This window comes from Sedimentitalea sp. XS_ASV28 (assembly GCF_041224545.1).
Classification (GTDB): domain Bacteria; phylum Pseudomonadota; class Alphaproteobacteria; order Rhodobacterales; family Rhodobacteraceae; genus Sedimentitalea.
The window spans coordinates 1-56348 of record NZ_JBGFGP010000137.1; the positions used below are offsets into that span (position 1 = coordinate 1).

55 protein-coding genes and 1 pseudogene (1 of these 56 running past the window's edge) are annotated in these 56348 nt (G+C 60.8%); 26 read left to right on the plus strand and 30 right to left on the minus strand.

What is annotated here, in order from left to right; translation table 11 throughout:
- Positions 1–170 precede the first annotated feature (170 nt).
- A complete protein-coding gene (locus AB9K34_RS12600; protein ID WP_369954868.1) occupies positions 171–680 on the minus strand; it encodes an N-acetyltransferase family protein in 510 nt (169 codons plus the stop codon).
- A 451-nt stretch (positions 681–1131) separates the two neighbouring features.
- Between AB9K34_RS12600 and AB9K34_RS12605 the strand changes: the two genes are divergently transcribed.
- A complete protein-coding gene (locus AB9K34_RS12605; protein ID WP_369954781.1) occupies positions 1132–1452 on the plus strand; it encodes a hypothetical protein in 321 nt (106 codons plus the stop codon).
- Positions 1453–1567: 115 nt separating this feature from the next.
- Here the strand turns inward: AB9K34_RS12605 and AB9K34_RS12610 are convergent, their stop codons facing one another.
- The gene (locus AB9K34_RS12610) at positions 1568–2617 is read right to left on the minus strand and encodes an alpha/beta hydrolase (RefSeq protein ID WP_369954782.1); all 1050 of its coding nucleotides are present in this window, start codon (positions 2615–2617) and stop codon (positions 1568–1570) included.
- A 312-nt stretch (positions 2618–2929) separates the two neighbouring features.
- On the opposite strand from AB9K34_RS12610, the gene AB9K34_RS12615 reads away from it, so the two are divergent.
- Entirely contained in the window at positions 2930–4477 is a 1548-nt protein-coding gene (locus AB9K34_RS12615; protein ID WP_369954783.1) for a phospholipase D family protein, read from the plus strand.
- 195 nt (positions 4478–4672) lie between these two features.
- On the opposite strand, the gene AB9K34_RS12620 is transcribed toward AB9K34_RS12615, so the two are convergent.
- The 3 genes from AB9K34_RS12620 to AB9K34_RS12630 all read right to left on the minus strand — a co-directional run bounded on the left by AB9K34_RS12620 (position 4673) and on the right by AB9K34_RS12630 (position 7909).
- Positions 4673–4834, minus strand: coding sequence for a hypothetical protein (locus AB9K34_RS12620; RefSeq protein WP_369954784.1), 162 nt, complete (start codon positions 4832–4834; stop codon positions 4673–4675).
- Between the two features lie 94 nt (positions 4835–4928).
- A complete protein-coding gene (locus tag AB9K34_RS12625) occupies positions 4929–6956 on the minus strand; it encodes an amidohydrolase (RefSeq protein WP_369954785.1) in 2028 nt (675 codons plus the stop codon).
- A gap of 254 nt (positions 6957–7210) precedes the next feature.
- On the minus strand, positions 7211–7909 hold the full coding sequence (locus AB9K34_RS12630; protein WP_369954786.1) for a Crp/Fnr family transcriptional regulator: 699 nt from the start codon (positions 7907–7909) through the stop codon (positions 7211–7213).
- A 428-nt stretch (positions 7910–8337) separates the two neighbouring features.
- On the opposite strand from AB9K34_RS12630, the gene AB9K34_RS12635 reads away from it, so the two are divergent.
- On the plus strand, positions 8338–10215 hold the full coding sequence (locus tag AB9K34_RS12635) for an amidohydrolase (RefSeq protein WP_369954787.1): 1878 nt from the start codon (positions 8338–8340) through the stop codon (positions 10213–10215).
- Positions 10216–10397: 182 nt separating this feature from the next.
- Here AB9K34_RS12635 and AB9K34_RS12640 read toward each other — a convergent pair whose 3' ends face one another.
- The 4 genes and pseudogenes from AB9K34_RS12640 to AB9K34_RS12655 all read right to left on the minus strand — a co-directional run bounded on the left by AB9K34_RS12640 (position 10398) and on the right by AB9K34_RS12655 (position 13082).
- A complete protein-coding gene (locus AB9K34_RS12640) occupies positions 10398–10694 on the minus strand; it encodes a hypothetical protein (protein ID WP_093039411.1) in 297 nt (98 codons plus the stop codon).
- The gene (locus AB9K34_RS12645) at positions 10694–12313 is read right to left on the minus strand and encodes an IS66 family transposase (RefSeq protein ID WP_369954869.1); all 1620 of its coding nucleotides are present in this window, start codon (positions 12311–12313) and stop codon (positions 10694–10696) included. Before AB9K34_RS12645 ends, AB9K34_RS12640 begins: the two co-directional genes overlap by 1 nt.
- A 62-nt stretch (positions 12314–12375) precedes the next feature.
- Positions 12376–12723: pseudogene (tnpB, locus tag AB9K34_RS12650) on the minus strand (IS66 family insertion sequence element accessory protein TnpB).
- On the minus strand, positions 12720–13082 hold the full coding sequence (locus tag AB9K34_RS12655; RefSeq protein ID WP_369954788.1) for a transposase: 363 nt from the start codon (positions 13080–13082) through the stop codon (positions 12720–12722). The pseudogene tnpB and the gene AB9K34_RS12655 overlap by 4 nt, the downstream one beginning before the upstream one ends.
- Before the next feature lie 530 nt (positions 13083–13612).
- Between AB9K34_RS12655 and AB9K34_RS12660 the strand changes: the two genes are divergently transcribed.
- The 4 genes from AB9K34_RS12660 (at position 13613) to AB9K34_RS12675 (ending at position 16473) form a co-directional block, all read left to right on the plus strand.
- Positions 13613–14371: a YbaY family lipoprotein gene (locus tag AB9K34_RS12660; RefSeq protein ID WP_369954789.1), complete on the plus strand. Its 759-nt coding sequence runs from the start codon at positions 13613–13615 to the stop codon at positions 14369–14371.
- Positions 14372–14478: 107 nt separating this feature from the next.
- Complete coding sequence (locus AB9K34_RS12665; RefSeq protein WP_369954790.1) at positions 14479–14997, plus strand: HdeD family acid-resistance protein; 519 nt, start codon at positions 14479–14481, stop codon at positions 14995–14997.
- 10 nt (positions 14998–15007) lie between these two features.
- Positions 15008–15520 carry an HdeD family acid-resistance protein gene (locus tag AB9K34_RS12670; RefSeq protein ID WP_369954791.1) on the plus strand — a complete coding sequence of 171 codons (513 nt, stop codon included), beginning with the start codon at positions 15008–15010 and terminating at the stop codon, positions 15518–15520.
- A 320-nt stretch (positions 15521–15840) separates the two neighbouring features.
- Positions 15841–16473 carry a tyrosine-type recombinase/integrase gene (locus tag AB9K34_RS12675; protein ID WP_369954870.1) on the plus strand — a complete coding sequence of 211 codons (633 nt, stop codon included), beginning with the start codon at positions 15841–15843 and terminating at the stop codon, positions 16471–16473.
- 133 nt (positions 16474–16606) lie between these two features.
- On the opposite strand, the gene AB9K34_RS12680 is transcribed toward AB9K34_RS12675, so the two are convergent.
- The gene (locus AB9K34_RS12680) at positions 16607–17638 is read right to left on the minus strand and encodes a GlxA family transcriptional regulator (RefSeq protein WP_369954792.1); all 1032 of its coding nucleotides are present in this window, start codon (positions 17636–17638) and stop codon (positions 16607–16609) included.
- A 64-nt stretch (positions 17639–17702) separates the two neighbouring features.
- Between AB9K34_RS12680 and AB9K34_RS12685 the strand changes: the two genes are divergently transcribed.
- Entirely contained in the window at positions 17703–18122 is a 420-nt protein-coding gene (locus AB9K34_RS12685) for a DUF3291 domain-containing protein (RefSeq protein WP_369954793.1), read from the plus strand.
- Between the two features lie 292 nt (positions 18123–18414).
- Here AB9K34_RS12685 and AB9K34_RS12690 read toward each other — a convergent pair whose 3' ends face one another.
- Complete coding sequence (locus tag AB9K34_RS12690; RefSeq protein ID WP_369954794.1) at positions 18415–19203, minus strand: DUF1013 domain-containing protein; 789 nt, start codon at positions 19201–19203, stop codon at positions 18415–18417.
- A 148-nt stretch (positions 19204–19351) separates the two neighbouring features.
- Here AB9K34_RS12690 and AB9K34_RS12695 point away from each other — a divergent pair, with 148 nt between their 5' ends.
- A complete protein-coding gene (locus tag AB9K34_RS12695) occupies positions 19352–19987 on the plus strand; it encodes a ribonuclease T (RefSeq protein ID WP_369954795.1) in 636 nt (211 codons plus the stop codon).
- Positions 19988–19993: 6 nt separating this feature from the next.
- Here AB9K34_RS12695 and AB9K34_RS12700 read toward each other — a convergent pair whose 3' ends face one another.
- Complete coding sequence (locus AB9K34_RS12700; protein WP_369954796.1) at positions 19994–20491, minus strand: hypothetical protein; 498 nt, start codon at positions 20489–20491, stop codon at positions 19994–19996.
- Positions 20492–20641: 150 nt separating this feature from the next.
- Positions 20642–21313 carry a VPLPA-CTERM sorting domain-containing protein gene (locus AB9K34_RS12705; protein WP_369954797.1) on the minus strand — a complete coding sequence of 224 codons (672 nt, stop codon included), beginning with the start codon at positions 21311–21313 and terminating at the stop codon, positions 20642–20644.
- A gap of 660 nt (positions 21314–21973) precedes the next feature.
- On the opposite strand from AB9K34_RS12705, the gene AB9K34_RS12710 reads away from it, so the two are divergent.
- Entirely contained in the window at positions 21974–22696 is a 723-nt protein-coding gene (locus AB9K34_RS12710) for a DUF2189 domain-containing protein (RefSeq protein ID WP_369954798.1), read from the plus strand.
- Positions 22697–22707: 11 nt separating this feature from the next.
- On the opposite strand, the gene AB9K34_RS12715 is transcribed toward AB9K34_RS12710, so the two are convergent.
- A complete protein-coding gene (locus AB9K34_RS12715) occupies positions 22708–23694 on the minus strand; it encodes an NAD(P)H-quinone oxidoreductase (RefSeq protein ID WP_369954799.1) in 987 nt (328 codons plus the stop codon).
- A gap of 61 nt (positions 23695–23755) precedes the next feature.
- On the minus strand, positions 23756–24451 hold the full coding sequence (locus AB9K34_RS12720; protein ID WP_369954800.1) for a COQ9 family protein: 696 nt from the start codon (positions 24449–24451) through the stop codon (positions 23756–23758).
- Between the two features lie 108 nt (positions 24452–24559).
- Here AB9K34_RS12720 and rpsU point away from each other — a divergent pair, with 108 nt between their 5' ends.
- The gene (rpsU, locus tag AB9K34_RS12725) at positions 24560–24766 is read left to right on the plus strand and encodes a 30S ribosomal protein S21 (protein ID WP_008207378.1); all 207 of its coding nucleotides are present in this window, start codon (positions 24560–24562) and stop codon (positions 24764–24766) included.
- 224 nt (positions 24767–24990) lie between these two features.
- On the opposite strand, the gene AB9K34_RS12730 is transcribed toward rpsU, so the two are convergent.
- The 7 genes from AB9K34_RS12730 to AB9K34_RS12760 form a co-directional block, all read right to left on the minus strand.
- Positions 24991–26508: a class I adenylate-forming enzyme family protein gene (locus AB9K34_RS12730; RefSeq protein WP_369954801.1), complete on the minus strand. Its 1518-nt coding sequence runs from the start codon at positions 26506–26508 to the stop codon at positions 24991–24993.
- Positions 26505–27281, minus strand: a complete 777-nt coding sequence (locus tag AB9K34_RS12735; protein ID WP_369954802.1) for an oxepin-CoA hydrolase, alternative type — start codon at positions 27279–27281, stop codon at positions 26505–26507. The genes AB9K34_RS12730 and AB9K34_RS12735 overlap by 4 nt, the downstream gene beginning before the upstream one ends.
- Complete coding sequence (locus AB9K34_RS12740) at positions 27278–27715, minus strand: PaaI family thioesterase (protein WP_369954803.1); 438 nt, start codon at positions 27713–27715, stop codon at positions 27278–27280. Before AB9K34_RS12740 ends, AB9K34_RS12735 begins: the two co-directional genes overlap by 4 nt.
- A complete protein-coding gene (locus AB9K34_RS12745; RefSeq protein ID WP_369954804.1) occupies positions 27696–28823 on the minus strand; it encodes an acyl-CoA dehydrogenase family protein in 1128 nt (375 codons plus the stop codon). The genes AB9K34_RS12740 and AB9K34_RS12745 overlap by 20 nt, the downstream gene beginning before the upstream one ends.
- A gap of 2 nt (positions 28824–28825) precedes the next feature.
- Complete coding sequence (locus AB9K34_RS12750) at positions 28826–30016, minus strand: acyl-CoA dehydrogenase family protein (RefSeq protein WP_369954805.1); 1191 nt, start codon at positions 30014–30016, stop codon at positions 28826–28828.
- 105 nt (positions 30017–30121) lie between these two features.
- Entirely contained in the window at positions 30122–31297 is a 1176-nt protein-coding gene (locus AB9K34_RS12755; RefSeq protein WP_369954806.1) for an acetyl-CoA C-acyltransferase, read from the minus strand.
- Positions 31294–33390: an FAD-dependent oxidoreductase gene (locus tag AB9K34_RS12760; RefSeq protein ID WP_369954807.1), complete on the minus strand. Its 2097-nt coding sequence runs from the start codon at positions 33388–33390 to the stop codon at positions 31294–31296. Before AB9K34_RS12760 ends, AB9K34_RS12755 begins: the two co-directional genes overlap by 4 nt.
- 354 nt (positions 33391–33744) lie before the next feature.
- Between AB9K34_RS12760 and AB9K34_RS12765 the strand changes: the two genes are divergently transcribed.
- The 3 genes from AB9K34_RS12765 (at position 33745) to AB9K34_RS12775 (ending at position 37896) form a co-directional block, all read left to right on the plus strand.
- Positions 33745–35697 (plus strand): GSCFA domain-containing protein, encoded by a 1953-nt coding sequence (locus AB9K34_RS12765; protein ID WP_369954808.1) that lies wholly within the window; start codon positions 33745–33747, stop codon positions 35695–35697.
- Between the two features lie 145 nt (positions 35698–35842).
- Positions 35843–36067 (plus strand): DUF1127 domain-containing protein, encoded by a 225-nt coding sequence (locus AB9K34_RS12770; RefSeq protein WP_369954809.1) that lies wholly within the window; start codon positions 35843–35845, stop codon positions 36065–36067.
- A 326-nt stretch (positions 36068–36393) separates the two neighbouring features.
- Positions 36394–37896 carry a caspase family protein gene (locus AB9K34_RS12775; RefSeq protein WP_369954810.1) on the plus strand — a complete coding sequence of 501 codons (1503 nt, stop codon included), beginning with the start codon at positions 36394–36396 and terminating at the stop codon, positions 37894–37896.
- Positions 37897–37974: 78 nt separating this feature from the next.
- On the opposite strand, the gene AB9K34_RS12780 is transcribed toward AB9K34_RS12775, so the two are convergent.
- Positions 37975–38361, minus strand: a complete 387-nt coding sequence (locus AB9K34_RS12780; protein ID WP_369954811.1) for a VOC family protein — start codon at positions 38359–38361, stop codon at positions 37975–37977.
- A 612-nt stretch (positions 38362–38973) separates the two neighbouring features.
- Between AB9K34_RS12780 and AB9K34_RS12785 the strand changes: the two genes are divergently transcribed.
- Positions 38974–41022 carry a hypothetical protein gene (locus AB9K34_RS12785; RefSeq protein ID WP_369954812.1) on the plus strand — a complete coding sequence of 683 codons (2049 nt, stop codon included), beginning with the start codon at positions 38974–38976 and terminating at the stop codon, positions 41020–41022.
- Positions 41023–41150: 128 nt separating this feature from the next.
- Here AB9K34_RS12785 and AB9K34_RS12790 read toward each other — a convergent pair whose 3' ends face one another.
- From AB9K34_RS12790 to AB9K34_RS12815, 6 genes are all read right to left on the minus strand, one after another.
- Positions 41151–42158, minus strand: coding sequence for a TonB family protein (locus tag AB9K34_RS12790; RefSeq protein ID WP_369954813.1), 1008 nt, complete (start codon positions 42156–42158; stop codon positions 41151–41153).
- Positions 42155–42532, minus strand: coding sequence for an ExbD/TolR family protein (locus AB9K34_RS12795; RefSeq protein WP_369954814.1), 378 nt, complete (start codon positions 42530–42532; stop codon positions 42155–42157). The genes AB9K34_RS12790 and AB9K34_RS12795 overlap by 4 nt, the downstream gene beginning before the upstream one ends.
- 4 nt (positions 42533–42536) lie before the next feature.
- A complete protein-coding gene (locus tag AB9K34_RS12800; RefSeq protein WP_369954815.1) occupies positions 42537–42902 on the minus strand; it encodes an ExbD/TolR family protein in 366 nt (121 codons plus the stop codon).
- Positions 42895–43536: a MotA/TolQ/ExbB proton channel family protein gene (locus tag AB9K34_RS12805; RefSeq protein WP_369954816.1), complete on the minus strand. Its 642-nt coding sequence runs from the start codon at positions 43534–43536 to the stop codon at positions 42895–42897. Before AB9K34_RS12805 ends, AB9K34_RS12800 begins: the two co-directional genes overlap by 8 nt.
- The gene (locus AB9K34_RS12810) at positions 43533–43964 is read right to left on the minus strand and encodes a hypothetical protein (RefSeq protein WP_369954817.1); all 432 of its coding nucleotides are present in this window, start codon (positions 43962–43964) and stop codon (positions 43533–43535) included. The genes AB9K34_RS12805 and AB9K34_RS12810 overlap by 4 nt, the downstream gene beginning before the upstream one ends.
- A 200-nt stretch (positions 43965–44164) precedes the next feature.
- Positions 44165–44614, minus strand: coding sequence for an NUDIX hydrolase (locus AB9K34_RS12815; protein ID WP_369954818.1), 450 nt, complete (start codon positions 44612–44614; stop codon positions 44165–44167).
- A gap of 199 nt (positions 44615–44813) precedes the next feature.
- Here AB9K34_RS12815 and AB9K34_RS12820 point away from each other — a divergent pair, with 199 nt between their 5' ends.
- From AB9K34_RS12820 to AB9K34_RS12845, 6 genes are all read left to right on the plus strand, one after another.
- On the plus strand, positions 44814–44999 hold the full coding sequence (locus AB9K34_RS12820) for a hypothetical protein (protein ID WP_369954819.1): 186 nt from the start codon (positions 44814–44816) through the stop codon (positions 44997–44999).
- Positions 44999–46522, plus strand: a complete 1524-nt coding sequence (locus AB9K34_RS12825) for a CHAD domain-containing protein (RefSeq protein ID WP_369954820.1) — start codon at positions 44999–45001, stop codon at positions 46520–46522. Before AB9K34_RS12820 ends, AB9K34_RS12825 begins: the two co-directional genes overlap by 1 nt.
- Positions 46519–47265 carry a ParA family protein gene (locus AB9K34_RS12830; protein WP_369954821.1) on the plus strand — a complete coding sequence of 249 codons (747 nt, stop codon included), beginning with the start codon at positions 46519–46521 and terminating at the stop codon, positions 47263–47265. Before AB9K34_RS12825 ends, AB9K34_RS12830 begins: the two co-directional genes overlap by 4 nt.
- Positions 47262–47744, plus strand: coding sequence for a CYTH domain-containing protein (locus AB9K34_RS12835; RefSeq protein WP_369954822.1), 483 nt, complete (start codon positions 47262–47264; stop codon positions 47742–47744). Before AB9K34_RS12830 ends, AB9K34_RS12835 begins: the two co-directional genes overlap by 4 nt.
- Positions 47745–47858: 114 nt before the next feature.
- Entirely contained in the window at positions 47859–48959 is a 1101-nt protein-coding gene (locus AB9K34_RS12840; protein ID WP_369954823.1) for an efflux RND transporter periplasmic adaptor subunit, read from the plus strand.
- A complete protein-coding gene (locus AB9K34_RS12845) occupies positions 48956–52045 on the plus strand; it encodes an efflux RND transporter permease subunit (protein ID WP_369954824.1) in 3090 nt (1029 codons plus the stop codon). The genes AB9K34_RS12840 and AB9K34_RS12845 overlap by 4 nt, the downstream gene beginning before the upstream one ends.
- 49 nt (positions 52046–52094) lie before the next feature.
- On the opposite strand, the gene AB9K34_RS12850 is transcribed toward AB9K34_RS12845, so the two are convergent.
- The gene (locus AB9K34_RS12850) at positions 52095–52382 is read right to left on the minus strand and encodes a DUF2218 domain-containing protein (protein WP_369954825.1); all 288 of its coding nucleotides are present in this window, start codon (positions 52380–52382) and stop codon (positions 52095–52097) included.
- Between the two features lie 130 nt (positions 52383–52512).
- Here AB9K34_RS12850 and AB9K34_RS12855 point away from each other — a divergent pair, with 130 nt between their 5' ends.
- The 5 genes from AB9K34_RS12855 to AB9K34_RS12875 all read left to right on the plus strand — a co-directional run.
- Entirely contained in the window at positions 52513–53418 is a 906-nt protein-coding gene (locus AB9K34_RS12855; RefSeq protein ID WP_369954826.1) for a siderophore ABC transporter substrate-binding protein, read from the plus strand.
- A gap of 7 nt (positions 53419–53425) precedes the next feature.
- Positions 53426–54373 carry an ABC transporter permease gene (locus AB9K34_RS12860; protein ID WP_369954827.1) on the plus strand — a complete coding sequence of 316 codons (948 nt, stop codon included), beginning with the start codon at positions 53426–53428 and terminating at the stop codon, positions 54371–54373.
- Complete coding sequence (locus AB9K34_RS12865; protein WP_369954828.1) at positions 54366–55307, plus strand: iron chelate uptake ABC transporter family permease subunit; 942 nt, start codon at positions 54366–54368, stop codon at positions 55305–55307. The genes AB9K34_RS12860 and AB9K34_RS12865 overlap by 8 nt, the downstream gene beginning before the upstream one ends.
- Positions 55304–56056 carry an ABC transporter ATP-binding protein gene (locus AB9K34_RS12870; RefSeq protein WP_369954829.1) on the plus strand — a complete coding sequence of 251 codons (753 nt, stop codon included), beginning with the start codon at positions 55304–55306 and terminating at the stop codon, positions 56054–56056. Before AB9K34_RS12865 ends, AB9K34_RS12870 begins: the two co-directional genes overlap by 4 nt.
- Positions 56057–56183: 127 nt before the next feature.
- Positions 56184–56348, plus strand: the 5' end (the start) of a protein-coding gene (locus tag AB9K34_RS12875) for a TonB-dependent receptor domain-containing protein (RefSeq protein ID WP_369954830.1). Its footprint extends 1779 nt past the window's final position; 165 of the gene's 1944 nt are visible here — the first part of the coding sequence; it begins with the start codon at positions 56184–56186; its stop codon lies beyond the right edge, outside the window.

Here is a 56348-nt window from a genome sequence, read left to right on the forward strand (position 1 = left end):
ATTTTGATTTCATGCTGCGCCCGCACACGGCGGCGAATATTCTGCACAAGCACGAGATGGCATGACGCGGTGCGACGGCGATTTCGGCCGTTCGTGAACCTCGCAGAATTTTTGAAGCCGGCAATTCACAGGTCGCGGGACAAACCTGCCGTTGGTCTCACAGCGCCTATTCAGCGTAAGGAGACGCGATAGACGTTGTTCAGGTAGCCTTGATCATCAATGCGAAAGTGGGTCTCGCCGACGTGTTCAAAACCTTTCGCAAGATAGAAAGCTATCGCAGGGTCATTCTTCGCGTTGGTTGTTAACCACACAGAGCCGACAGAAGCGTTGCGACAGTGGTCGAGCGCCGCAGACAGGAGACACTTCCCAATACCCTTGCCGTGGTGCCTTGGCTGAACGTAGAAAGTAGAAATCTCCACGTCAGAACAGCCATCTACTGGCGCCGGGCTGTTCGAAGAAACCCTTATGAAGCCATCGATTCCTTCGGCATTTTCTGAAACCAACATGAATTGATCTGGGTCGCTAATCAGCTTCTTGGTCTTTTCAACCGTGAACTCACTTAGCGCATAATCCGCAAAGAACGCACTCACGCCTTTCTTCAGGTAGGTGCCTATCCATACCTCGATTGAAATAGCTGCGATGCTTGATGCGTCGGAGAAAGTTGCTGGGCGAAGAACCATGCTGTTTTGTGTCACGCTTTCTGCGATTGCGAAAGCAGTTTCCACATGTAGGTTTGGGCTCATCGCTGCCCAACGCCCGCGCAGCTGCGCCCACGCGGCAGATCGAACCACACCCGTCATCCGCTAGATTTGCCAAATCTCTGATTTCATGATGTCTTGATCAATGTGCGGCCGTTCACAGATCAACAGTTGATGTTCGTGCCCCGGGTGGCGAAGTCTGAAGGTGAGCCCACAGCGGAAATCCTCATTTTTTGCTGCATGCGCTCGCAGCTCGGAAATTTCTGCAAGTGCTCAATCTCGCGTGCTTCAGGACGGCTCCAAATTCGGTCATTTGAACATCGCGCAGCGAGGCTTGTCGGGGCAATTCACAGGTCGCGGACAAACCCGCCTAATGCTCATGCAGCGAAATCTGTCTTGGCGCGGCGACCGAGTTTCGAAGACATTCGCGGCGATGCAGCGCGATTTCCCAGAAGCGGTCATTCAAAACCGCGCATTTGGTTGCAATTGGAACCGGTCGTTCGTGGCGCAGGTGTCAGATAGCTGGCATGCGGACGAAGGTGATCTTGCGCAAGATCAAGACCTTCCCCTGTTGATCGCGTTAGCCTGTAAAGATGCACAACGAAAAGATACCGCTTCGCCGCTTATCGGAGGTGAGGGATTTTATTCGGCCTTGAATTCAAGAACGCTACGACAACGCCGATTACAGCTACTCCGCCAACTGGAACCTTGTCGCCGCTCTCATCGCCTCAAGGTGATTGTCCATACGCTCTAGAAAGAAAACATCAGAGAACCGAAATACGTCTTCAGTCTGCAAAGCCTTGAGGCACAATAGTCGATTTGGTTATTGCGCGCACCAACCCGGGGCGCGGCACTGAACGCATTCGATTTCATTCAGGTATTTGCAGTTTCCAGAGATTTCGATCGACAGGCACCAGGTTGCGACGTTTCTTGGCAGGCAGTCCTTCATTCAGAAGTTGACTGAGGTCTTCACCAACTTCCTTGTTGTAGATGTGATACAGGTGCCCGGTCGCGCTTCGGGCTGGAATGTCGCTGAGATCGATAACCTCTACGCCGTCGAGGCTAGAGACGTCATTGCCGGCTTCGCCCAGTCGCGGATATCCATGCAACTGTGACGAAACCGCCAGTGGTCGGTCGCTCGCCGTCACATAGACTGTCATACTGCGCATGAGCGGTCTTATTCGGGGCAGGATTCTCTCGAAAATCTGAAAGTCCATGTCAGGGGCAAGCAAAACGACGTCGCCCACGCGAAGATCGGGATCGCGGTTCGCCAGTTCGTATAGCGCCAGAATGACGCCACGAGCCCCCAGACTGTGACCTGAAATGTTGACCAGCACATCTTCGAATTCGGTGTCGAGCCTGGCGATCGCCGTGGCGAGATCTGGCACGCTCCAGTAGAGATCGGCTTCATCGTGGGTGTAATTGAGAAGTGAACCGTCTGAAGGCCAGCTGAACCACAGAAAGCTGCCATCCAGGTCGATATTCTCCCGAAGGAGCGTTGCGCGACGGCAGCCCTTTTCGAAGTCGATGTAGAAGCCGTGCGTATGAAGCAGGGGCGCACCGTTTTTCTCGCGAGCAAGCAAAGCTCCGAACACGTCTTCTATGGGAAATTCCCGAACCGCTTCGACACGCAGCAATTCATCGGGAATGTAAAACGGCGCTGCGTCCGCCATTGGCGAAATCAAACTCAGGTCTACGTTGCCGATTTCGCACCAGCCCGCCTTTAGATCGCTTCGTTCGTCGCCATAAAACTTGCGGGGGCTGTCCGATCCGGTCCTGTTGCGTTGCGTAAGGTAATGGAGCCCGCGTTTTGCTTCCGCCTCTTGGGCAAACGAGGGATGCGCCTCGAAACCAATCGACAGGAAAGCAACGAGAACGGCTCCAGACAGGCTCAGCAGGCAGTTCTTTTCGAGACGCATTCATCACCTGAAGAAAGACAAGCAACGGCACCATAACACCCGCAGAAAGCTTCGCCAGCCCACAATGATGCGGCTGCCTCGCAGGCTAGCTTATGACCTGTTGACTGTGACAGATCCAGTTTTGATCCGCCTCACCGAAGGCCGGCAAACAGGCTGAAAAGTTTTCAGGCAAGTTGTCTACGGGCCTCATGTGCCCGACGAACGGCCGGGTGACTTTGCCGATCACGCGCCTTGACCCCGGAACCCGGAGTTGATTGTGCCGGCAAAGTCGTGTCAGAAAAAGGATGAACCTCAATCGACGAGGGAACCATCATGCGGCTTATGAAGTTTCTTCTGACCATCGTGAGCGTGATTGCGCTGGCGATCGTGGTTCTTCGCCTGACCCATCCGCTGCCTGCTTTGCCGGAGGGCGATACGTCGACCTCGATTCAACCAAGCGAGACCACCCGACTAGGAGTAGCCATTCTTCCCCTCATGGCCAAAAATGCAGGGTTGAGTGGGGTCGTTCCGCTGGCCGATGGCCGCGATGCGCTGGCCGCACGGATCCTGCTTGCGCGGGCCGCGGATGAAGCGATCGATGTACAATATTACATCTGGCACACTGATACGACGGGCTGGCTGCTGATGGACGAACTGCGTGCGGCGGCAGAGCGTGGCGTGCGTGTCCGGCTTTTGCTCGACGACAACGGCATTCCCGGCCTCGACAACGTGCTGGCCGATCTCGATGCGATGGAGAACGTCGAGGTCCGCCTCTTCAACCCTTTCACGATGCGCAGCCCCAAGCTGCTGTCCTATGCGTTCGACTTCTTCCGACTGAACCGCCGAATGCACAACAAGTCGATGACAGTGGACGGGATCGCGACCGTCATCGGCGGGCGCAACATCGGCGACATCTATTTCGCCTATGGCGAAGGTACCGCCTATTTCGACTTCGACGTGTTGGCCGTCGGCGAGGCGGCCAAGGACGTTTCAGCCGACTTTGATGGCTACTGGAGCAGCGGCTCATCCTATGACGCCGCGGATATTCTTCCCAGATCCGAAGGCGGGCTTGCCGAACTGGCGGCCGCTGTAGACGTGGCGAATGACAGCGCGCGCGGGTCCGATTATGCCAACGCGATCGCGACGGCGCCCGTATTGTCGCGTGTTCTGGCCGGAGAAGACGTGATGGAGTGGACAACCGTCACGCTAGTAAGTGACGACCCGGCGAAGGGATTGGGCGAGGCCGCTGACGAGGCACTCCTTATCGGGCTTTTTCCGAAGCTGGTCGCACAGCCGAAAAAGAATCTCGATCTGGTCTCGGCGTACCTGATCCCGGGCAAGGCCAGCACGGAAATGCTGGAGCGATACCTTGCGGCGGGCATTCGCGTCAGATTGGTGACGAATTCACTCGAGGCCACGGATGTGTCGGTCGTCCACAGCGCATGGATGGGATACCGTGACCAGCTGATCCGCGCTGGCGCGGAGGTCCTGGAACTACGCGCGCACCCCCAGATGAAGGGCGATCCGTCGCTGGCGCAGCTTTTGACCGGCTCGCAATCCAGCCTGCACGCCAAAACTTTTTCTATAGACGGCGAACGCATCTTCATCGGGTCCTTCAACTTCGATCCACGGTCAACCACGCTCAACACCGAGATGGGCTTCCTGATCGACAGCCCGTCAATCGCAACGGCGCTATCGCAGGCACTCGACCGGTCCGAGACGTTTTACTCGGTGACGGACTCCAAGGATGGGGCAATCGTCTGGACCGAATTGGACACCAACGGAGCGCTCCGCACCCATGACCGGGAGCCCAATACAACCGCGTTCGAGCGTGCCATCGTCCGCTTCATGAGTTGGCTGCCGATCGAGTGGATCTTGTAAGACAGCCTTTTTCCTAAGGACACAAATGACTTATGGAGATGAAACGGCTCAGAGTGTTCCAAGTGTCGCGACTTGACTATCAATAACCCTGTTTGGCAATTGAAGCTGTTTCTTGACGAAGCGAACGAAATCCGTTCTGCCGCAGGATGCCCGAGGGCATGACGGCCGAGAGACGCCAAAACCTGATGGCGATCTTCAAGGCAGAGAAATTCGCCGCACATAGACCGGGACGTCCATAACGGCCACGATTTGCTCCGAGCCATCGAGAATATCCGTCAACTCGGCGACGTCGCTGGCCAATGTCATCTCGCCCGAACTGGCCTTTCCCATCGGTGCGCTTTCCACGAGGTCGACCAATTGCTCAATCCGGTAACTTTCTAAGCATGTCGCGTGTTCCTTCATGAACCGGCGCCACCCCATCCGGCGAGATCGGGTCGGCAGGTGCTTCATCTTATGCCCTCGCGGTCCATTCGGCCGCGACGGCCCAGCCAAGCGCGTTCGTGGAGCAACATCCCATGGTGCTCGCAACCGATGTCGCGGGCGCGCATGAACCGGCGGACGGCGCAGCGCAGCATCCGCAGCCGCCAAAGATGCCACGAGCGGTGACTGGCGCAACGGCGGCCAACGCATAAAGGGGCGACCGGGGCGGTTCGTGCGCCGGCGCGAAGAACTGCGAGTGATCGATCCCGGTCGCGGTCGGCGCAGGGAAGACCCGTCCTTCCAGGACCGTTCCCCATATCCCGATATTGCGGATCTCGTCCGGCTCGACGGAAAGCGGATCGTTCTCGAGGATCGTGAAGTTCGCGTACTTCCCCGGCGCGATCGACCCCAGTTCCTTTTCGAGTCCCAGAGAGTGGGCCGCGTCGATGGTGACGGCGCGCAACGCGTCCTCCACGGGCAGCCGATGCTGCGGTCCAGCGACGCGGCCCGAGACCGTGGTGCGGTTCACGGCCGACCAGACGAGGAAGAGCGGTTGGCCCGGCGCCATCGGCATGTCGGAATGGAACGAGATTGGCGTCCCGTTCGCCTTTACATGTCCCAGTGGAACGAGTTCGTCAGCTCGTTCGGCGCCAAGCCCGATTTCGGCATACCTGTCCGAGAGGGCGGAGACATAGTAGGGATTCGCGCTCACGATGCAGCCGAGCGCGGCGAGCCTGTCGCACTGGTCGGGCCGCGCGTAGCCGAAATGCACGACCACGGTGCGGTGCTCTGCCCGCGGCTTTCGCCGCATGTTCCGCTCGACCGCGTCGAGTACCATGTCTAGCCCGCGGTCCCCGTTCTGGTGGATGTGGATTTGGTAGTCGGCCTCCCAATAGGCATCGAAACTTGGGTTGAAGAAATCGGGATCCATGATCCACTCGCCGCTATGGCCGTCCGTGTAGGGCTCGGTCATCTGCATCAACTGGCTGTAGATCGCGCCGTCCGCGAAGAGCTTCACCCGGTTCGGAAGGAAAGCGGTTCTGCCTTCACCCCAGTCCATCAGGGCCTCCGTCTCGGCGATCAAACGACCGCCCTCGAGGTACAGCGCAGCGAGCGACTTGCCGTCTGGAAGGTAGAAGGTACGAATCGGGACATCCGGGCCCGACAGGACCGTGTTCTGAGCCTCCTGCAAGGGTTTCGAAAGCACTCCGCCTGGCTCGCACATCATCGTCACGCCCGCCCGGTGCGCGTATTCGCGCATGAGCGCGAGGCCGGTCATCAGCCGCTCGGGTGTGGCGAGCACCGGGGCGAGACGGGGCATGACGGCGAAGGCCCCCTGCTCGTAGAAATGGCCCAGTGCATGATCCGCTTGCTCGCGTGCGGTACCCTCGAGAGCATCGACGAACCCAGACGTGATGCCCAGGAGGTCGAGCGCTGGCGTGTTCATAACGAATTCGTGCGCCGAGCGATGCCAGACGATAATCGGTCGTGTGGCGCTGACCGCGTCGAGGTCGGGGCGGCGCACCAGCCCGTGGAAGTAGTGGTGGTATCCCCAGGTCAGGAGCGGGGTGTCAGGGTCGCCGAGCGCGGCCTCAGCCGCAGACAGCCGCGCGATGTAGTCCTCGGGCGTCAGGGCGGCCTCCGCGAAGCCGGTGGGAAGATCCCAGTCCTCGATGGCGATGACCTCGGCCGTGATGGTCAGCGCGCCCAGGACCGGGTGAACGTGCTGGTCGATGAGGCCGGCGATGATGATCTTGTCCTCGAAGCGGTCGTCGGTCAGGTAGGGCTGATTGCCGATGAGCGTCTCGATCTCGGCGCGCGGCCCGGTGGCGAGGACGCGGTTGTCCACGATGGCCACGGCGTCGGTCGCGGGATCGTTGTCTTCCATCGTCAGGATGCGGCGCGCGGTGAAGACCGTCACGGTCGGCAGCGCCTCCGTCCGGCGACCGAAATCCTGAAGGCTGAGGCCGTCCGAGAGGGCGGGACCGCCGGCGAGCGCCGCTGCGGAGACACTTCCGAGAAGGCGCAGCGCACCGCGGCGGGTAAGAGTGGCATTCATTCCTGGTCCTTCCCCATATGATACATGACCACGGGCTGTATGGTTCCGCGGCGCAAGTTGATCCAGTACCTCGTCCGTCAGCACGCGCTCGCACAACTCCGTTTATTGGGGCAATCGAGCGAGGCCTACACGAGGCTACGCAAAACCGTAGCACGGGCCTTTTCTTGGTATTGGGACATTTGGGACAATCCGGGACCCCAACCGGTCATGAGTTTTGGCTTCGTTGTCCCGCTGGTCGAAAGTCCGACCGTGCTTCATGCCTCCTTCCAGAACGCGTCTATTGCGTCGCGGTCGACAAGCCGGATGCGTCCGTAGGACACGACAAGCCATCCCTCTCGCTCCATCCGCGAAAGCGCTCTGTTTACGACCTTGCGCTCCGCATTCGCCATTTCGCCGAGCTGCGCCTGGGTCAACAGGATTTCGTCCGGGGTACCCTTCGGAACATCCTCGACATGCGGCGCGATACGGAGCAGCGTGGCCGCGATGCGACGCTCGGAGTTTCGGATCATCAGCGTTTCAATTGTATGCAAGGCGATCTCCAATCCGTAGTCGCTGATCGAGAGCAGTGCTCGCTGATGCTCTGGAGAGATACTTGCGATCTCCTGAAGGCGGGAAAGACTGACACCAAACAGCCATCCGGGCTCCGATACGCTAAAGGACAACAGCAACGACCGCGGACCACCACGGACCAGGGGGGCATAGCCGAACCAGGTACCGCAACGCCCGATGTGCCCGAGACGGTTTTCCAGGCTTCGGCCTGCAATCCACATGCTGACACCCCCGCTAACGATCCCGTAGATGCCTCCTGGCTCGTCGCCGGAATGGAACAGGCTGTCCCCCTTGCTAACGGAGATCAGTCTCGCATGTCTCATAACGGCGGCTTTCAGGTCCGGGCTTTGATTAGCGAGCCAGCCTCGCCCGAGAATTCGTTTCTTTGCTACTTCGCGATTCATCGCATCACCTCATCGCATCCATGCATGACGCACCGGTTGCTGTTAATCCACTTCCTGGCGATGCGTCATAAAAGTTACACGTTCAAAGCGGGTTTGTCCCAATCGGGACAAAGCCTTTCGTCGAATCGAAATACGTTCTTTACAACTTCCGGAATCAAGAACTTGTTTGTGCCAAGGAATTTGGGATCCGAAAATGAAACGATTCACTCGTCGCAGTTTCACGGGCGCAGGCTTTGGAGGCCGTGCTGCACTTTTGTCGCCTCGACCGGTCCGGGCGCCAAACGGATCACTTCAGGACATCGTCGGATCTATACCCGGCAGAAAGGTTGATACTGCCGGTTCCTTTGGGAGCAGAGGGGTTCACATCAAAACGTAGGGGACTCCGAACCAGAATGCGAATGGCAATGGCCGAATCGTGCTAGCCGCGCTTGGAAACCTTCGAAGCATACTTGGCATTACTCGATAGAAGGACACCAAAATTGAAGGAGCACATAATGGGAAGAAGTTCTTTGAAAATGGTCCTGTTAGCCAGCATAGTTTTAGCGGGAAATTCGACCTTCGCTCAGGAAATCGCTGACACCCTGTACACGGGAGGGCCAATCCTGACGATCAATGATGATCAGCCCACCGCCGAAGCCGTCGCTGTCAAGGATGGGCGTATCCTCGCTGTCGGGGCCTTGGCGGATCTGGTCGAGCATCAGGGAGACGCAACCGAGATTTTCGACTTGGACGGGCGCACGATGGTGCCCGGCTTCGTCGATAGTCACGGCCATGTCGTCTTTGGCGGTTTGCAGGCACTTTCAGCAAATCTGCTGTCACCGCCGGATGGAGAGGTGACCGATATAGCCAGCCTTCAGGCCACTCTATCCAAATGGGTCGAGGACAATGCGGAAGTGGTCGATCAGGTAAACATGATTATCGGCTTCGGCTACGACAATGCGCAACTTGCGGAACTGCGCCATCCGACACGGCAGGATCTTGATGCAGTATCAGCCGACGTTCCGATAATGATCGTCCACCAATCCGGCCATATCGGCGTTGCCAATTCCAAGGCGCTTGAACTTGCTGGAGTAACGGCAGCCTCTGAGTCACCGCCCGGAGGTGTCATCCGGCGCGACGCGAACGGCGAACCGAACGGGGTGCTCGAGGAATACGCGTTCTTCGGTGTGCTAGCTCCGATGCTCGGCGGTCTGGGCGAAGCGGGGCTAGAGGCATTTACGCGCGCCGGCGCGGAGCTCTGGGCAAGCTTCGGCTACACCACCGCGCAGGAGGGCCGAGCCTCGCCCGAGGTGGTCGAGGTCGTGAAGAAGGTTGCCGCCGAGGACGGGCTCCCGGTTGACTTCGTCATCTTTCCAGATGTGCTGGAGGCACCGGACTACATCGCCGCAAACGTGTCGCAGGAATATGTAAACGGTGCGCGGGTCGGAGGCTGCAAGCTGACAATCGACGGCTCGCCGCAGGGGTTCACGGCACTCCGCGACCGGCCCTACTACGATCCCGTTGGTGACTATCCTCCTGGCTATTCCGGGTATTCCGCCATAACCATGGAGCAGGCGCAGAAGGCCGTGAACTTCTGCTACGAGAACGGCATTCAGATCATCACGCATTCCAATGGCGAAGGCGCTTCGGACATGCTGATCGCGGTTCTTGAGACGGCACAGCAGAAATACGGCGATCCGGGTAACCGTCCCGTGCTTGTCCATGGCCAATTCCTGCGCGAGGATCAGGTGGACGCGTTCCAACGGCTCGGTGTGTTTCCCTCGCTGTTTCCGATGCACACCTTCTACTGGGGCGATTGGCACCGCGATCACACGGTGGGACCGGTGAACGCCGAAAACATCTCACCCACGGGCTGGGTCCGGCAGCGCGGCATGATGTTTGGCTCGCACCATGACGCGCCGGTTGCTTTCCCCGACAGCATGCGCATCCTTTCGGCGACCGTTACGAGGCGCACGCGCTCGGGCGACATTCTCGGCCCGCATCAGCGGGTGGACGTTTTGACCGCGCTCAAAGCCATGACCATCTGGCCCGCCTGGCAGCACTTCGAGGAAGACGACAAGGGCAGTATCGAAGTGGGCAAGATCGCGGACTTCGTGTTGCTTTCCGACGATCCGACAGTCATCGATCCGGAGACGCTGGCCGACCTGCGCGTCATGGCAACTGTCAAGGACGACAAAGTCGTCTACGAGGCACCCGCGGGCATAAGGGAGGGACGGCTGCGGCCGGCGCTGTTCCCGCGAGACCCGCACATGGCGCATGAATTCCTGCACGCGATGTATGACGCGATGGGAGGCCATAGTCACTAGTTGCGATGCCTATCGGACATTGCCGTTGGACCCAAAGGGGTCCAACGGTACCTGGTCTGGGCGCATCCGCCGTCCTGACCATATCGCGCGGGCAAATGTTGCCTTGGATCTGCAGCTAGGAAGTCTGTTCGCATGTCGATTTTTCCAATTCCGATCCGGCGCCTTCCGTAAGCGCCCGGTAGCTACCGCAGTGGAATGTCCTTGACGCGTGCGATGATGTCGGGATCGTCAACGAAGTCCTCGAGGAAGCCATGCCATTCTTCGACCGACACCCGGGCAGACATGAGCATGTCCCGGAGTTCGCCGATACCATCGTCTGTGAGGGCCGTTTGGTAGTTGTCGTGATCGACTTGGACACTGACAATACTGCCGTAGGAGAGGTTGTCGTCGTTGCTGACAATGGCTTCGAGAAGGTCCAAATCCTCTCCAAGCAGGCTGGCGACGTGGCTGATCAAGCAGACATGGGTTGTCGCAGCCATCAGGCTGCCTCGCTTTCAGGTTGGATTCTCGGCTGCCAGTTCCATGGGAGCAGTTCGTCGAGCCGGTTGATCTTATGATCGTGGATGCGGTCGAGGACGTCGGCCAGCCAAGCCTGCGGGTCCAGTCCGCTCATCTTCGCCGTCTCGATCAGCGTCATCGCCCGCGCCAGAGTCTCCCCGCCACTGTCTGAGCCGGCGAAGAGCCAGTTGCGGCGGCCAATCCCGATCGGGCGCATGGCGCGCTCGGCCGGGTTGTTGTCGATGCCGATACGCCCGTCCTCAAGGTAGAGCTCGAAGGAGGACCAGCGGGAGAGTCCGTAGCAGAAGGCCTTGGCGAGATCGCCTTTGCCCGGAATGCGGGCGAGTTGCGCCTCGGCCCACGCCTTGAAGGCATCGACCTTGGGCCTGGAATGCTGTTGCCGCGCCGCCTTGCGCAGTGCGGCGGGCTGACCGGCGATCTGCCGTTCGACGTCGTAGAGTTTCCCGATCCGATCGAGCGCCTCACGTGCGATCTCCGACTTGGTTGCCTCCCAGACATCGTGGAAGTCGCGGCGCAGGTGGGCCCAGCAGGCTGCCTCGCGGAACTGGCTACTGCCGTCCGCGCGCCGCTCATAGAGCTGACCGAAGCCTGCGTAGGCATCTGCCTGCAGGATGCCGCTGCTGGCTTGCAAGTGTTGCCGGGGATGGTCCCCTTTCCGGTCCGGGGAGAAGCGGTAGACCACGCCAGGCGGTGCGCTACCGGCCCAGGGCCTCTGATCCGAGACATAGGCCCAGACCCGACCTTGCTTGACCCCCTTGCCGAGGCCGCGGTTGCGACGGGAGCGGTCCAAGACGCGGATGGGTGTGTCGTCCGCATGCAGCACGGGCGCCGCCATGACCTCGGTCTCGATCCTTTCGATAACCGGTTCGAGCACCTTCATGGCGCGGCCACACCAATCCAGCAGCGTGCTGTCGGGCACGTCCGCGCCCATGCGGGCGTAGATCTCGTTGAGGCGATAGAGCGGGACGTGGTCATCGAACTTCGAGACTAGGACATGGGCCAGAAGGCCTGGCCCGGCCATGCTGCCCGGGATCGGACGGCTCGGGGCGGCGGGCTGCACCATCTTCTCGCACCGGCGGCAGGACTTCTTCACCCGCGCGATCTGGATCACCTTCATCTGCGCGGCGACCATGTCGAGCAGCTCGCTCACATCCTCGCCGACCACACGGAGGTCGCCCCCACAATCGGGACAGCAGGTGCCGGGATCGAGCTCGCGGCGCTCACGAGGTGTCTCGTCCGACACCCTCGGCCTGCGGCGGGGCTTCACCTCGGCGGCGCCGGTAACGGCGGCTGGAAGTTCGGCATCCTCTTCGTCAGCGGGTTCATTGCGTTGCTCGGCAGCCGAGATCAGCAGGTCTTCCAGCGCGAGCTCGAGTTGGGCGATCTCCCGTTCGATCTTTTCCGACGATTTGCCGAAGGCCTGCTTCTGGAGCTTGGCGATCCGCAGGCGCAACGCCTGGACCAGCTGTTCATGAGCCTGCAACGTGGCCGACATACGTGTATTCTCCGCCTGCAGGGCGGCAATCAAGGCCTTCAGAACGGCGGGATCGTCAGAGAGAATGTCGGCATCGTCGGACATGCCGACAGATACCATGCGGCATCCGGAATGGCCAACAAAACAAGGAGCTTCAGGGAGATAATTTACCCCACGCGCGCAGGCGGTGCGCCCCAGTCCGGACGCCGCCAGTCGATGCCTTCCCAGAGCATGGCCAGCTGCGCGGAGGTGAGCCGGGCAACGCCGCCCTCGGTGCCGGGCCACGGGAAACGCCCGCGCTCAAGCACCTTTTAGTAGAGGCAGAAGCCCTGGCCATCCCAATAAAGCAGCTTGAGCCGGTCGCCTCTACGCCCCCGGAATGCAAAGACCGCGCCGCTTGCAGGCTTCTGGCGCAGAACGTCCTGTGCCATGGCCGAAAGACCCGCAATGCCCTTCCTCATGTCCGTGGCGCCGCAGGCGAGGTAGACCCGGACACCCGTTCCCGGCCCAATCATGCCGCCTCCACGGCCCTGATCAGACGGGTCAGAGCTTCCCCATCCATGCCGCTGTCAAACCTCAGGCACCGTCCGTTGGCCAGCCGTAATTCCACCGGAACCGGCCGGCTCGGCCTGGGCGCTGCAGCCGCCAACTCCGGGAAATCAACGGGAAGGAAATGAGCACCGTGACCGGGCGACCAGAGACCCTTTTGCTTCAACTCCCGTCGCCACCTGTAAATCTGAGAGCGAGTTACCTCGTAGCGCTGAGCGACCTGAGTCACCGTCGCGCCGTCAGCCGCCGACGCCAGCACGACCTCGAGCTTCTCGTCGTCACTCCAACGCCGACGTCGCTCAACGCCAAGAACTTCGCCCAGCATGACCCCTCCATCTAAGACACGTCGCAAAGGACGTCGTTATGCACGTATCTTAGATCACGTAGCCTCCAGCCGGCAGGCGGTCTCAATCGGGCCGTTACCGCCTTCCGAAGGCCGTCACACTCTGGCGAGACGAGCCCGTGGCCCGAGCCGGGCTATTAGTGAAGGAGATGTCCCCGTACGTCGCCAAATGGTTCCATGACACGCTCGGGGAACAGTCACTCTTCGACAGGGTCAATTCCGGCAAAGCGCCATCATGGATGGCCGGCTCAGGTAGGATGCCCCCGCAAACCGGACACTGCAAGGCTTGCAGCACCTTGCCCACGATCGTCGGCGTGTCCGAATTGGCCGCCCTCTGCGGACCTTCTGGCCAAGGGGTTTTACAGAACGGACGTGATCGATGGCCGCAGAGTTTCAAGGTGAGAGGCTGATATTTGTACGATTGAACGTTCATCGGCGATATTGTCGTTTCACCTGCGTCGTTTCCTGGACAATCAGCTTTTTTGCAGACCGGCAAGGAATGGAGAGAGTTAATGAAAACCAAACTATGGACAATTTTCTTGATGGTCCTCGCATTAACTTCGGGTCAATCAATGGCAGAGAATGGCAAGATCTCGATCACCGCCGGATACCGTGAACGCATCGCGCTTCCTTCTGATGCCGTTCTCGAGGTCGAGCTTCTAGATGTCTCACGCGCAGATGCGCCGTCTATCCGGCTATCATCGCAGCTTTTCAGGATGGACCGCGTTCCACTTTCCGTCGATCTGCATTACGACCCTTCCATCATAGACGACAGAATGACCTATTCTGTGGCAGCCAGCCTTTTGTCCAAAGGGCGGGTCATTTTTCGCACGACCTCAGCCTATCCCGTCATCACCCGCGAGGCTCCGACCCGGGTGGATGTCGTTCTGCAGATGATGCCCCAAGAGAACTATGAGCCAGTGTCCGATCAGCGTATTGCCGGTGTGCCTTGGGCCTTGAGCGAGCTCGGCGGCCGTGCCTTCGTCGGTGATGATAACCCCACAATTGTCTTCGATACAGATGGGACCTTCTCCCTTTTCGGCGGCTGCAATCGATTCCGCGGAAAGGCCGATTTGGGCGAGGGCCGGTTAACCTTTCCACAGCAATTCGCCGGAACAAAAATGGTTTGCCCCGATCCCCGCATGCGGCTGGAACGTGACGTGCTGGAGGCGTTGGCTGCGACGATCAGGTTTCACCGGAACGGGCGATCGCTTGCCTTTGCAAATGAAAGCGGGCTCACGACTGCTCGTTTCGAGGAGCGGCCCGATTAGCGCCGACACGGTGGGGCTGTCTTGAATTCAGGGATCCAGCCCACTTGCCGAAGCTGTCCCACTCCACTTCACCGAAAACCGAAGCGAAACTTGAAAAGGAGATAGTGATGAAAGGTTCGATTTGGTGGCTCATTGCCGGGCTATTGTCTCTGCTCGGGGGCCTCTTCGCGCTTGCGAACCCGCTGGCCGCGACCCTGACAGCCGAGTTGCTGACCGGATACCTTTTCATTGCAGTGGGAGCGATGATGCTCGTTTCGATCTTCTGGGACAACGAGTGGGGATCTCGCATCCTGTCACTTCTTCTCGGACTGGGCCTCGTTGTGCTTGGCTTCGGTCTGGTCGCGAATCCTCTCCAAGGCGTTTTGTCGTTGACCCTTGTTGTTGCAGTGATGATGCTGATCGTCGGTGTCTTTCGCCTCATTCTGGCATTCCGCGCCTCGGATTCCCGGGTTCGCGTCTTCCTGATCCTCGCCGGAGCGGTTTCCTTGGTGCTGGGGTCCATGATCCTTTTGAACTTTCCGTGGTCTGCTGCCGTCGTTCTTGGAATACTCCTGGCTATCGAACTGATCTCAAATGGAATTTCGCTAATCGCAATTTCACTTCTGGCAAAATCGGAAAAAGAATAGGGAACCCATTATGACTGGCAGAAACTTTCGTTTGGCGGCTGGCGCTGTCGCGCTGGTTGGTGGGCTTTGGGGGCTCTTCAATCCAACCGCCGCTCAGTTCGCTTCGACAACCATCGCAGGTTGGGCATTGCTCATCGTGGGTCTTCTGCAGGGGCGCGCGGCCTGGCAGGCAACGGAAGCACGCGAAAGGGCCGGCGCGATCCTGTTTGCCGCGGCGGCGCTTTTTATAGGGCTGTCGCTCGTCTTCGGTCCATTCGGTGACGGCAGCTTGCTGAGAACCATTCTGAGCGTTCTTCTGCTGGTATCCGGCGCGGCAAAATTCTGGATGGGCCGCGCCTTGCAAGGTGACCCGTTCTTCCCGGTGATCCTCGTGGCCGCCGGCGTGTCCGCCGTTCTCGGTGCTCTCGTGCTGGCGGGAACCCAGCTCACGTTGGGCTTCATCGTGTCTCTCGAGCTGCTGGCTGATGGGGCCGCACTGCTTGTCCTGGGGCTCAGACAGGGAAGAGCGCAGAAAGCAGGCTGAACCTTTCGAGGCCTTCGCTACAAAGGCATTGGGCGGGTTCGTCCCCATCTCAGGCCTCGGCACCCGAAACCATGCTGCGCGAAGAATGAAAGGCCGCTTTTGTCGCTGTATAGTAGCTGAAGACGCCGGTCGATTTCATTGCTGCAACTGCGCGTATTGGAAACGGACAACTTCCGGAACGGGCTCTTTGCGGCCGAATGCGGTCGCAGCGTCGGCTTGTCTCATGGGCATCGGACAGCGGCCATCCGCTCGGACTGTACAATGAAAGAGTCAGCGCGGTGCTGATGAATGGGTTTGGAGGGCGGATCGGAGGGCAAGTCATGCCAAAAGTCCAACTTCCCGCAACAACCCCGAAACGCAGAGCCTGGAACAAGGGGCGGATCATCGGTCAAAAACGGCCCTTGCTGCCCAAACAGGTCTGGGCGATCCGGGCAAGGCTCGAACTAGCGGGTTATCTGCGCGATCTGGCCTTGTTCAACGTCGCGATCGACAGCAAACTGCGCGGCTGTGATCTCGTCAAATTGACCGTGTCTGACCTGGTAAAGGATGATCGCGCGCGAGAACGCGTTTCGGTGATCCAGAGCAAGACTAAGCGACCAGTCCAGTTTGAACTAACGGAAAACACGCGCGAAACTGTGCTGGCCTGGGTTAAATCACCCCAGATGTTTGCTTGCCGGTTCATGTTCCCGAGCCGGTTCCACGACCGGCCGCATATCTCCACCCGTCAGTACGGACGGCTTGTCCGCGATTGGGTGACAGAAATTGGCCTTGAGCCGAGCGGATATGGCACCCATTCGCTCCGCAGGACCAAGGCAGCCGAGATCTACCGAAAGACCGGCAACCTACGCGCGGTCCAACTGCTGCTTGGTCACACCAAGGTCGATAGCACAGTGCGTTACCTTGGCGTTGAACTTGAGGATGCCCTGAGCATCGCCGAGCGTATCGACATCTGAGCAACGTTGGCGAACGGTCCTGCCGTTCGCCAATTCGAAGCGGTTGTCCGCCCCTCATGCGGCGATGGAGCATTCTGAGCCCAAAATAACGGATGCTGCAGATTGCTCGAAAGTCGGCTTTTGGTTCTGAAGGTCACCGAGCAGGAAAGTTCATTGTCGGTTGTTGTTCAAAGCGGCTGCGGTAGTCACTGGGCGCTACTTTCAGGTTGCGAAGAAAAGACCGTCGCATAGCATCACCGTTCTTGAATCCGCATCTATCAGCGATCGACGAAATACTTAGCTTTGACGTTTCGAGCAGGCCCTGGGCAGCCTCTATGCGGTATAACTCCACGGCTTTAGCAGGACTGTGCCCAGTGTACTTAACATATGCACGTGAGAAATTACGGGGGCTCATGTTGACTCGCTCGGCAAGTACTTCGTTTCGTAAATCGGCCCCCAGATTCTCCAATATCCATGTGTTGAGTTCGTCAAATCGGTTTGAGCTTGCTTCGGTCTGGCGTTGCAAGGCGGCGCTGAACTGCAACTGCCCCCCTGGCCGCACCATATAGGCGACAATTGACCTTGCTATTTCCAACGCATAGGCATGACCGAGATCTTCGGATACTAGGGCAAGTGCAAGGTCAATGCCCGTGCTGCACCCAGCCGATGTCCAGACGTTTCCATCTCTGAGAAAAATAGCATCCGAATTGACATTGATGTCCGGAAAATCCCTGGTGATCTTCTCGCAATCCTCCCAATGCGTCACGGCATTTCGACCGTTCAAAAGCCCGGCCGCAGCCAGGACAAACGCGCCGGAACACACCGAACAGATACGGTCAGAGGTCTCAGCCAGCCGGGTCACGCCATTGATCAAGGTATCGTTCTTTATCGCCTTGTAGACACTTGTTCCGCCTACGGTGATCAGCGTCTGAATGCTCGCGCCTATCCACTTGTCCAGAGGGTCTGTTTCAATTTGTATCGAGGCGTCGGTCTCAATGGTGCCGCCTGTGTTGGAAACAAACACCACCTTGTAGGGCGCTTTCTCTCCAAGTTCAGACTTGCGGTGATTTAAGACCTGTAACGGACCTGAGAGGTCCAAAAGGGTAATTCCAGGGAACACGACAAATAGAACAAGTCTCTGCGTGTCATCATTTTTGGCCGGATTTGCTGGCATGTTGTCCAACATGCCAGCAAATGTTGGAATAATCTAGCTGTATTGAAGTCCTGACGCGAAGCAAAGAGAGGCAAATATGGCCATAGCGCAGATGAACTGGGGACGGATGCTCCATCCCTTGGATGATCCTAGAATGAGAGAATTTGCAGACCGGTTGGATGCTGTCTACCGGCTCGCCGAAGCCGCATCCGGATTCATTTGGCGCATTGATGAGGCTCAACTGACCGCCGATTTGTCAAAGCTGGGTTACGACCCTCTCACGTCTGCCACGGTTTCGACATGGCGCACGATGGAAGACCTCAAGCGCTATACCTACGAAACCGAGCATGGGGAATTTCTGAAACGGACAGGCGAGTGGTTTGAAGCCGTCGAAGGGCCGCAATTGGTCATCTGGCCGGTCGAACCAAGTGAACAGCCGGGATTCATGGAAGCACAACTTCGGCTGGACTATCTGAAACGCCACGGTCCCTCTGACTACGCCCACGGTTGGTGTTGAAACTACAGAAGCCTTTTGAAAGCAGCCATTGGCGCGGGTGCAGCGAAATGATGCTTTGTCCGCAGTGCGGTCATTGATCAATCGCACGTCAACCTTATTCGCGCGCATGTGGGCGGCGGATTGAAACCAAAACAGCGATGTCGACGGGTCGGCGCAAGCCTTTTCTTATTCGTGCCTGCCTCAAGATGCAGGATCACCAAGTACCGTTTTCGCGACGTGCCGGTTGATGAGGGTGCCGCCCTTTTTCGTTGTCGGTTATCCCGAACACGCCCCGCGCGCGGCACCCGCAGACTCAGAGGCGCGGCTGATCGTCGTCGTCTTCGTCGTCATCCCCGCCGCCGGCGGGCAGATTGAAGAAGCTGTCGGCATCGACGATCTTGTCGTCATCATCCTCGTCGTCCTGTTCGTCATCGACCACGTCCATGGAGCCGCCAAGGGTAAAGGTCTCGAGCCCTTCGATGGCCGTCGGGATTTTCGGTTCCGTATCCATGCCGAGCGATTGTTCGGTGCTGACGAGCTTGCGGCGTTCGTCATCGCTCATCACTTCGCCTTCTGCGGCCTTCTTTGCGGCGGCCTTTTGCACGGCCGCGTCGAGTTCGGTCTGCTTGCACAGGCCCAAAGCCACGGGATCGATGGGCTGCATGTTGGCGATGTTCCAGTGGGTCCGCTCGCGAATCGACTGGATGGTCGGCTTGGTCGTGCCGACCAGCTTGGCAATCTGTCCGTCCGAAAGCTCCGGGTGGAACTTGACCAGCCACAGGATCGAGTTGGGTCGGTCCTGCCGCTTGGACAGCGGCGTATAGCGCGGCCCTCGGCGCTTTTCCTCGCCGGCGGCAGCCGAGTTGGTCTTGATCATGAGCTTATAGAGCGGATTGTCCTGCGCCGCGTCGATTTCCTTTTGCGTCAACTGGTTGTTGGCAATCGGATCGAAACCCTTGACGCCACCGGCGACATCGCCATCGGCAATACCCTGCACCTCAAGCTCGTGCATGCCCACGAAATCGGCAATCTGTTTGAAACTGATAGTGGTGTTATCGACCAGCCAAACAGCGGTGGCTTTGGGGTGCAGCAATTTTGCCATCGGTGTCTTCTCCTATCTCTTGTGGTCCGACATATCTTTCCCGCTGCCTGGCGAAGCAAGCGGCCTTGGCTCTCAAGGCGGGTTACCGTTGTCGGGGAACTTGGCGCCTATATAGTCGGCGAAAGACGAAATTGGAAGAGCCGAATCATTGCGCATCCTGCTGTCCCTGCTGATCGCCCTCTGGACCTTGCCCGCCGCCGCCGGAGGGGACCGCACGGGTGCGTTCGATTATTATGTGCTGAGCCTGAGCTGGTCGCCGAACTGGTGCGCCCTGACCGGGGATGCTCAGAGGTCCGAGCAATGCGATGCCCGCTCCGATCACGGCTGGATCCTGCATGGGCTGTGGCCGCAATTTCACCGCGGCTATCCATCCTATTGCCAGACCGCCGAGCGCCCACCGTCGCGCCGGATGACGGCTGCCATGGCCGACATCATGGGAACGTCGGGTCTGGCGTGGTATCAGTGGAAGAAACACGGAACCTGTACCGGCTTGTCAGCGGAACAATATTACGACCTGTCGCGCAGGGCCTATGCGCTGGTCAACCGGCCCGAGGTGTTCCGCAAGCTCGACAAAACCGTGAAACTCCCCGCGTCGGTCGTCGAGGAGGCATTCTTGCAGGCCAACCCGGACTGGACGGCCGACATGCTGACGATCACTTGCCGGGATGGGCACATCCAGGAGGCCCGCCTGTGCCTGTCCCGCGACCTGCGCCCGGTGCCCTGCGGACAGGATGTCATCCGCGATTGCCAGGCCAGGAGCGCCGTGTTCATCCCGGTACGCTAGCCGCGCTCAGCCCTCGGCCGCCTGGCATTTGCGCGCATAATCGAGCGCCTTGGCCGATCCCTTCAGATCGATGGCAATCACCCGTTCGCCCGCCGCGTTATAGACCGTCATGACCTTTTTGCGGGCGATCGCGTGGATAAACTCGCGATCTTCAAAGAACACGCCGACACCCGGCACATGATCCTGAACGAACCCGGTCGCGACGGCATCATATTTCTGACCGTCCAGATCAAAGGTAATATCGTATTTTTTGTCCTTCTCGATCTTGCCCCATCCATCGTGGAACACGACGAAATAGCCACGATTGCCAGCCGCATCATAGCCGATACGGACAATCGACAAATCCTGATAAACGGTCTGGATCAGGCATCCATTTCCAAAAGACGGGTCAACCATCACGTTCCAGCCGGAAACGAACCCCTTGTCGATCAGCGCCTGAGCGGATGCGGAAACACTCCCCAGGGCGAGGATCGCCACGACATACAGGGATACGAGGGTTTTCATGGGCTGTCTCCGGTTTGCGCAGGGTCCGCTATAGGGAGTAGCATTCCGACCCGGCCTTGCCCATGGTAAATGGCCGCTTCGACAACTGCGCGCCATGAAAACGGCCGGCCACGACGTGACCGGCCCGGCAAGATCAGAGGGCGTTGAAAATCAGGTTTTCTTGCGGCGGCGCAACATTGCGAGCCCGCCAAAGCCGCTCAGCAGCAGCAAACCCGCCGCCGGAACCGGAACCGGCGCAACAGTGGCCAGATCCTGATAGCCGTCACTGTAGAGATAGGTGACTTCGTACCCGTCTGTCACCGCGTTCTCGATATTGTCCAGGTATGATTGTGCAAGGTTGGCAACACCGGTGTTGTTGCTCACCCGGAACGCACCCTCGGCAACATCCAGCGAGGTTCCGGTTTCCGTCACGATTTCCCACAACGCCACCTGGAAACTCGCAGCTTCAAGGCTTGTGTCGATCACCTCTGCAACGGTTCTGCCACCGAGGACGCTGTTGTAGAGCTTGGCGATGTTCTGCTGCACGCTGCTCTCGAACAGGTTGGGCTGGGTCGTGTAGGTCACCGGATCGCGCAACGATTCAGCCAGGTCCACACAAAAGGCGGCAAAATCTCCGAACCCGTTATCGCCCGACATCTGGAACAGACCGGCATAGACATTGGCCGTCAGGCCCGGGCTATTGACGCGAACGACCTGGCGCAGGTTGTCGGCTCCGAAAGGGTTTCCATCCACCTGGTATGTCGTGTTGACGGTCGCGGCCGAAGCCGCGCCCCCGATCAGCGCAGCCGCCAACGCGGCGGCGGTGCAGATACGTTTCATCATTCGTCTTCCCTCGTTACCCAGCGGGCAGACTGCCCTGTACTCTTGAACACGGCACGACAGCCTTTCGTCCGAAAAGGCCCCATGCGCTGAAAGAGGTTCATCAGGGATAATTGCGGCGAATTGGCGACGAAAAATGAACCATTTGTTGCCATGCTGGCCCGGATGCGTTCCCGAACGAGATAATCGTTCCCAAGGGCGCAAGACGATCCAGCGAGCGTTCGAACGTGTCTGCGCCGACCGCGTCCAACACGACATCTACCCCCTTGCCCCGGTCAGGTCGCGCATCCGGTGGGCGACCCGGTCTTCGCTCCGGTAGTTTACGCAGTGCGCCCCGCAATGACCCGGCGCGAGCTTGCATTTCTCTGACGGTGCCCTCCCATGCTGTCCGCATGCCGATCCCGATACCGTGATCCCACGACCGCCAATCTGTGCTATAGTGAACCCAGCGTCACAGCGAGGCCCGGCCCGCGACGCGCCCGGACCTTTCGATGCTGGCGCATATGCCCGTCGCCATCGGAGAGATCAGAAATGGAAAAGACAATCGGAAATCCGCTCTCCTGGACGGCCCGACAGTTCGGGTCCGCAGGAGATCACATCGCTGCCACCACAGCGGAACTTGGTGGCGAGGCCTCAGCACCACCGCAGGTCAGGAAAATGACCATGAATGACGTATGGGCCGCACTGCGCGCGGGCAAGGAAGACTTCCTCGCCTGCCGAACGGACGCGATCTTTGCCGTCCTGATCTATCCGCTGATCGGACTCGTTCTGATCGCGATCGGATTTCAGGCGGACCGGATTCCGCTGCTGTTTCCACTGCTCGCAGGCTTTGCCCTTCTGGGACCCGTCGCGGCGGTCGGGCTCTACGAGATGAGTCGCCGCCGCGAGGCCGGCGAAAGCGTCAACTGGCAGAGCGCATTTGCCGTGGTCCGGTCACCGTCCTTCGGCGCGGTGCTGGTGATGGGTCTTTATATGCTGGCTCTGTTCATGGTCTGGATGTTCACCGCACTGCAAATCTACAACTGGACCCTCGGTCCCGAAGCACCTGAATCGCTTGCCGCATTTGCCCGAGACATCATTTCGACGCCGCAGGGATGGACGATGATCCTGTCAGGGATCGCGGTCGGGTTTGGCTTTGCGCTCGTCGCGCTCGCGATGAGCGTCGTGTCCTTTCCGCTGCTTCTCGATCGGCATGTGGGTGTGCCCGTGGCAATCGTGACCTCGTTTCGGGTGATGAAGCGCAATCCCCGTGTCACGCTGACATGGGGCGCGGTTGTTGCTGCCGGGCTTGTGATCGGCGCGCTGCCGTTGCTCGTCGGGCTGGTTGTGGTGCTGCCGATCCTCGGCCATGCAACATGGCATTTCTACCGCCGGGCGATCGACTGACCACGGGCCTATCATCCCGCGACGTTCAGAACGATCTTGCCGATATGGCCACTGCTTTCCATGCGCGCATGGGCGGCGGCAGCCTCGGCAAGGTCAAATGTGCTGTCCATCACCGGGGCAAATCGCCCCGCCTCGATCAATGGCCAGACGTCACGTTGCAAATTCCGCGCAATCCGCGCCTTGGCCGCCTCCGATTGCGGACGCAGGGTCGACCCGGTGAGGGTCAACCGGCGGGTCATCATCTCGGCAAAGTTCAACTGAACCGAAGGCCCCTGCAAAAAAGCGATCTGTACCAGCCGCCCGTCATCGGCGAGCGCCCTGACATTGCGCGGGATGTAATCGCCTCCGACCATATCGAGGATCAGGTGCGCGCCGCCCTCGGCGTTCATCACCTCGACAAAATCCTCGCGCTTGTAATTGACGGCCCGCTCCGCCCCGAGGTCGAGACAGGCCCGGCATTTCTCATCGGACCCGGCGGTGACAAAAACCCGCGCGCCAAAGGCATTGGCCAGCTGGATCGCGGTGGTCCCGATGCCGCTCGATCCGCCATGAACCAAAATGCGTTCGCCCGCGCGCAAAGCACCGCGCATGAAGACGTTGGAGAACACGGTAAAACATGTTTCCGGCAGGCAGGCCGCCTGTTTCATGTCGAGTGTCGAGGGGATCGGCAGGCAATGCGCCGCCGGCGTTGCCACATATTCGGCATAGCCGCCGCCGGGCAACAGGGCGCAAACCCTGTCGCCGGGCGCCAACGAATCCACCCCGTCACCGATTGCGACAACCTCGCCCGATGCCTCCAGGCCCGGCAGATCGCTTGCGCCCGGCGGCGGCGCATAGCTGCCGGCGCGCTGCAACGCATCCGGCCGGTTGACCCCCGCATAGGCGACCCGCAGCACCACCTGGCCATGCGCCGGGCGCGGCACCGGTCGGGTGGTGATCTGCAAGACATCCGGCCCGCCCGGACGGGTGATTTCTACGGCGCGCATCTGCTCTGTCATCTGGCTCACATCCTCTTGTTGAGACAAGAGGTAGCATCGACAGGCACGCGGCGGAACCTGTCTATTTGCGGGGTTTCATCATCCCCGGCAGGTCGAGGTCGGGCATGCGGACGGGCGGTTTGATCCGGCTCGCAAGCCAGTTCGGCCCCGCAAGAAACGGCTTCAGCATCGGTGAGGCACGCATCCTTGCCTTGAGCGTTTCGATCTGCATCACATCGTCGATGCGCCGGTCCAGGAACGCCCAGGTCGCCGCATGATCGGGGCTGCTGTCGCCCAGCCAGTAGAGAAGCGTCGCGGAGTACACGCCCGACAGCGTGGCGCGCTTGGTGTACCAGTTCACATCGTCGGACGTATCGCCGATTTCCGTCCAGATCAGATCACAGGTCTGCCAGACCGCACGGGCTCCATCCGGCGCGTGATGCGGCAAGGCAAACAGCGTCGTTCCCCGGCGCACCAGTTCCGGGTCTTCGACCGCTTCAAGCCGATAGCGTATGGCGGCGGCGATCTTTTCGCGGATTTTAAGACGGCCCAGATCTTCGGAACGCAGCCGGTCCACCATCGCCCGGTCTCCGCGCGCGTGGTAGGCCAGCGCAAGATCGACCGCACCACGCGGAAACACCGCGCGCGCGGCGTCGGGATCGACCCCGACATCCTGCGCCGCCGCACCCAGTGCGGCATCGGTCCAACCATCGAAAGGCACATGCATCAGCGCCGCATCCAGCAGTTGATCTCTAAGGGTCTCGTCGGACAATGTCATCAAGCTCTCCCAGGGTTGTGGCCATACTAGACAAGCTGCCCACGCTTTGCTATACGGCTGGTTCCTGCAATTCCTTGCAACTCAACTTAGAAAGGTGGTGAAAACCACATGCAGGTTAGTGTTCGCGACAACAATGTCGATCAGGCGCTTCGTGCCCTGAAGAAAAAGCTGCAGCGTGAAGGCGTATTCCGCGAAATGAAGCTCAAGCAACATTTCGAGAAGCCGTCCGAGAAGAAAGCACGCGAGAAAGCCGAAGCGATTCGGCGCGCCCGCAAGCTGGCCCGTAAAAAGGCCCAGCGCGAAGGGATGCTCTAAGTTTCAGCAGCCGTTTTCGACACGGAATGACGACCCCCGGGGCACCGCCGCGGGGGTTTTTCGTATTTGATGTATCGGCATCGGGCCGGGCAGGACCGACGCACGCATCGCTCTGAGCGCGTTGTCCGCCGGCGATTGGTCAATCCTGATCTGGCATCACTTTCAGCGCTTGGCGTCACAACAGGATCGCGTCAAGATCAATGCCACAGATGGCACCTGAAATTTCATGCTTTCGACGAAACCTCATCCTCGTCCAACTCATGGGCAAAATGCTCGACCAGCTTGTGTTTGAGGATTTTGCCCGTCGGGGCGGCGGGCAAGTCGGTGGCAACGACAATCCGCGCCGGGCGCTTGTATCCTGCAAGCCGTTCTGCCGCAAAGGCGCGCAGCTTTTCCACGTCCGGCCAATCATCTTTTGACGCCTGGACAAAAGCAAGAACCTGTTCGTCACCGGCAATCTTGCGCCCGACCACAGCGCATTGGATCACCTGGGGATGGTCGTTCAGCGCCGCCTCGACTTCGGGCGGGTACACGTTAAAGCCGCCGTGGATGATCAGCTCCTTGGTCCGCCCGACGATGTGCAAGTGCTCACGCGCGTCGATCCGGCCCAGATCACCCGTGCGCAACCAGCCCTCGGGGTCGATGGCTGCGGCGGTCGCCTCCGGGTTGCGATAATAGCCCTTCATCACCACCGGACCGCGCACCAGGACTTCGCCGACCCCGTCGCCTCCGCCCGGCACGTCCTGATCAATGTCGATTTCGACACCGGGCAGTGCCGGTCCCGTCGAGATGTCAGGGTCACCGAAGCTGTTTCGGGTCACGCAAACGCCGGCGGTGGTCTCTGTCATCCCATAGCCGTTTTGCAACGCAACGCCATAGAACGCCTCGGCCTCGCGCTTCCACGCGGGGTCCAGCGGCGCCGCCCCCGACGTCACCACGCGCAGGCTGCTTCCCGCGAGCGAGCGGTGCCCCTGTTCGCGGGTATATTGCATCAACAGGGCATGCATCTGCGGCACGGCCGACAACAACGTCACGCCATCATTCAGCGCGTCATATAGCCTGGCCACGGAAAAGCGCGGCTCAAGCCGGATGAACGCGCCGGCACAGGACACCGCCGTGACAATCGACGCAAGGCCAAAGACATGGGTGATCGGCAGAACGCCATAGATCACGTCATCCGCGCGCATGTCGCGCACCTTGACCGAAGCCTTTCCCGCAAACACCAGATTGGCATGGCTGAGCATCACACCCTTGGGCGCGCCCGTGGTGCCGGTTGTATAAAGGATGACCGCGATATCCTGATCCGCGTCGGGTGCCGACGGGAACGGCATCGCCAGATGCAGCGTGCCGAATGGGCCACTGATCCGGGCCGCCCCCATACGCTCTGCATGCTGTGCCGCCTCGGGCGAGACCTCGGTGGTCATCAACACCGCCGCCGGGCGGGCATGTTCGACGATACGATCGACTTCCCCGGCGGTCAGCCGTGCATTTACCGGGATCGCAATGGCCCCGATGCGCGAACAGGCAAAAAGCGCCGCAACGGTCGGCGCACTGTTTTCCGAAAGGATCAGAACCCGATCGCCCGGTCGCACGCCCTGACCGGCAAGACGCGCGCCAAGCGCATCACAGGCCGCATCAAGATCGGCATATGTCCAGCGCAGGCCGGTCGTATCGGCAAGTGCGGGCGCCGTGGGCCGCGTCGCGGCCTGACTGTCGAGAAAACTGTGCCAGCGGTCTGTCATCCGGAAAAATCCGGACGGCGCTTTTCGAGGAACGCGGCAATTCCCTCGGCGGCTTCCGGGCCACCGGCGGCATGGGCCATGGCGTTACGTTCGGCGTCAAGCTGTGCGGCTTCGCTGCGTTCATAGGCCGAGGCGACAAGGCCCCGGATCACCTGCTGCGCCTCGCGCGGGCCAGCCGCAAGCGCGTCGGCCAAGGCGTGCGCCCGTGCATCACAGGTTCCGGCGGGGACAAGCGCATTCACCACGCCGAGGGCATGCATCTGCTCTGATGAAACCGGTCTGGCCAGAAGACACATTTCCATTGCCAGGGGCCGGGGCAACATCCGCGCAAGCGCCGACGTGAGCCCGCCATCGGGAACCAGCCCCGCCTTGACATAGGCGGCGGTGAACCTGGCCCCCTCTGCCGCCACGATCAGATCACAGGCCAGAGCGAGCGACGCCCCCGCCCCTGCCGCGCCCCCCTCGACCGACGCGATCACCGGCACCGGACAGGCGTGAATCGCGCGGATAAGATCATGCAGATCGTCAATCTTGTCGCGCCGCTGGTCTTCGGTCAGCGTGCGGCGCTCGATCAGCACGTTCAGATCGCCACCGGCACAAAAGAACCCGCCTTCCGAGGTCAGGATCACCGCCCGAATGCGCGGATCGGCGGCCTGATGTATCGCCCGCATGATCGTCGCATAGAGTTCGGGCGACAGCGCACCGCGCCGCGTTGTGTTCATGTTGACCACCACCAGCCGGTCACCCATGTCATCGAGTCGTGCCAGGGTCATGATGCGGGCTCCTTTGCCAAATACTTGAAAACGCCATTTCCCGTGGCCAGCAACGTCCCGGCGGCATCGCGCAACTCGGCATCCGCATAGCAGATCGACCGCCCCGCACGCTTGATCATGCCTGTGGCAACCACCCGACCTTCGCGCACAGGCGCCAGAAACTGGGTATTGAGCGCAATGGTCAGGACCGGCGCCAAATCGTCGCCCTTCGCAAGCGAGGCTGCAAAACCGGCGCTGGCGTCGAGCATCATGGCGATGATCCCGCCGTGCAGGGTATCGTTCCGGTTGAGATGTTTCTGCAGGATGTCGAGCGTGACCCGCGCAGTCCCGTCCGGCGCCGCCAAATCCACCTCGTAGCCGATCAGCTGATGGGCACCGCTGATCGGCAATTTCGGCCCCCCGGTGGCGCGTCTGTCAGGCGGCGCTGAGTTCAATGAACCGTTCCATATGATAATCCGTATCCCCAAGCCGATGGTCGTTCATCACGATGCGCTTGGCGATATGGGCCAGCTCGTATTCCTGCGTCATGCCGATACCGCCATGCATCTGGATCGATTCCTCTGCGACCAGCCGGCCCACGCGTCCGATCAGGTTGCGGGCGGCGGCGATCTGACGATCACGATCCGCATCGCCAAGATGTCCCGCCGCATTGATCACCGCCGAACGGGCCTGCTCCAGTTCGATCAGCAGATCGGAAAAGCGGTGGGCCAGTGCCTGGAACGTGCCGATCGGCCGGCCGAACTGCTTGCGCGTCATCAGGTATTCGCGGGTGAGTTCCACAGCGGTTTCCATCGCACCCAGCGTCTCTGCCGCCAGCGCCACGTTGGCGGCAGCAACCCGTTCGGCAATGGCCGGGAAAGCATCGCCCGCTGTGCCAAGCCGGGCCGAGGCCGGCAGGCGCACATCATCGAGCGTGAGCTCGGCGGCCCGCCCTCCCGCAAGCATCGGATATCCGCGCTGACTCAAACCGCTGCTGTCGGCAGGAACCAGGAACAGCGAGATACCGTCGGCATCATCCACCGCCCCGCTTTCACGCGCCGAAACGATCAGATGGCCCGCAGCCTCTGCATTGGCGACCACGGCTTTTCGACCGTTCAGCACGATATCGTCCCCGTCGGCCTTGGCCGTGGTCTCGACGCGTGTCAGATCGTAACGGCTGGCCGGCTCGCCATGCGCAAATGCCAGGTGCACGCCGCCGCCGATCACCTCTTCGACAAGCGACTTTTGCGCGTCGTTTCCCAGCGCGGCGATCAATCCGCCACCCAGGACAGCCGTTTCAAGCACGGGCTCGACCACACCGGCCCGGCCCAGTTCCTCGAACACCGTGGTGATGTCGAACCCGGCGCCGCCAAACCCGCCATCCGCTTCGGTGAACAGCGCCCCCAGCACCCCGAGCTCCGCCATCTGCGCCCAGATATCGGACGAAAACCCGGCGTCGCTGTCGATGATCGCGTTGCGCTCGGCGGTTGCATAGCGATCGGCCAGGAACCGGCGCAGCGTATCCTGCAACATCTGTCGTTCTTCGGTCAGGTCAAAATTCATGATCAGCCCCCCATCTTGACCTTGGCGATAATGCCGCGCTGGATTTCATTCGATCCGCCAAAGATCGACAGCTTGCGATAATTGAAATACTCCGCCGCCAGATGACCGGCATAATCCGGCCCCACCGGATCATTGTCACCTTCGAGCGCCTCCGAGACAAAGGGCATCGCATACGGACCCGCAGCGCGGCGGGCGAGATCGTTGATCTCCTGCCGGATGATCGTGCCTTTCACCTTGAGCATCGACGCCTCGACTCCCGGCGCCTGCCCCACCGCAGCCTTGGAAATGATCCGCAGATTGGTGGTCGCCATCGCCATCAGGTCCATCTCGACCCTGGCGATCCGCGCCGCAAAATGCGGGTTCTCGATCAGTGGACGCCCCCCCGAAACCTCGGCACGGGCCATGCGCTTGACCCCGGCCAGCCCCGCTTGCGAGAAACCGACCCCGGCAATGTTGGTCCGCTCATGGGTCAACAGGTACTTGGCATAGGTCCAGCCCTTGTTCTCCTCGCCCACGAGGTTTTCGACAGGCACCTTGACGTTGTCGAAAAAGACCTCGTTCACCTCGTGCGTCCCATCCAGCAGGATGATCGGACGCACCTCGACGCCGGGCGTGTTCATGTCGATCAGCAGGAAAGAAATGCCCTCCTGCTGCTTGACGTCGGGGTCGGTGCGCACAAGGCAGAAGATCCAGTCGGCATGCTGGCCCAGCGTCGTCCAGGTCTTCTGACCGTTGACCACGTAGTGATCGCCCTCGCGCACCGCCCGGGTCTTGAGACTGGCCAGGTCGGACCCGGCCCCGGGCTCGGAATAGCCCTGGCACCACCAGTTCGTACCATCCAGGATTCGCGGCAGGAAATGATCACACTGTTCCTTGCTGCCGAATTTCATCAGCACCGGCGCCAGCATCGACAAGCCGAAGGGCACGACGCGCGGCGCATTGGCAAAGGCGCATTCCTCCTCGAAGATATGCCGCTGCACCGCGTTCCACTCGCAGCCGCCGTATTCCTTCGGCCAGTTCGGGGCCAGCCAGCCGCGCTCGTTCAGGATCGCGTGCCAGTTCTCCTGCTCCTCCTTGCTCGGATGCCCGCCACGCCGCAGCTTCTCGGCCAGTTCGTCAGGCAGTTTCTCGTCCAGGAACGCCCGCACGTCTTCGCGAAAGGCAATCTCCTCGGGGGAATAGCTCAGATCCATCGGTTCTCCTCCTGTTGTCCCGACCGGTTGCGCCGGGAGAGTCCGGCACCCCGTGCCGGACAGCGCGCGCCCGGCCCTCGACGGGGCGGGCGCGCGCCGCTGGCCTCAGTAGATTTCGAACAGCCCGGCGGCACCCATGCCGCCACCGATACACATGGTCACAACCCCAAGCCTTGCACCGCGCCGACGGCCCTCACGCATCAGATGGCCGACCATCCGCGCGCCGGTCATGCCGAACGGGTGTCCGATCGCGATCGAGCCGCCGTTGACGTTGCACTTTTCATCATCGATGCCCAGCCGGTTCCGACAATACAGCGCCTGGCTCGCAAAGGCTTCGTTCAACTCCCAAAGGTCGATATCATTCACGCTCAACCCGTGGCGCTCCAGAAGGCGCGGCACCGCGAAAACCGGTCCGATGCCCATCTCGTCCGGCTCGCAGCCGGCGACACAAAAGCCCTTGAACGCGCCCATCGGCTCGATATTGCGCCGCGCCGCCTCGTCACTGTCCATGAGCACGACGGCGGCCGCGCCGTCCGAAAGCTGACTGGCATTGCCAGCGGTCACGAACTTGCCCGCCCCGCGCACGGGCTCCAGGCCGGCCAGACCTTCCAGCGTGGTATTCGGACGATTGCATTCATCCCGGTCCACCGTGACCTCGTGCATCGAGATCTCGCCCGACTCCTTGTCCTTCACGGCCATGGTCGCTTGCATCGGGGCGATTTCCTCGTCGAACTTTCCGGCCGCCTGTGCGGCGGCAATCCGCTGCTGGCTACGCAAGCCATAGGCGTCCTGGTCCTCACGGCTGATGCCATAACGTTCGGCGACGATATCGGCGGTTTCGATCATCGTCATATAGATCGCCGGTTTATGCTCGAGAATCCACGGATCGGGCGCGGGACGCATCTTGGGTTGCACCAGGGTGATGCTCTCGACCCCGCCCGCAACCATCGGTCCGGCGCCGCCTGCGGTGATCTGGTTCGCCGCAAGCGCAATGGTCTGAAGTCCCGAGGAACAGAAACGATTGACGGTCATGCCCGACACCGTTACCGGCAGACCGGCGCGTATCGCGATCTGGCGGCCGATATTGGAGCCGGTTTCGCCTTCGGGCAAACCGCAGCCGATCACGCAATCTTCTATCTCTGACGGGTCCAGCCCGGACCGCTCGACCGCAACCTTGACGGCGTGCCCGCCCATGGTCGCCCCGTGCGTCTGGTTGAAAGAACCACGAAAGGACTTGGCCAGCCCCGTCCGTGCAGCAGAGACTATGACAGCCTGTTTCATGATGCGGCTTCCTTGTTCAGATCATCGAAATTGCGGTCTTCCGCCACCAGCTTCTCCAACAGCGGCGCCGGTTCCCAGAAATAGGCATCTTCCTCGGCCCAGGACCGAATGTCGGCGAGCAGGCCCGGCAGGCCCTCGAGATCGGCCCATTTCAGCGGGCCGCCGCGATAGCGTGGAAATCCGTAGCCAAAGAGCAGCGTCATATCCACGTCCAGCGGACGGCGCGCGATGCCTTCGCCCACGACCTTGGCGGCCTCGTTGACCATCGACGCCATGTAGCGGCGCACGATTTCTTCATCGCTGAAGTCTCGCGGGGTGATCCCCTGCGCGGCCCGTTCGGCCTCGATCAGGGGCATGACATCCGGGTTCGGAACCCGCGACTTGGGTCCGGCCGCATAGTCATAGTATCCCTTGCCGGTCTTCTGCCCGAAATGACCGTCTTCACAGAGCTTGTCCGCATATGAGCTGTCACGCGCCCGCGGATCCAGCCCCTCGGCGCGTTTGCGTTTGCGCACCGCCCAGCCGATATCCAGCCCCGCCAGATCGGCAACCGCGAACGGCCCCATGGCGAACCCGAAAGCTTCGAGCGCCTTGTCAATCTGATACGGGCTGGCCCCGTCCAGAATCATATGGTCGGCGCATGTCCGATAGGTCGACAGGATACGATTGCCGATGAACCCGTCACACACGCCCGCCCGCACGCTGATCTTGCGCAACCGCTTGCCAAGCGCAAAGCCCGTGGCCACCACGTCCGGAGCCGTCTTGTCGGCAACCACCACTTCGAGCAGCTTCATCACATGGGCCGGCGAAAAGAAATGCAACCCGATCACGTCTTCCGGGCGGCTGGTGATCGCGGCAATCTCGTTCACATCCAGATAAGAGGTGTTCGTGGCGAGCACCGCGCCGGGTTTGCACACCGCGTCCAGTTGGGAAAACACCTTTTTCTTGACGTCCATCTCTTCGAACACCGCCTCGATCACGAGATCCGCGTCGCTGAGTGCGTCGTAATCGGTCGCGAGTGTCAGCGCCTGCTCGGTCAGGGTCTCGAACTGCGCCGCGCTGATCTTGCCACGCTTGAGCGCGCCTTGCAGGTTGCCGGAAATTCGCCCCTTTGCCGCCTCTGCCGCCTCGGGTGACATTTCCAGCATGGTCACGGTCAGCCCCGCCAACAGCGCGGCGGTGGCAATGCCCGCGCCCATCGTACCGCCACCGATGACGCCGATGGCGTTCAGGTCACGTGGTTCGACCCCTTTGAGTTCAGGCAGCTTCGAGACGGCGCGCTCCGAAAAGAACGCATGGATCAGACCCTCGCGCTGATCGGTGTCCATGAGTTCCATGAACAATTCACGCTCGCGCGCCAGCCCCTCCCTGAACGGCAACTCACAGGCTGCCTGAACAGCGCGCACCGCCGTTGCCGGCGAGATCTGCCCGCGTCCCTTCTTGAGCACCGTCTCATATACCGCGTCGAAATCCACCGGTTCGGGCGCAGCCATTTCGCCAACCGGACGGCGCGGTGCGCCGGATGCGAGAAGTTCGCGTGTATAAGCCAAACCGATCTCGCGCGGCGTGCCCTCCTCGACCTTGTCCAGAATGCCCAGTTCAAGTGCTTCGTCGGCGCGGACGTGGCGACCGGTCGTGATCATGTCCAGCGCCGCCTCGACCCCGGCGACCCGTGGCAATCGCTGCGTGCCGCCGGCCCCGGGCAGAATGCCCAGCAACACTTCGGGCAGGCCCACCCTGGTCGCGGGCACCGCAATCCGGTAGTGGGTCGAGAGCGCGACCTCGAGCCCTCCGCCCAGGGCCGTGCCGTGCATCGCAGATACAACCAGCAGCGGACAGGCTTCGATCCGGTCACACACGCCGGGCAACATCGGTTCAAGCGGCGGTTTGCCGAATTCGCGAATATCGGCCCCCGCAAAATAGGTCGCGCCCTCGCCATAGATCAGAACAGCCTTGGCCCCATCCCTTTCGGCGCGTTCCAGTCCCTCGACCAGACCGACCCTGACGGCGTGTCCCAACGCGTTGACCGGCGGATTCTGCGCCTTCAGGATGGCAATATCGCCGTCCAGCTCGTAACCAATGGCCTCAGTCATGTGGCTCCCCCTTAGATTATTCAGCCGCAAGATGTGCGAATGCGGCCCCCGGATCAATCCCGAACATCATGCCGCGACTGCCGCGCAAGCCGAAACTTCCGACTCGCATTATTTCACTGTGCGGAACACTATTCCACAAAATTCCGCGCCTCGGACGCGACGTTCCGGCGCAGGACACAGGCAGGCCGACTGTGCAGTAGCTGCGCATCATCTGCCGGGCCATACCGGGCCGAATGCCTTCGATCAGCCGCACGATCCGGGGGCAATAGGCAGGGGCCAAACGGTGTTTCCTGTCTTGGTTTTCTACCTTCGGTAGCATAATCAGATGACGGGATAAGCCATCTGGAGCCGGACATGAAAACACTGGTAATCGCAAATTGCCACGGCGAGGGCATTCAGCAGTGCCTTCAGGGCTATTCACAGGATCGTAGAGATCAAGTTGATATTGTTAATGCGCTCAGCGCAACAGTGGATGAGGTGAGCGAGGACCGGCTGGCGCCCTATGACCTCATCATAGCTCAGGATGTCCGCCTGAATCGCAAGGAGTTTTGGAACGCTGTCAACAAATTCTCGAACGTGATTCGATTTCCTTTTCTGGTTTTTGGTGGTTTGACGCCGGATCATTCCACATTGCCGCCACTTCCGGGCAAGTCCGGGAATCCGAACGGAAATGTCTCGCGCATAGCCGCAGCCGCCTGTCATCGAGGCTTGACGCCCGAACAGGCGCAGGCGCTGTACAATCCTGAATTTGTCGCTCTCATGGGATATGAGAGCGGATTTGACACACAGCGCGCTGCATTCGTGAAGATGTTGTCGAATTATACGCCTCGTGCCGAATTTCTGTTCGAAAGCTGGCAGGCGCAGGACGTCTACTTTCACACCAGCAACCATCCCAAACTGTGGGTCGTCGAGGATGTGTTGCGCGATATTCTGGAAGCGCATGATATTCCTACGCCACATTACAAAATCTCCAACATTCTGGCCGATCCACTGGCGCAGCGTGGGATTCTTCCAAATCTGAACCATCCGGCTGCACGGAACCGGATCGATCGACAAGACCAGGTATTCAAGTTCGGCACCCAGATTGTCGACCTTGAAGGTGCCATTGCGAGAACTTACAGGCTGTACAAGGCTTCCCAAGGGCAGTGTGGCGTTTCTGACCAGGACCTCGCGCGTTTTGATACTGCTTATGCTGCCTATAGCAACCGCACGCCAGAGCCGCTGACAAACCCCTACAAATCCCGCCCCGCCCATTGCTATTGGTCACGTGCGGTTGCTCGCCCAGCCTCCGGTGATGTACGCCCGGGCGTCCATCTGCACCCTGTCATTGCCCGTGAAACACGCGTGGCAACCGCAGGAAGTTGTTTTGCCCAACACGTGGCGCGAGCCATGGTCAAAGACGGGTTGACCTATTACGTGGCTGAAAACGCGCCCGATGACATGCCGGAAGACATCGCAGCCGATCAGGGGTATGGCCTGTTCTCTGCACGCTATGGAAACATCTATTCGACCCGGCAGTTGCTGCAGTTGATCCAGCGCGCCTATGGCCGCTTTACCCCTATCGAGAATGCCTGGCCGAAAAACGGCGGCTATGTTGATCCGTTTCGCCCCAACATCGGAGAGCTGTTTGACAGTCCACAAGCCGTCGAGGCGGGGCGCAAAGCACATCTGGCCAAAGTACGCGAGATGTTCGAGACCCTGGACGTGTTCGTCTTTACGCTCGGGCTGACGGAAGGATGGTTTGACCGGCGCGACGGAGCGGCCTATCCGGTCACCCCCGGCGCTGTCACCAAAGGCGCTGATCCTGCGAATTTCGAGTTCGCAAACCACGACTACGGGGACGTAAAATCGGACCTGATCGCATTTCTGGGCGAACTGGCTGCGATCAATCCCCAGGCTCAGGTGGTTTTGACAGTCTCGCCCGTGCCGCTTATCGCGACGTATAGTGACACTGACGCACTGACGGCGACGACCTACAGCAAATCCGTATTGCGCGCGGCGGCTGGTGATGTCGCGCGAGACTATTCCAACGTGCAGTATTTCCCATCCTACGAAATCATTACCGGTAGCTACAATCGAGGTGCCTACTTTGGTGAAGATCTCCGCGAAATCGAAAGCCGGGGCGTCGCCCACGTAATGGAAGTGTTTCGTGAGAGGCTGGTCATCGGATCACAACAAGCTGATTCTCCGGGCGCAGAAGATGACAAAGCCACTGTTGACGATCAGATCCGCATCAATTTCGAGGCAGACATGGCACAGCAGATACAAGTCGTTTGCGATGAGGAATTGCTCGTTCAGGAGGAGTAGCTCAAATCATCAGAGTGTCCGGCCTTATGCGCAGCCATTCGCAGAATGCACGGCGGCTATGCCGAAAGGCGCCTAGCATATGTGCCTTCTCCGCTCTACCTGACTGGCACGGGAGGAGACCACAACACGACCGGAACTGACTCCAATGTCACACTACACAGCAGACCATCAGGCTTTTGCCCCCACGGGCAACGTTATCAGCCGCTTCTTCTCGACGATCGGCAATGCGCTGGTCCTGATGAGCACATCGAACGCGCGCATGCGTCATGTCGAAGCCTTGCAGCGGCTCAGCGACGAAGAACTCGAAGCGCGCGGCCTCAAGCGTTCGGAAATTGCACGTCACGTTTTCCAAGATGTTTTCTGGGCCTGACACCGATCGGGGGGCGGGCATGACCGCCCCCCCGATTTTCGCCGCACCTGCAGCGACCATTTTCATAGAACCGATCCCTTCGCACCGTGCATCTGAACTATGATGCGCGTTTTATGCGCCGCCGGATGCTGAAGCATGACGACCGGCATCCGTTGCTGGTCGAACAGCGCAGAACCACGTCGCTGGCGCAATGAGATCCGTATCGCCTCATTCATCCGTTCACGGCCCCGAAATGGCGGGAAAGGTCACGAATATCTGACCTGTCATTCCGCCTTGATTGAGGTAGAGTGCCGCCTGCGGGTGACAAAACCACAGCAGGAAACGGAATGAGTTTCGCGATCAGATTTATCGCAATCCTGATGCTTTGCGCGTCGACCGGTGCCGCCTCTGCGGCAACCGACCGGGTGGCGCTCGTTCTCGGGCTGGGGGCCTACCAGACCATCGAGCCGCTGGACAACACCCGCAGCGACGCCCGCGCCATCGCCCGCACGCTGGAAGGGATCGGCTTTGACGTAACCCTGTCGCTGGATGCCACCGGAGACCAGTTTCGCCAGTTGATGGACGATTTCGCCTTTCGCTCCGAAACGGCCGATCTCGCCCTGATCTATTTTGCGGGCCACGGTGTCGAGGTGCAGGGCGAAAATTTCCTGATCCCTGTCGATGCGCAAATCAACTCCAATCTCGACGTGCAGCGCCAATCGATCTCGCTCAAGCAGCTGCTCGCCTCGGTCGAGAATGCCCGCAAGATGCGGATCGTCATTCTGGACAGTTGCCGTGACAACCCGCTTGGCGATGCCATCGACCTCACGGCGTCCACGCCGGAACCGTCGCAAGAGACCGACCAGGCCACCCGTGGCGGTCACGGTCTTGCCCCGGCACGGCCGGACCGCGGTACGCTCGTCGCCTTTGCCGCGAAGGACGGTCAGGTCGCGCTGGATGGAACCGGTGAAAACAGCCCTTATGCCAGAGCCCTGATCGCGAAAATGGCGGAACCCAGCCTGGAGATCAGCCTGATGTTCCGGCAGGTGCGCGACATGGTGCTGGAGGAAACCAACAACCTGCAGGAGCCGCACACCTACGGCTCGCTCACCGGCATTCCCTTTTATCTGGCTGGTGCCGCAGACGGACAGGTCGACATTTCCGACATCTCCGGACAGGCGGCGTGGGCTGCGATAAAACCGGATCAGGAAGATCAGCTCATGGCGCTTGCCAAACTGGGTGACACGCGCTCGATGCTGGGTCTTGCCTACATGCGGTTGAACCCCAACGAAGGACGCTTTGACCCGGAGCAGGCCGTCGCCTTTCTCGAACGGGCATCCGCCGCAGGGTCTGCGGAGGCCCAGTTCGAACTCGCCAAGATTTACGAACGCGGCACCGGTGTGCCCGTGGATCAGGCGCGCGCACTCGAATTGTACCGGCAGTCCGCCGCACAGGATTATGCCGATGCGATCAACGATCTGGGCTTCATGCATTATCAGGGCGGGTTGGGCCTGCCCGCCAATCCGCAGAAGGCGCTCGAATTGTTCGAGCGCGCCGCTGATCTGAGACACCCGCAGGCCCTGTTCAATTTCGCCGCGCTGATCGATGACGGGCTGATCAAGACCAAGGGACCGACAGACGCCGCCGACTATCTCTATGCCGCGCTGCGATCCGGGAGCGCCGACGTGCTCGACCTGCTGACAACCCGCCCCAACATGTTCAGCCTTCAGACACGCCGCGCTCTGCAATCCCGGCTGAAAGATGTCGCGTTCTACGACGGGGCCATCGACGGCCAATTCGGTCCGGGCACTCAAAAGGCAATCCGCCTTGCATACGGTCTGACCGATTAAAGCGTTGAAATCTTAGATTTCAGGAAGCGTTGGGTGATTCAGGTTTATCGCGAAATGTTATAGCGGACCTGCGACGGATCAGCCGTCAGCATCCAACTCGTCGGAATGAAAGTCGATGTGGATATGGTTGCCATCCACGTCTTCCAGGTTCACCTGCACGATCGGCACACCCGGCACCGGATCAATCGTGTGACGAATATCGGCGGCCCGCAATCTTGCGCGCAAGCGGCTCAATCCCGTTGCCTGGAACGCGAAATGCTCGATCCTGGGCTCGATCGCGGCGCATTCTTCCTTCACGCCGACCAGATGGATGGCCGGGTGGTCACCGACATAGATCCACGCCCCCGGAAACGGAAAGTCCGGGCGCGCTCCGGCACTCAGCCCCAGAATATCCTCATAGAACTCAACCATTTCCGTCAGCTTTGTGGTCCTGACATTCACATGATCCAGACGAAGTACTTTCATTCTGTGGAAGTCTCCTTGAGGGCACCGGCGTATCAACCTTGCAGGATCAGGAAACAATAAACTGATTTTCGTCGAATCCGGCAAGAGCCGTTTCATCTGCATTCAGAACCTGACGTGCCCGGGCATGGTCACGAATTCCATGCCTTCGCGAATGACCGGTTGTGTGGTATGGTCGACCCACAACCAAGGATATTGAGGCGAACCGGAACTGTCATTCCGGTTCGGGAGCTGGATAACAATAACCGTGCAGTGCTGTTTTGCAGCGTTGTCCGGAACTTTGAAGAATGAATTTCAAGGCTATGCATCGGGACAGGCAGCCGCGCTGCTATCCCCGAACAGAGTATTCTATGGCCGAGCAACTGTTTCCCCACGTACCCGTGTGGGGGTTCGTCAATTTCGACGACTGACATCAGAAAAACAGTCCAACGACCAACGATGATGGAGTGCTGACAGGCAGCCATCACACGTGGGAGTCTTTCGGGTTCTCCATCATGTGCCGCGGCGTTTCGCCAAGGCAGCAACCCAGAGAGCGACCGGACCAATTTCGGGTCCAGCGCAAACCGAGGCGATTCCGACGGAGTCGTTTCATCAAACAAATTGGAGACTTAAATTATGAAACTCTTTGCATTACTGCGCTCGACGACCGCCTGCCACGAAGGCGAGATCGAAGACATCACCCAATTGAGCTCAGCAGAGGCCGCCCTCGTGATCGGCGGCATGCCGCCCCCGGACCCGGCACATACCTATGACGAAGGGGACGAGGGCGACGAGGCCAACGAAGGCAACGAGGACGACGAAGGCGACGAAGGCAACGAGGCCAACGAAGGCAACGAGCCAAACCTCTTTGACGAGGGCAACGAAGGCAACGAGCCAGCCGACCCCGACTTCGACGGCAATGAAGGCGACGAATACAACGAAGGCGATGAAGGCAACGAAGGCAACGAACCCCATCTGTTCGACGAAGGGAACGAGGGGAACGAACCGATCGATCCGGACTTCGACGGCAACGAAGGCGATGAAGGCAACGAAGGCGACGAGTACGACGACGGCAACGAAGGCGACGAAGGAAACGAAGGCAACGAGGGCGACGAAGGAAACGAGGGCAACGAAGGAAACGAAGGAAACGAAGGAAACGAGGGCAACGAAGGCGACGAACACGACGAAGGCGACGAAGACAACGAAGGCAATGAAAGCCTCTTCGACTTTGAAGACGAAGGAAATGAAGGCGACGAGGGCAACGAAGGCGACGAAGGCGGCGAAGGCGACGAAGGCGACGAGGACAACGAGGGCGACGAGGGCGACGAAGGCGATGAGGGAGACGAAGGCGGCGACGAAGGCGATGAAGGAAATGAACGCGACGAAGGCAACGAGGGCAACGAAGGCAACGAAGGCGACGAAGGCGACGAGGACAACGAAGGCGACGAACACGACGAAGGCGACGAGGACAACGAAGGCAATGAAAGCCTCTTCGACTTTGAAGACGAAGGCAACGAGAACAACGAGGGCAACGAAGGCGACGAAGGCGGCGAAGGCGACGAAGGCGACGAGGACAACGAAGACGACGAGCACGACGAAAACAACGAAGGCGATGAAGGCGACGAAGGAAACGAAATCCACGACGAAGGAAACGAAGGCAACGAAAACGACGAGGGCAATGAGGGCAACGAAGGAAACGAGGGCAACGAACCGCACCTCTTTGACGAGGGCAACGAGGGCAACGAACCGTCCGATCCTGATTTTGCCGGCAATGAAGGCGACGAAGGCAACGAAGGAAATGAAGGAAACGAGGGCAACGAGCCTCACCTGTATGACGAAGGCGACGAGGGCAACGAGCCGTCCGATCCCGATCTTGTAGGCGCCGACGAAGGCGACGAAGGAAACGAGGGTGACGAGGCCAACGAAGGCAACGAAGGCAGCGAAGCGTCTTCGGTCGACGAGGGCGATGAAGGCAACGAATTCACGCCCAACGACGAAGGAAACGAAGGCGACGAAGGAAACGAGGGCGACGAAGGAAACGAGGCCGGCCTCGATGAAGGCAATGAAGGAAACGAAGGCAACGAAGGCGACGAGGGCGATGAGCCCGGTGCCGACGAGGGCAATGAAGGCGACGAAGGAAACGAAGGCGACGAAGGAAACGAGCCTGGCGTCGACGAAGGAAACGAGGGCAACGAAAGCGGTCAGAATGACGAAGGCAATGAAGGAGACGAAGGGAACGAGGGCGACGAAGGTGATGAACCCGGCGCCGACGAAGGCAACGAGGGCAACGAAGGAAACGAGGGCGACGAAGGTAACGAACCCGGTGCCGACGAGGGCAACGAGGGCGACGAAGGAAACGAGGGCGACGAGGGGGATGAACCCGGCGCCGACGAAGGCAACGAAGGCAATGAAGATACGCCGAATGACGAAGGCGACGAAGGCGACGAAGCCGACAACGAAGGCACCGAAGGTGACGAGGGCAACGAAGGCGACGAGGGTGACGAGCCTGCGCCCATGGCCGGGTTTGCCTGCGGCGCCGATGGCGGAGGCGAAGAGACCGATGCCTGTGGCACCGACGCCTGTGCAATCGACGCGGGTGGCGCGGCAGGCGGCGGAGAGGATGCCGACGATCTGTTCGGCGCCGATCTCGCCGGTGGTCTTGATGACCTCGATGCCGGCCTCTGAGACCTTGCGCGACTAGGTCAAATTGCAGGGCGGCGCGAATGTCGCCCTGCAACAGCGCCCAGCATGTCCAGTGTGACGGCCCGTTTTGCAAGAAACGGGCCGTCATTTTCTGCCTTGGACCCTGGCGATTACCTGTTACGGTAGATAAAGGTCAACTGTCGGCTTCTGCCATTTGGCGGCCGTGGAAATGGCGCTGCGTTACGAACCTGCGCGACCGCTGCATCCCGCAATTCCTGCGTCCCGTTGCTGTCGATTATGCTGACGCTGGCCAGAGATCCGTCGGGATTGATCTCAAAAAACACCCAGGCCGCACCGTAGCCGGTGACCTTCACGGTGAGCGACCTGTTCAGATGCACCAGCACGCGGCCCGCATAGTTGGTTTCGCTTGCGTTCCCCGACCCACCGGAGTCGAGAAATCCCGATCCACCGCTCGGTTGCACGTTCAGTTGCGTTTCCCCCCGCAGATGCGCCGCCAGCGGCGACTCGATCAGCGGTGGAGAACGCAGGTTGCTGAATTCGTCCACATTGTCGTCACGCGGTGTTTGTTGTGACGGGGGCTGGCGCGCAGGAAGGCGCGGGCGCGGCGAGGTTGCAACCGCCAGCGGCGTCTGTTCGCCGTCGTCCGACGGCGTCAATTCTACCGCCTCTTCGGGTTCGATGGCCTGTTCCGGCGTTTCCGGTGCGGGCGGCGCGTCGCTCTCGGTCGGGGCCAGCGGTTCGGCGGGTTCCGGTGGCAGCGCGGCAAGCTGTTCCGGGATGTCCGGTTGTGGAACCGGGGTGGTCGCAGCTTCGGGCGCTTCTTGGGGCGCGACCGGTTCGGACAGTTCACCCGGCGTCCCTCGCGGTGCAAAGACCTGCTCGGGCGACGGCGACGCCACCAGCGCCTCCGACGTCGTTGCCTCGGCAAGATCGGGTTCCGGCGGCACTTCCGGCACCGGCGCAGGTTCCGGCGGGACCGGTTCGGACAGATCTTCGGCGACATCCTCAAAGGCGTTGCCCATCGCCACCGCATCACCTGCCGTGTCCTCGACAGCGGGTTCCAGCCGCTCGGGCGCGCCCAACCCCAGACCCAGAAGATGAAGCAACAGCGACACCAGAAGCGCCCCCGCAGCGATAGCCGCTGAGCGCGGGATCATTTCAGCGCCCGCTCTGTCACAAGGATGACCGCCGGCGCTCCCAGCCGGCGCAGTTCTCCGGTGACCTCGATCAGGCGCGGCCCCGATACCGCGCGATCCGGCACGATCCGCACCGGCCCGGCTACGTCGCCCGACATGTAGCTTTCTGGTGTCGTGGATACCCCACGGAAACTGAGCGATCCGTCCCTGTGCAACACCAGAGCGTCCGGCGGCTCGCGCCCCTCCAGACCCGCCGTATCGACAAGCTCAAGATCGGGATCAAGCGGCGGTGCCACCGTGCCGGCAATCAGGAAGAAGATCAGCATCAGGAAAATGACGTTGATCATCGCAATGGTCGCATCGCGGGGCTTGCGTGGAGGGGCGGGCCGTATCATGCGCCTACTCCAGCACCGTCACGGTCAACCCGTCCCGACCGCGCAGTCGCACGAGAAGGTCCACCACCCGCTGCGCCGTGGCATCGGTATCGAGGCTGACCAGAACCAGTCCGGTTTCCACCTGCGTCGCCAGTTCGTCCATGGTGACCGGCGTCCCGTTCAGGACCAGCCTCTCGGCCCCCAATTGCACGAACACGCGTTCGGACGCGGCGTCCGGTTGCGAGCCGCCGCCGGTGGACTGGCTCAGTTCGATCTCGCCAAAGCTCGAGAAGGTCGAGGACAGCATGAAGAACAGCAGCAGCAGAAAGATCACGTCGATAAGCGGCGTCATCGACATGCGGCGCCGGACAAAGGGCGCAGTGTTACGCATGGCGCTGCGCGGCAAGGGGTTCGGTCTGACCCGGCGCCAACACCGTGCGCAATGCCTTGTCCGCGAACACCCGTTCGCGCGCCGTCCGGCTTTCGAACCAGGCCAGGATCATCGAGGTCGGCATCGCCACCGCCAGACCGACCGCCGTTGTCAGCAGCGCCACCCAGATACCCCCGGCGAGCAGCGACGGATCGACCGACGTGCCAGCGGTTTGCAGGCTGCGAAACGCCTCGATCATGCCGAGAACCGTACCGAACAGGCCCAGCAGGGGCGCGAGCTGCGCCACCGTATCCAGAAAGCGGAACCCCCGCTCCAAACCGGCAAGCGCCAGCCCGGCTTCGGCATCCAGCCGTCCTTCGAGGCCCGGCTGGTCCGGGGCGTTCATTGCGGTCGCCAGCAGCGGCGCGAGATAGCTGCGGCTTTGGCCGAGACGCGCGCGGGCGCGTTCGCGGTCGCCGCTGTCCCACGCGTCGAGCGACTCGGACAAGACCTTGTGACGACCGACGCCAGAGGCCGAAAACTGCCACAGCTTGTAGAGCGTCACGCCCAATGCCAGCACCGACATCACGAACAGGATGGCGACCACCGGGCCGCCGAGCGAAAAGACCCCGAACAGCTTGTCAATCGGGCTCATCCAAGCAGCTCCACCGCAACACGACTGCTGAGCGTGAGAGCATCCTCGCAGACCGCGTTCTCGGTCCCGTCGACCAGGCAGGAGCTTGCACCATTGATCAATGCCCGCCCCACCGTATCACAGGCGGTTTCGGGCAATTCGAACTGGCGCACCCTCGTGCGTGCGGCGGGCAGATCGCGGAAATTGAAGAGCGAAAGGCTCACCACGGCACCCGCCGTATCGAAGATCACGGTCTCGAACACGGCCTTGTCGATCTGAATCCCGGTATCGTTGCCGACCACAAAAGTCAGGCGGCACGCGCCCTCCACATCCTGAAGCGTGTTGAGTTCCAGCGACAGGCGCGATGCAGTGTCAGCGGGCTGCGCCAGCGACATTGCGGGCACTGAAACACTCAGCAATATGCCGAGAGCGAGACGACGAAACGACATGGACGGGTTCCTCTTGTGCAACGCCAGGCAATGACGCCAAGACCCGGCTCGTCCAGCCCAATATCGCAGATGAAACGCGAGCGAAAGGACGGCAGACATCTTTGTGATCGACAACGCAACCGGACACGGTGAACGCGCGCTGCTACCGACGCGGGCAAGATTTCGCGGCAACAGCAAAGGCACTTGCGGTCTGGCCGCGATCACACGGCGCGCCGCAGCAACCTCTTGATCATCGGCTCTGATTGCAGCGACAGTATGATATCCTGCAGCTCGGGTTCCCGCACGACGCGCGCAGCTTGTTTCAGGGTGAACCAACGCCGCTTTCGTTCGTCGCGTTCTTTCCAGCGCTTCAAAACCGATCGCACCAGCATCGGGTAAAGGATGATCCGGCATCCGACCTTGCCATTGCCCCGCGCCTTGCCCGCAAAGACGTATCTGCCGATCGGCCTGCTGGCCACATTGCCACAAACGCCCGCTTCTTCCCGCGCCTCGATTTCCGCGGATTCCCGACGTGACTTGCCGCTCATCTCCGATCCTTTGGGCGGCAACCAGCGACCGGAGCCGCGCGATGTCACAAGCAGAACCTCAAGCCTGTTTCGCTTGTTCAGACGAACGGGAAGCGCGGCAACCTGAGGTTTGGTTCGGGGCATATGTGCGAACTCCCCTGGATCGTTACACAAGATGGTGAGATCACTCTGGCACGTTGCCTTGCCTCTCTCAAGAGTCCTGTAAGCGGCGCAAACCGGCCGTTTTCAGATCGAAAACCTGAAAATCTGGTTTCGACCATTTGCCAGGTTGCACCGCAAAAGATGTCATGAAATAATGACGTCATATTGCAAGGTGAACAACATGGCCAAGGCGGAAAAGCGCGAACCAAAAACGACAACCGATGACAAGAAGAACACATCGCTGCGACTGAGCAAAAAGACATTGAAGGCGCTGAAGATTCGCGCCGTTCAGGAAGAAACCAGCGTTCAGAAAATCATTGAGCAGCTTATCGAGGCGTATCTCGACGCCCCGCGAAAGAAGGACTGATGAAACAGACAGACCATTACTGCTTGCCCCTGAAGACGGCGAGCGACTTGCCGGAACTCGACTTTGGCAAGCTGACCCCGATTGCAACGGGGGATGAAACCAGTCACGCATTTCAATTGCTCGACACGTTCGACGACACGCTGAGCAGCGCGGGGAAATTGCTTTGCGATACCGGCGACACCCTCGAACTTCTGACGCCGCGGGACGGCCTGCTGCGCCAGCCGGCCACGCGCAGCGGTCCGTTTGTCACCGATCTTGCCGACGGGCCGGTCAAGGCCGCACTTGGCGATGTGTCCCCACTGCGTGCCCTGCTCCCCGTTGGCGAGGGCGACATGCAGGAGGCAATGTTGTCGCTCGTCGATGGCGAGCAAAAGACCCTCGTGCGGATCAACCTGCGACTGCTGACCACGCAACAGGGAGAATCGATCGCGATCGTGACCCTTCAGGGTCTGCGCGGCTATGACAAGGCACTGGCCCAGGTGCGCGAACAGATTCTGGCCAGCGGCGGTGCACCATTGGGCGAGGGCTCGATCTATGCCACGCTGTTTCCGGGCCACGCCGGCTATGTCGCCAAACCGGTGATCCTGATCGGGCAGGACGAGGCCGCGTATCACGCAGCCAACAGTATCATCTGCACCTACCTGCCCATCGCACGCGCCAACGAAAAAGGCATTATCAACGATACCGACACGGAATTCCTGCATGATTACCGTATCGCGCTCCGGAAAATCCGGTCGGTGCTGAGCCTGTTTTCGGGGGTCTACAGCGAAAAGGCCACACTGCGTCTGAAAACCCGGTTCTCTGAGCTGATGTCGCCAACGGGCCGCCTGCGCGATCTGGACGTTTATCTGGCGGAAAAGGACAAGTTCTTTGCCCTGTTGCCCAACACCCTGCATCCGGGGCTTGCGCAGCTTTTCGACATGTTCGCGGATCAGCGCAAGGAGGCGCAGACGGCGCTGTCAAACCACCTGAAAAGCAAGGCATACCGTCAGGAGGTGGGCGATCTTGTCGATCTTTTCGCGAAAGGCAAGAAGATCAAGCGCGGGCCGGATGCGGATCGTCCGGCGCTGGATTATTCGCGTGCCCTGATCTGGAAGCGATACCGCAAGGTCTGCAAGATTGCCGCCGGAATCGATGCCCAAACCGAGGACGAAGAGGTGCACCGCCTGCGCATCCAGTGCAAGAAGCTGCGCTATCTCATGGAGTTTTTCGGGCCGGTCTTTCCCAAGGCAGAGTTCCAGAACATTCTGAAACCCCTCAAGCGGTTGCAGGACAATCTGGGGCTGTTCAACGATTACTCTGTGCAGCAGGACAACCTGCGCGCGTTGCTCGACGATATGGGCCGCACATCTGAAAAGAAGAACCTGGAAATCGCTCAGAGTGTCGGCGCGCTGGTCGCCGTACTGCACCGCAAGCAACTTGAAGAGCGCGCCAAGGTCATGAAGAGCTTTGCCAATTTCAACAGCAAGACGACCCGGGACACGTTTCGCACCCTGTTCCATGATACAAAGGGCAAGAAATGAAGATTATCGCCTGCTATTCGAACAAGGGCGGCGTCGGCAAGACCGCGACCGCCGTGAACCTGGCACATGCCTTTGCCGAGGCCGGATCCCGGACCTTGATGTGTGACCTCGACCCGCAGGGCGCGTCGAGCTTCTATTTTCGCGTAAAGGCCTCAAAGAAACTGAAGGACGCCAGCTTCTTCAAGGATGTGGAACGCTTTACCGGGGCAATCCGTGCCAGCGACTTCGACAATCTCGACATTCTGCCCGCCAATCTTAGCTTTCGCGATTTCGACATCTTCCTGTCGCGGATGAAGAACAGCCGCTCGCGGCTCAAGAAGGCGCTCAAGGCCGGCGGCAGCGATTATGACATCATCATCCTGGACTGTCCGCCCAACATCTCGACCCTTTCGGAGAACGTATTCCGCGCCGCCGATTGCATCGTGGTCCCGGTGATCCCCACCTCGCTTTCAGAGCACACGTTCGAGCAGTTGATGGATTTTTTCAAGGCCAACAAGCTTGAGCGCAAGAAGATCCTGGCGTTCTTTTCCATGGTGCAGAGGTCAAAGAAGCTGCACCGCGAGACAGAGGACAGGATGCGCAAACAGCACCGCAAACGGTTCCTGGAGACCAGCATCCCGTTCACGGCCGAGGTCGAAAAGATGGGTATTCACCGGGCGCCCGTCGCGACCTACGCCGGCAACCATTCCGCCGCCAAGGCCTATCGCGATCTTTACGCCGAAGTGATGGCACACCTGAAATGAGCCAGGCCACGGAAGTCGAGCGCAAGTTTCTCGTTGCGGAACTCCCGGATCTGACGCGGGCACGCGCCGTTCGTATTCGGCAGGGATACCTCACCAGCAAGGCTGACTCGGTGGAGATCCGGCTGCGTCAGAAAGGCGACACCTATCTGACCACGCTCAAGAAGGGGGCCGGTCTTGAGCGCGTCGAATGCGAGGCGAACATCTCGGAGGTGCATTTTGATGCATTCTGGCCGGCGACCGAGGGGCGGCGCGTGGAAAAGACCCGCTGGAGCGGCCAGCTTGCCGGGGGCGCCACGTTCGAACTCGACATTTTCGAAGGCACGCTCGCACCGCTTGTTCTGGTCGAAGTCGAATTCGGGACGGTCAAGGAGGCCACGGGTTTTCAACCGCCTGCCTGGTTCGGCCAGGACGTGACAGATGACGCGCGTTATTCCAACGCAAGCCTCGCGGCGAGCGGCGCACCGGCGCCAAGCGCCTAGCCGCCCGCCGGGCGACCTGCCAGGCATCAACAGCAGTTGCCATTTCGTCCGGCATGTTTACGTTGATTGCGAAGGACGACGCGAGGTCCTGTCGCAATTTCGGATATGTCAAACGTGTCTCTGTGGAAGCAGTTCCTGATCCTCGGCATTCTTGCCGTGCTTGCCATTGCCGGGTACGAAGCCTTTGATCGCTATGCCGGTTCCTCGGATGACGCCGGCATTGCGACACCGGTCGGGGCACGCGCGGCGGTGGTCGAGCTCGCCCGGGCCGAAACATCGACCCTGAGCCAGACAGTCGAAGCCGTTGGCACCAGCCGCGCCCGCCAGTCGGTCGAGATTGTCCCGCAAGCCGAGGGTCGCGTCGTCGAGATGAATTTTGCCGCCGGGGAACGTGTCGAGGAAGGCACGGTTCTGGTCCGGCTTGACGACACCATCGAGCGCGCCGACCTGACCGAAGCCGAAGCCCGCCTGCGCGAACGCGGCAAGGTGTTCGAGCGGATGACGCAGCTGAGCAACAGCAACGCGGTGGCCGAAGCGGCACTGGAGGATTCGATCGCCCGGCTGGCCGAAGCCCGTGCAGAGCTTGACCGCGCCCGTCAGCGACTGAGCGAACGCAGCATCCGCGCGCCGTTTTCCGGTATTGTCGGGCTCGCCGAGGTGGACAGGGGCGCGCGCGTGGCACCCGGCACGGTCATCACCCGGCTGGACGATCTGAACGAAATCGAAGTCGAGTTCTCGTTGCCCGAAACCCTGTTTGCCCGTGTCCGGACCGGCCAGCGGCTGGTCGCGACCAGCATCGCCTTTCCCGGTCAGGGTTTTACCGGCCAGATTGATGCAGTGGACAGCCGGATCGACCCGATCAGCCGCGCGTTCCGCACGCGGGCAATCATTCCCAACCCGGACGGGCTGCTGCCTGCGGGCATGTTCATGGCGCTGGAACTGACGCTCTCTCAGGATGACTTTGTCGTCGTCCCCGAGGAAGCGATCATCTTTCAGGCCGCCGAGACCTATGTCTTTACCGTTCAGGACGGCATCGCCCGACGCACCCGCGTGACAACGGGGCAACGACGCGACGGCATGGTCGCGGTCCTCGACGGGCTTGATGCCGGGGCAGATGTGGTCGTGCGCGGCCTGCACCGGGTCCATGATGGCAACCCCGTGGAAATCCTCGGCGCGCCACCCTCGGATGAGACGCCTGACGGGGCGGACTCATGACGCTCTCGGACATCTCGGTCCGGCGCCCGGTTCTGGCAGCGGTGGCCAGCCTGTTGCTGATCGTGTTCGGCATCGGGGCACTGCGCGACATTCCGGTGCGAGAATTGCCGGATGTCGACAATGCGGTGGTGACGATCACCACGACTTATCGCGGCGCAGCGCCCGAAGTGATCGATACCGACATAACCGAAACCGTCGAAGGCGCGGTTGCCTCGATTTCCGGGATACGTTCGATCAGCTCGGAAAGCCGCCAGGGCCGGTCGCGCGTCACCATCGAGTTCGAGGTCGGGCGCGACATCGAAATTGCCGCCAATGACGTGCGCGATGCGGTCGGGCGCGTGCGCGATGATCTGCCCCAAGAGGCCGACACCCCCGAGGTCGAGAAAAGCGATGCCGACGCCGACCCGGTCATGCGGCTGGCGATCACCTCGGACCGGATGACCACCGCCGAGATCACCGATTATGTCGATCGTTTCATCGCGGATCGTCTGGCCACCCTGGATGGCGTGGCCAGTCTGCAAATCTATGGCGAAAGGTCATTTGCGGTGCGCATCTGGCTTGATCGCCGCGCGCTCGCGGCACGCGGCCTCACAGTCTCCGACGTGGAACAGGCCTTGCGGCGCAACAATGTCGAGCTCCCCGCCGGCGAAGTCACCTCGCGCAACCGACAGCTGACCGTGCGGCTGAACAGCCGGTTGAAAAGTGTCGATGATTTCCGCGACGTGGTTCTCGACCGGGTGGGCGGATATCCCGTGCGCCTGAGCGACGTGGCCCGGGTCGAGCCGGGTGTGGCAGACGATTCCACCATCGCGCGCAGCGACGGCAAAGACGCGGTGGGCGTGGCGATCCAGCGACAGAGCCAGTCGAACACACTCAGGATTTCCAATGCGGTCAGGGAAGAGATCGCGCTGCTTCGTCCGACTCTGCCCGTGGGCATGGACATAAGTGTCGGCTCGGATGATGCGCTGTTTGTCGGGGCCTCGATCCGCGAAGTCGTGCAGGCTCTGTTCATCTCGCTCGGTCTGGTGGTGCTGGTCATCCTCTTGTTCCTGCGCAGCTTTCGCGCCACCCTTATCCCGGCGATCACCATTCCCGTGTCCTTGCTCGGGGTGTTCGTGCTGATCGGGGTCTGGGGCTTTTCGATGAATACCCTGACGCTCCTGGCCCTGTTGCTGGCAATCGGGCTGGTTGTGGATGACGCCATCGTCGTGCTCGAGAACATCCAGCGACGGATCGAAAATGGCGAAAGCCCGATGGTCGCAAGCCTGCGGGGCGCACGGCAGGTGACGTTTGCGGTGCTGGCCACCTCGGTCACGCTGATTGCGGTGTTCATTCCACTGTCGTTCATGCCCGGCCAGGTCGGACGCCTGTTCATCGAGTTCGGCTGGGTGATGGCGGGCACTGTGGCGATTTCCACCTTTGTCGCCCTGACCGCCTGTCCCGCACTGGCCTCAAAGATCCTGAGCCGCAAGACCGTGACCGTCGATCAGCCCGCGGATGCGCCGCGCGGACCGATCCAGACGGCCTATGCCGCGTTTCTGACGCGCATGTTGCGCATGCCACTCGTGGTTCTGGCGCTTGCCATCGTCGTGACCGGTGGGGCTGCCCTGTTCTTCGGGACGCTCCCCCGCGAACTGGCCCCGCGCGAAGATCGCGGTGTCGGCTTTGTGCCGTTGACAGCCCCGCAGGGCAGCACGGTGCAATATTCCGATCTCGCCGCGCGGCAGGTCGAGGAAATCCTGCAACCGTTGCGCGACGAGGGCGTGATCGAAAGCGTGTTCACCTTCTCCGGTTTCGGCAACCGCGCCTGGCGTGCCTTCGTGGTGTTCCGTCTGGCCCCGTGGGAGGAGCGGACCGTGCCGGCGGCGGATGTGATCGGGCGCATCGCACCGCAGATCGCCCGCATGACACTGGCCCGAGGCTTTCCGGTTACACCGGCCGGACTGGGACTGCGCGGCAGTTCCACGCCGGTACGTGTCGTGGTCAGCGGGCCGGATTTCGACAGTGTAAAGGATTGGGCAACCGCCCTGCTGTTGCAGGCGGAGCAGATCGAGGGGCTCGCCAATCCCGAGATCAATTTCGAACAGAACCTGCCGCAGCTCGAGGTCAATATCGACCGCGCCCGCGCCGACGATCTGGGGATTTCGGTCGATACCGTCGCCAATACCATGCAGACCATGCTTGCCTCGCGGCAGGTCACCACATTTGTCAGCCGAGGGCGGGAGTACCCGGTGATCCTGCAAGCCGAAGAACAGGACCGCCAATCGCCTTCGGATATCGACAACATATTCATCCGCTCAGGAGACGGCGAAACACTTGTGCCCCTTGGTGCGCTGGTCTCGGTCACGGAGAATGCGGCCTCGCCCTCGCTGCGACGGTTCGACCGTCTGCCTTCGGTGCAACTCTCGGGCGCGCTGGCACCCGGTGCGGATCTGGGAAGAGTGCTGAACGATCTGGAAGCGGCGGCAGGCATCATCCTGCCAGCCGGGGGCAAGCTGGGGTACGAAGGCCAGTCGCGCACGTTCAAGGACACGTCGGCGGGCACCGGCATGGTCTTCGCTCTGTCGCTGCTCATCGTGTTCCTCGTTCTCGCCGCCCAGTTCGAGAGTTTCATTCACCCAATTACGATCCTGCTGACCGTGCCCGCCGGGGTCGCGGGCGCGATCTATGCGATGGCGCTCGGGGGGCTGTCGCTGAATATCTACAGCCAGATCGGGATCATCCTGCTGATCGGGCTGGTCGCCAAGAATGGCATCCTGATCGTCGAATTCGCCAACCAACTGCGTGATGAGGGAAAATCCATACGCGAAGCGGTGGTCTTGTCCGCCGTGTTGCGGCTGCGGCCCATCGTGATGACGGTCCTGTCCACGATCCTGGGTGCCTTGCCGCTGGTCCTGGCCACCGGCGCGGGTGCCGAAAGCCGCAATGCCATCGGCACCGTGATCATCGCGGGGCTGGCCATGGCGTCGGCGCTGATGCTGGTGGTGACACCGGTGCTCTATGACCTGCTCGCCCGCTTCACCAAGCCGCGCGGCGCGGTCGAACGCGCGCTGGAAGACGAATTGCGGGCTGCGCCTGTCGACTGACCCGCGCCCCATCGGCGTGACGGCAGTCGCAGTTCAAGCGCAATCGCCGTTACGCCTCGATCCACTCCAGGTCTGAAAACTCTTCGCGGAACGCAAACCGCCTGAGGTGATCCTCGACGATGAAACGGGCCACACCCAGGCCCTTTTCATCCTCGGCCGTGATCACGATCTTCAGCCCGTGATCGTCGGCGACAAGGGTGGCGCGCCCCGGCGGCAGGTCTGCGTGACCGGATGTATCGTCGAACTCCACGGCGACCTTATGCCCAAAATGCCGGCACAGTTGTTGCAGGTATTTCGATCCGTTCGGGGTTTCAAAGTGGCCTTGCGACGACAACATGCGGCGCTCCCATTTCCGATTCTTTTACTATGGTAATCTCTTGACCCTTCCCAAACAACGCCCTATTGCGGCCCCGAACGTCAGTAGCCAACGCCAGCAGCGTGAGCCAACACATCCACAGGAGTCGGCCATGTCCTTGCGTTTTCTACGATATTTTTCTTTCCTCGTGACCCTGTCAGCAACCTCGGTCATCGCGGAGCCGATCACTGTCGAGACCGCAGCCGGGCCGATGACAGTGGCCGAACGCCCCGAGAGCATCGTGGCGCTGGACGTGGCCGCAATCGACACATTGACAGCCCTCGGGGTCGCGCCTTCGGGTGTGGTTGCCCCGCTCTTCGTCAACTACCTGGACGAGGCGACCGCAGGGCTTCCCGCCGTCGGCTCCCTGTTCGAACCCGATTTCGAGGCTATCGCCGCACTGAACCCCGATCTGATCGTGGTGGGCGGGCGCTCGGTGGCGATGGCCGACGCGTTGTCGACCATTGCCCCGGTCGCCGACATGACCATCGGCACCGACATGATCGCGGATGGCCTGTCGCGGCTGGACGCCTATGCCGCGCTGACCGGAACCGGAGACACCGCAGAAGACCTGCGGCGCGCGATTTCCGACCGGCTCGAACGTGCGAGAGCCATGGTTGCGGATCGTGGCAACGTGCTGATCCTGATGACAAACGGGCCCAAACTGTCGGTATTTGGCCGGGACAGCCGTTTCGGTTGGCTGCATACCGCGCTGAACTGGCCACAGGCCGTGGACGACATTTCCGAGTCGCGCCATGGCGAGGCCGTGACCTTTGAATACATCGCCGCAGCGGACCCGGACACGTTGGTTGTCATCGATCGCGGTCAGGCCGTGGGCGAAGGGACCGAGAACGCCCGTGCGACACTGGACAATGACCTCATCCATGACACCAGAGCCTGGCAATCGGGCCGCGTGATCTATCTGACGCCGGCGGAAACCTATATCGCGGCAGGAGGGACGCAGGCCATCATCCGCACCCTCGACGATCTTATCGCCGCATTGGCAGAGTCGGCCTGAGATCCGAATGCGCCTGTGGCTTGGACTTGTCGGCGTCCTGCTTCTGGCGGTCCTTTCGCTGTTCATCGGTGTCATCCCGATCAGCCCGCGCGACGTGTTCACCGACCCCGAAGCCACGCGTCTGATGGTGACCAGCCGCCTGCCCCGCACCCTCGCGGCCTTGCTGGCCGGTGCGGCGCTGGCGATCACCGGCCAGATCATGCAGGTGCTGGCCCGTAACCGCTTTGTCGAGCCGATGACGGCCGGGGCCGGGCAGAGCGCTGCGCTCGGGGTGCTGCTGGCGACGCTTCTGATCCCCGGTGCGCCGGTCTGGATCAAGATGTGTCTGGCCGCGGCAACCACCCTGGCGGGCAGCGTGGGATTGCTGGTGCTGATCCGTCCGCTGCCTCCGACCCAACCCCTGCTGGTGCCGCTGGTTGCGTTGATTTACGGCGGTCTGATCGGGGCCGCTGTCAATTTTGTCGCCTATCAGGGTGACATGATGCAATACTTGCAGGTCTGGCTCACCGGCGAACTGTCGGGCGTTCTCAAGGGCCGCTACGAATTGCTCTGGATCGCCGGAGGGGCGGCGGCGGCGACGTGGTTCATCGCCGGGCGCATTACCCTGCTCAACCTTGGCGATGACGTGGCCCGCAGTCTCGGGATCAACGTGCGGAATGTCACGGCGGCGGGATTGCTGGCGGTGTCTGTCGTTACCGCGATGGTGGTCGTTACCCTGGGCGCCATCCCCTTTGTCGGCCTCGTCGTTCCCAATCTGGTATCGCGCAGGATGGGCGATAACCTGCCGCGAACATTGCCGTTCACCGCATTGATCGGGGCCGGACTGGTGCTTGCGGCGGATATTTGCGGCCGCACCATCAGGGCACCGTTCGAAGTACCGGTCGCGGCGGTGATCGGTGTGGTCGGGGCCGTTCTGTTCCTGATCCTGCTCTATCGCGAGCCGCGCCATGGATAGGCGTCTGACCCTGCTCTGCGGCCTGCTCGCGTTATCATGCGTCGCCTTCATGCTGATGGGCGCGGTCGGCTCCTGGGAATTTCTTTTGCAATTCCGCCTGCGCCGCCTCGCTGCGCTGCTGCTGGTCGGGATCTGCCTGTCCACCGCCACGGTGTTGTTCCAGACGATTGCAGGCAATCGCATCCTGACGCCCTCGCTCATCGGGTTCGACGCCCTGTATGTCCTCATCCTGACCGCGATGGTTCAGGTATTGGGGCTTGCGGGGTTTGCCGCGATCCCCGCACCGGTCATCTTTGCGATCAACCTCGCGGCGATGACCGCTCTTGGCATGCTGTTGTTCGGCGTGCTCATGTTCGGGGCCAGGGGCGACATGATCAAACTGGTGCTGACCGGGATCGTTGCCGGGATTCTGATCCGCTCGCTGACCGAGTTCCTGCAACGGATGATCGACCCCAGTGAATTCCAGATGATCCAGGCCGCAAGTTTTGCGCGTTTTACCCATGTGGACACAGGGCTGCTGGTCCTGACGGCCGCCGCGAGCCTGCCGGCGCTTGTATTGACGTGGCGAACTCGGTTCCGGCTGGATGTCCTGGCGCTTGGCTCCGAGCTTGCAACCGGTCTCGGGGAAAATCCGCAACGCGGACGGAGACGGGTGCTCGCCCTGATCTGCGTGCTGGTCGCTTCGGCAACAGCGTTGGCAGGGCCATCGGGGTTGTTTGGCCTGATCGTCACCGCGCTGGCCTACCTCGTCGCGCCAGGCACGCGCCATGCGGTCACGCTGCCGACGGCGGCGCTGGTCGGGTGCATCGTGCTGGTCGCCGGACAAACCGTGATGGAACGGGTTCTCGACCTGTCCACCCCCCTGCCCGTGGTTGTCGAATTGCTGGGCGGGCTGGTGTTTCTGTTCCTTGTTCTGAAAAGGCATATCCGATGATCTCGATCCGCGGTGTGAAGCATTCGATTCAGGGAAAACCGATCCTGCAGGACATCAACCTCGATCTGCCACGCGGGGGCGTGACCGCATTGATCGGACCAAACGGGGCCGGAAAATCGACCCTGTTGTCACTGATTGCGCGCCTGCAACCTCTCGGCACCGGCACGATCAGGATCGATGCGCTGCAAATCGGAGCCTGTTCGGATGCGGCATTGGCGCGGGTTCTTGCGATCATGCCGCAATCCGCGCAGATCTCCGCACGTCTGCGCGTCGGCGAGGCGGTGATGATGGGCCGCTATCCGTGGCATCGTGGCCGCCCCGGCAAGCGCGACGGTGACATCGTCGCGGAAACCCTGCGGTTGTTTTCCCTCACCTCTCTGGCCGATCGGTTTCTCGATGAGATCTCCGGTGGTCAGCGGCAACGCGCAATGGTCGCAATGGCCTATGCGCAGGAAACCGATTATCTTTTGCTGGATGAGCCACTGAACAATCTGGACATCGCCGCATCGCGCCACCTGATGAGGCTGCTCAGGCAGATGGCCGACACCGGCCGCAAAAGCATCGTGATCGTACTGCACGACATCAACTATGCCGCCGCCTTTGCGGACCGGGTGGTTGTCATGCGCGAGGGACGGATTGTTGCGGACGGCGCTCCGGGTGCCGTCATCACCCCTGCCCTGATGGGCGACGTGTTCGAAACTGATGCAAAAGTGCATCTGGTTGATGACCGGCCTGTCGTGCTCGTGTGAAATCCGGCCTGCAATACTTGACCAATTAACTAAGAGACCCTAAGCGGGCCGCGACAGCGAGCGAGAGCCGGCGCACACGCCCTGGCCTGCCAGCCAATTCCGACAAAAAAAACGAGAGGCAGGACACATGGTTCTGACAAGAAAAGCCGCGCTGCTGGCGTCGGCGGCGGCACTTTGTGCTGGCACTGCGGCGGCACAGGAAGCGTTCGAACTGGATATCATCCGCGTCGAATCCGACGAGGCGCAAGAGACCCTGGGCAACACCAGGATCACCACCGAGGAAATCCTGGCC

Excerpts from the sequence above, each read along its gene's own strand:
- AB9K34_RS12760 (WP_369954807.1), bottom strand. The coding sequence starts at position 33,390 with ATGACTGAGGCCATTGGTTACGAGCTGGACGGCGATATTGCCATCCTG.
- AB9K34_RS12855 (WP_369954826.1), top strand. The coding sequence starts at position 52,513 with ATGTCCTTGCGTTTTCTACGATATTTTTCTTTCCTCGTGACCCTGTCA.
- AB9K34_RS12675 (WP_369954870.1), top strand. The coding sequence starts at position 15,841 with ATGCCAAAAGTCCAACTTCCCGCAACAACCCCGAAACGCAGAGCCTGG.
- rpsU (WP_008207378.1), top strand. The coding sequence starts at position 24,560 with ATGCAGGTTAGTGTTCGCGACAACAATGTCGATCAGGCGCTTCGTGCC.
- AB9K34_RS12805 (WP_369954816.1), bottom strand. The coding sequence starts at position 43,536 with ATGAGCCCGATTGACAAGCTGTTCGGGGTCTTTTCGCTCGGCGGCCCG.
- AB9K34_RS12645 (WP_369954869.1), bottom strand. The coding sequence starts at position 12,313 with ATGTCCGACGATGCCGACATTCTCTCTGACGATCCCGCCGTTCTGAAG.
- AB9K34_RS12735 (WP_369954802.1), bottom strand. The coding sequence starts at position 27,281 with ATGACCCTGGCACGACTCGATGACATGGGTGACCGGCTGGTGGTGGTC.
- AB9K34_RS12750 (WP_369954805.1), bottom strand. The coding sequence starts at position 30,016 with ATGGATCTGAGCTATTCCCCCGAGGAGATTGCCTTTCGCGAAGACGTG.
- AB9K34_RS12845 (WP_369954824.1), top strand. The coding sequence starts at position 48,956 with ATGACGCTCTCGGACATCTCGGTCCGGCGCCCGGTTCTGGCAGCGGTG.
- AB9K34_RS12665 (WP_369954790.1), top strand. The coding sequence starts at position 14,479 with ATGAAAGGTTCGATTTGGTGGCTCATTGCCGGGCTATTGTCTCTGCTC.
- AB9K34_RS12680 (WP_369954792.1), bottom strand. The coding sequence starts at position 17,638 with ATGTTGGACAACATGCCAGCAAATCCGGCCAAAAATGATGACACGCAG.
- AB9K34_RS12800 (WP_369954815.1), bottom strand. The coding sequence starts at position 42,902 with ATGCGTAACACTGCGCCCTTTGTCCGGCGCCGCATGTCGATGACGCCG.
- AB9K34_RS12690 (WP_369954794.1), bottom strand. The coding sequence starts at position 19,203 with ATGGCAAAATTGCTGCACCCCAAAGCCACCGCTGTTTGGCTGGTCGAT.
- AB9K34_RS12820 (WP_369954819.1), top strand. The coding sequence starts at position 44,814 with ATGGCCAAGGCGGAAAAGCGCGAACCAAAAACGACAACCGATGACAAG.
- AB9K34_RS12780 (WP_369954811.1), bottom strand. The coding sequence starts at position 38,361 with ATGAAAGTACTTCGTCTGGATCATGTGAATGTCAGGACCACAAAGCTG.
- AB9K34_RS12795 (WP_369954814.1), bottom strand. The coding sequence starts at position 42,532 with ATGATACGGCCCGCCCCTCCACGCAAGCCCCGCGATGCGACCATTGCG.
- AB9K34_RS12785 (WP_369954812.1), top strand. The coding sequence starts at position 38,974 with ATGAAACTCTTTGCATTACTGCGCTCGACGACCGCCTGCCACGAAGGC.
- AB9K34_RS12600 (WP_369954868.1), bottom strand. The coding sequence starts at position 680 with ATGGTTCTTCGCCCAGCAACTTTCTCCGACGCATCAAGCATCGCAGCT.
- AB9K34_RS12605 (WP_369954781.1), top strand. The coding sequence starts at position 1,132 with ATGCAGCGCGATTTCCCAGAAGCGGTCATTCAAAACCGCGCATTTGGT.
- AB9K34_RS12745 (WP_369954804.1), bottom strand. The coding sequence starts at position 28,823 with ATGAATTTTGACCTGACCGAAGAACGACAGATGTTGCAGGATACGCTG.
- AB9K34_RS12815 (WP_369954818.1), bottom strand. The coding sequence starts at position 44,614 with ATGCCCCGAACCAAACCTCAGGTTGCCGCGCTTCCCGTTCGTCTGAAC.
- AB9K34_RS12720 (WP_369954800.1), bottom strand. The coding sequence starts at position 24,451 with ATGACATTGTCCGACGAGACCCTTAGAGATCAACTGCTGGATGCGGCG.
- AB9K34_RS12790 (WP_369954813.1), bottom strand. The coding sequence starts at position 42,158 with ATGATCCCGCGCTCAGCGGCTATCGCTGCGGGGGCGCTTCTGGTGTCG.
- AB9K34_RS12715 (WP_369954799.1), bottom strand. The coding sequence starts at position 23,694 with ATGACAGAGCAGATGCGCGCCGTAGAAATCACCCGTCCGGGCGGGCCG.
- AB9K34_RS12700 (WP_369954796.1), bottom strand. The coding sequence starts at position 20,491 with ATGAAAACCCTCGTATCCCTGTATGTCGTGGCGATCCTCGCCCTGGGG.
- AB9K34_RS12670 (WP_369954791.1), top strand. The coding sequence starts at position 15,008 with ATGACTGGCAGAAACTTTCGTTTGGCGGCTGGCGCTGTCGCGCTGGTT.
- AB9K34_RS12850 (WP_369954825.1), bottom strand. The coding sequence starts at position 52,382 with ATGTTGTCGTCGCAAGGCCACTTTGAAACCCCGAACGGATCGAAATAC.
- AB9K34_RS12640 (WP_093039411.1), bottom strand. The coding sequence starts at position 10,694 with ATGGCTGCGACAACCCATGTCTGCTTGATCAGCCACGTCGCCAGCCTG.
- AB9K34_RS12660 (WP_369954789.1), top strand. The coding sequence starts at position 13,613 with ATGAAAACCAAACTATGGACAATTTTCTTGATGGTCCTCGCATTAACT.
- AB9K34_RS12625 (WP_369954785.1), bottom strand. The coding sequence starts at position 6,956 with ATGAATGCCACTCTTACCCGCCGCGGTGCGCTGCGCCTTCTCGGAAGT.
- AB9K34_RS12835 (WP_369954822.1), top strand. The coding sequence starts at position 47,262 with ATGAGCCAGGCCACGGAAGTCGAGCGCAAGTTTCTCGTTGCGGAACTC.
- AB9K34_RS12685 (WP_369954793.1), top strand. The coding sequence starts at position 17,703 with ATGGCCATAGCGCAGATGAACTGGGGACGGATGCTCCATCCCTTGGAT.
- AB9K34_RS12810 (WP_369954817.1), bottom strand. The coding sequence starts at position 43,964 with ATGTCGTTTCGTCGTCTCGCTCTCGGCATATTGCTGAGTGTTTCAGTG.
- AB9K34_RS12830 (WP_369954821.1), top strand. The coding sequence starts at position 46,519 with ATGAAGATTATCGCCTGCTATTCGAACAAGGGCGGCGTCGGCAAGACC.
- AB9K34_RS12630 (WP_369954786.1), bottom strand. The coding sequence starts at position 7,909 with ATGAATCGCGAAGTAGCAAAGAAACGAATTCTCGGGCGAGGCTGGCTC.
- AB9K34_RS12610 (WP_369954782.1), bottom strand. The coding sequence starts at position 2,617 with ATGCGTCTCGAAAAGAACTGCCTGCTGAGCCTGTCTGGAGCCGTTCTC.
- AB9K34_RS12755 (WP_369954806.1), bottom strand. The coding sequence starts at position 31,297 with ATGAAACAGGCTGTCATAGTCTCTGCTGCACGGACGGGGCTGGCCAAG.
- AB9K34_RS12615 (WP_369954783.1), top strand. The coding sequence starts at position 2,930 with ATGCGGCTTATGAAGTTTCTTCTGACCATCGTGAGCGTGATTGCGCTG.
- AB9K34_RS12705 (WP_369954797.1), bottom strand. The coding sequence starts at position 21,313 with ATGATGAAACGTATCTGCACCGCCGCCGCGTTGGCGGCTGCGCTGATC.
- AB9K34_RS12860 (WP_369954827.1), top strand. The coding sequence starts at position 53,426 with ATGCGCCTGTGGCTTGGACTTGTCGGCGTCCTGCTTCTGGCGGTCCTT.
- AB9K34_RS12655 (WP_369954788.1), bottom strand. The coding sequence starts at position 13,082 with ATGCTGGGCGAAGTTCTTGGCGTTGAGCGACGTCGGCGTTGGAGTGAC.
- AB9K34_RS12765 (WP_369954808.1), top strand. The coding sequence starts at position 33,745 with ATGAAAACACTGGTAATCGCAAATTGCCACGGCGAGGGCATTCAGCAG.
- AB9K34_RS12710 (WP_369954798.1), top strand. The coding sequence starts at position 21,974 with ATGAATGACGTATGGGCCGCACTGCGCGCGGGCAAGGAAGACTTCCTC.
- AB9K34_RS12730 (WP_369954801.1), bottom strand. The coding sequence starts at position 26,508 with ATGACAGACCGCTGGCACAGTTTTCTCGACAGTCAGGCCGCGACGCGG.
- AB9K34_RS12825 (WP_369954820.1), top strand. The coding sequence starts at position 44,999 with ATGAAACAGACAGACCATTACTGCTTGCCCCTGAAGACGGCGAGCGAC.
- AB9K34_RS12775 (WP_369954810.1), top strand. The coding sequence starts at position 36,394 with ATGAGTTTCGCGATCAGATTTATCGCAATCCTGATGCTTTGCGCGTCG.
- AB9K34_RS12870 (WP_369954829.1), top strand. The coding sequence starts at position 55,304 with ATGATCTCGATCCGCGGTGTGAAGCATTCGATTCAGGGAAAACCGATC.
- AB9K34_RS12770 (WP_369954809.1), top strand. The coding sequence starts at position 35,843 with ATGTCACACTACACAGCAGACCATCAGGCTTTTGCCCCCACGGGCAAC.
- AB9K34_RS12865 (WP_369954828.1), top strand. The coding sequence starts at position 54,366 with ATGGATAGGCGTCTGACCCTGCTCTGCGGCCTGCTCGCGTTATCATGC.